The sequence below is a fragment of the Kitasatospora sp. NPDC004669 genome, assembly GCF_040609455.1.
GTDB lineage: Bacteria > Actinomycetota > Actinomycetes > Streptomycetales > Streptomycetaceae > Kitasatospora.
The window spans coordinates 1-55,109 of the sequence record NZ_JBEXKB010000057.1; the positions used below are offsets into that span (position 1 = coordinate 1).

Here is a 55,109-nt window from a genome sequence, read left to right on the forward strand (position 1 = left end):
ACACACCCCTCGGCAAGACCCGCACCTCACACCTCGCCGCACTCGACCTGGCAGCCTGATCACCCAGCCCGGTTTACGAATTTCCCAACGGAGTCCTTCAGCCGGGGGAGGATGTCAAAGCGGCGTGAGGATGTCCTGGTGCGCCCCGTCGAGGACGAAGCCGTTGTCCAGCCGGACCCGGACGGTCATCCGGCTGCCCCGCTCCCGGTGCGCGGCCCACTCCGGTTCCAGCGCGGCGATCTGCTCCTCCAGCCGCTCCCGGCTCGCCTCCGGCATGGTGTGCCCGTAGTCCTCGAACAGCGCTTTGAGTCGCTGGTACTCGCGGACCTCCTCGCTCTCCGGGAGTTCCCCGTCCACGCGCTCGACGGTGCCCTCGATCCCGGCTCCCAGCGAGAGGAGCCCGACGGTCGCCCCGGTTTCCCCGGCGACGGCCTCACCGATCCCGAGGTCCTCCGCCAGCCTGACGCGCAGGCCTTCCTCCAGGGTCATCCGCCCTCTGCCTCTCAGTCGATCGGTGCCGTGGGCGCAGTCGGCCTGCGGCACCGGCCATTATCCGCCGGGCGCCTCGGATACCCCGCAGGTGCCGCGCGCCGCGGCCGGGATCAGTTGCGCACCAGGAGCCAGGATCCCAGGCCGCCGCAGTAGGCGCCGTTGAAGGTGGTGGTGTGGTAGCCGGCCGGAACGGGCGTGTACGGGCAGATCCACAGATAGGGCCTGGCCACCTGCTGGAACCAGGAGCCGATGCCGCCGCAGCCGGAGACCTGGTGGTTGGTGTTGATGTAGCCGGGCGGGATCGGCGAGCCCGCACAGGTCCAGATCCCGTCCCTGGCCAGCTGCATGAACCAGGCGTCGATGTTGGCGCAGCCGTAGCCGTTGCCGGCGTGGGCGGTGAGCACATAGCCGGGCGGGATCGGCGAGGTGCCGCAGGTCCACAGGCCGTCCTGGGGCAGCCGCATGAACCAGGAGTCGTAACCGTCGCAGCCGTTGGGCGTGTGGCCGGAGAGCACGTACCCGGCGGGGATCGGTGAGGTGGCGCAGGTCCAGATGCCGTTCCGCACGGGCTGCTGGAACCACATGCCGGCCCCGTTGCAGCCGTTGTTCGTGTGGTTGGTGAGGACGTAGCCCGGGGTGACGGGTGCCCCCCTGCAGATCCACCCGGCCCCCGCTGCGGCGACGGAGGGAGCGGATGCGGAAGCGCGGGTGGGCGCTGCGTCGGCGGTGCCGTCGGTGGCGCCGGTGAGGACGGCCGCGACCAGCGCGACCACCCCCGCCACGGCGGCGAGCCGGCTCCGGAGGGCCGCGATCGACGAACGGTCCAGTAGTCGGTGATGCCTTCGGTTCACTTCACACCAGTCCAATCGGCAGGTCCGTACGGCACCGTGCGATGTCCGGGCGGCGCCGGATTCGGTGGAGCCGGTGCGACCCTAACCGGAGTTGGAACGATCCAAAAGGTGTGGCATGGCCACCTCGGGAACCTGGCCGGATTCCTCCGTGCTGTGCCGGCGATTCGGCCTCCCCATGGCCCGGTTCGCGCCCGGCGGGCCGTCGAGGGAGCGCTCAGCCGAGGGCGGCGGGGCGGTGCGGGCGCGGCCAGGAGGGGTGGTGCTGGTCGATGACGTAGTGGTGGCCGTGCTGCCAGGCGCCGCCGGCGGTGGGGTGGGCGCCGGCGAGGTGGGGGTGGCCGGCGGGGAGGTCGGTGTGGAGATGGCTGAGGGTGTCCGGGTCGCGGACGGGCCAGAGGGTGGTGGCGGTGACGGCGGCGGCGAGGGCGACCGCGCCCAGGACCACGGCGGTGGCGGGCAGGCCGAGGCTCGCCGCGAGCCAGCCGGCCAGGGGGTAGGTGAGCAGCCAGCAGCTGTGGGAGAGGGAGAACTGCGCGGCGAAGGCGGCCGGCAGGTCGGGGTCGGCGGCGGAGCGGCGGATGACCCGGCCGCCTGGGGTCAGGACGGCCGAGCTGCCGGCGCCGACCAGGGCCCAGGCGGCGAGCAGGGCGAGCCAGGTGCCGGTCCCGGCCGGGGCGGCGGTGATGGCGGTGACGGCGACGAGCACGCACGGCAGGGCGAAGGCGGCGGGCAGCATCACGGACCGGTCGCTGACCCTCGCGAGCAGCCGGGGCAGCAGCAGGGCGGCGAGCATCGAGCCGACGCCGTACGCCCCGAGGGCGAGGGAGACGGCACCGGCCGGGCGGTGGAAGTGGTCGCGGACGACGTTGACGGTGTTGACGAAGACGATCGCGCCGGCCGCCGCGACCGCGAGGTCCAGTGCCAGCAGCGCCCGTAGCCGGGGGGTGGCCCAGAACAGCCGGGAGCCGAAGGCGGCCTTGCGGTAGATCCCGCCGGGGCGCTCGACCGGCTCGGGCTTGGGCAGGACGGCGGAGACCACCAGCGCCGCCGAGGCGAGGAAGCCCGCCGTCGTCCCGGCGAACAGCCAGTTGTACGAGACCACCGAGAGGAGCAGTGCGGCGAGCGCCGGGCTGAACAGCGACTCCAGGTCGTAGGCGAGCCGGGACATCGACAGGGCCCGGGTGTAGTCGCGTTCGGCGGGCAACACGTCCGGGATGGTGGCCTGGAAGGTCGGGGTGAAGGCGGCGGAGGCGGCCTGGAGCAGGAAGATCAGGACGTAGACCTGCCAGACCCGGTCCACGAACGGCAGGGTGAGCGCGACCCCGGCCCGGGTGAGGTCCATCGCGACCATCAGGACCCGCCGGGGTATTCGACCGGCGAGCGCTCCGGCGACGGGTGCGACGGTCACGTACGCGACCATCTTGATCGCCAGCGCGGTGCCGAGCACCGCCGAGGCGTCGTTCCCGGCGATCTTGTACGCCAGCAGCGACAGTGCCACGGTGGCCAGGCCGGTGCCGACCAGGGCGACGACCTGGGCGGTGAACAGGTGGCGGTAGGTGCGGTTGTGCAGCACGCTCAGCATGGAGCCCGTCCCGGGGGCGGCGGTGGGGGATGGCGTGTCCATCATAGTTAATACGTGCATACGTGTGCACCTATTGATGAGCTGGAACCCCCCGCCGACGGGAGGCGGCCCGGGCTTGGGGCCTGTCCTAGTCGTGCGGCGGCAGGTGCCCGATCTGGTGGTCGGCGACGTTCAGCGCCTCGTCCACGAGCCGGCGCAGGTGCCCGTGTCGCAGCGAGTAGACGACCCGCCGCCCGTCCTTGCGGGTCGCGACCAGCCCGGCCAGCCGCAGCTTCGCCAGGTGCTGGCTGACCGACGGCCGCGCGGCCCCGGTCGCCTCGGTCAGCGTGGTCACATCCGCCTCGCCCCGCCCGAGCCGCTCCAACAGCGCGAGCCTGGTCCGGTCGGCCAGCAGCGCGAGCACGGACGCGGCGACGTCGAGCCTCGCCTCGGCCCGCTGCTGCGAGCGGTGTGCATCTGCCAGATCGGTGCCAGTGCTCATTCGGCCATCGTAGGCCCTGGTCGCGTGCATGCGTACGCACCCGACGTGCGCCGCCGCCAGTAGGCGACGGTGACGGCGGCCAGCAGCGGGCCCCAGAGCAGCAGCGGGCCGTAGCAGACGACCAGGACGACGCTGTGCCAGTCGCCGGTGAGCGTCGGGATGCCGCGCAGGGGGCGGCCCTGGAGGGTGCGGCCGGTGGAGACCACCACCGTGTAGAGGGTCGTGATGAGCACGAGGGCGGCGACACCCAGGGCCGCCGGAACGACGGCCGCCGCCACCGGCACGCGGCGGCCGCGCAGGAACGGGAGCCAGCGGGGGAAGACCTCGCCCCAGCGGGCGATCAGGCCGAGGGCGGTGAAGGCCAGCAGCTCGGAGACGACCGACAGCACGATGACGTACAGCTCCAGCGGGAACCACCAGGGCAGGTTGCCGGAGGTCTGGACGGCGCCGCCGTCCAGCGGGACGTGGAAGGTGCAGGTGACGATCCGCCAGGCACTGGACGGCAGGACGGTGAAGGGCACCGCCCGGGCGGCGATCCGGGCCCAGCGGGGGACGCCGGGGACGGGCGTGTGGGCGGCGGCCCAGGCGGCGCGCAGGCGGTTGCGGGTGTCAGGCGGGTGGGCGTCAGGTGCGTGGGCGACGGTCATGCGGGGCTCTCCGGTCCGGCGGGTGCTGCGCCCCCACGGTCCCAGTCGGACCGGGAGGCGCGCCTCGACCGGGGGGAGGAGCCGACTCCCCCCGCAGGGGGAGCCGACCGCGGTCGCCGGTCAGTCCGCCGTCTGCTCCGCGGGCTCCTCGGCGGGCCGCTCCTCGGCGGCGGGGGCCGGAGCGGGCTCCAGGTTGCCCATCCGGGGAAGGGCGAACAGCGCGGCGAGGAGCAGGATGCCGCTGATCACCAGCGGGGTGCGGACGTTGACGGCGGAGCCGATCCAGCCGCTGAGGCCCGCGCCGATCAGCATGCCGATCCGGGTGAGCATCAGGTAGCAGCTGTTGACTCGGCCGAGCAGTTCCTTCGGTACGATCTGCTGGCGCAGCGAGATCGCCTGGACGTTCCACGTCACCACGCCGAAGTTGCCGACCGCGAACAGCGCCGCGACCAGGATCACCGAGGGGCTCAGGCCCATCAGCAGCAGCGCCGAGCCCATCAGCACGAAGGAGAGGGCGATCCGGGCGCGGCGGCCCAACCGCTGGCTGAGCCGGCCGGCCAGGGTGCTGGCGGCCGTGCCGCCGATCACGCCGGAGGCGAGGACGGCGCCGTAGGCCCAGGTCGGGGCGGACAGGGTGCGGGTGACCAGCAGCGCCAGCATGGTGATGCCGAGCGCGGAGGCGCCACCGGCCAGGGCGGACAGGGACGCGACCAGGCGCAGCTGCTTGTGCTGGTAGAGCCAGCGGACGCCCTCGCGGATGTCGGCGATCACCGGGCGGGCGGCCCGCGCCCTGGGGGCGCTGGAGCGGCCGGTGAGGAAGACCAGGGAGGCGGCGGCCGCGAAGGAGAGGCCGTCCACCGTGAAGGGGTACCCGGCGGCGAGGGCGAACAGGGTGGTGCCCACCAGCGGGCCGGCCATCCGGCCGACCAGCAGACCGCCCTGCAGCCGGCCGTTGGCGGCGTCGAGCTGGTCGGGCCGGACCACGTCCGGGATGGCCGAGGTGGCCGCGTTGACGAACACCGTCTCGCCGCAGCCGAGGACGAAGGCCAGGACGGCGAGCGCGGCCAGCGGCGGGGTGGCGAGGAAGACCCAGGTCGCGAAGCCGAGCACGATGACGGCCCGTCCGATGTCGATCGTCCACATCAGCCGGCGGCGGTCGAAGCGGTCCGCGATGACCCCGCCGAACAGGGCCATCAGCAGCCAGGGCAGCGAGCCGGACACCGCAACCAGGGAGACGGCCTTCGGGGAGTCCGAGACCGTCAGCGCGAGCAGTGGCAGCGATGAGTCCCGCATGCCGTCGCCCACCGCTGAGATCGAGGAGGCCGACCACAGCATGGTGAATTTCCGGCCCAGTTGGGGCCTGCTGCGCTGCGGGGGTGTCGCTAGGCTGGCTGAGGTCACCGACGCAGTATGGCATGGCCGCTACAGATTTGGCGGCCCCTTCACGGAGCATTCCCAGTCGGGCCGTCAGAGTCCGGAAACACCCTTGACGAGGGTGGTCAGCCCGCCGGCGAGGGCCAGCCCCAGCACCACCATCCGGGCCCGGCGCTCCGGGACCCGGGCGGCCAGCAGCCGGCCGACCACCGCGCCGCCCGCGAGTGCCGCGGCCACCAGCCCCCAGGCGGGCGCGCTCAGCTCCGGCAGGCCCTTGGTCGCCAGCGAGAAGGCGTTCACCACCACGCCGTACAACTGGGCGTTGGGAACGAACTCCCGTGCCGTCCAACCGGAGTTGACGGCGTACAGGGACATCGCCGGGCCGCCCACCCCGGCGGCCGAGTTCATGAACCCGCTGGTGGCGCCCGCGACCAGCGCCCCGCCGACCCCGCGCAGCGCGGCGGTCCGGACGCCCCGGATCACCAACAGCGAGGCCGCGCTGACCAGCAGGCCGATACCGATCAGCAACTCCGGCGTGGGCACCTTCGCCGCCACCCAGGCACCGGCCGGGACGGTGCAGGAGGCGGCGATCAACAGCGGCAGCATGGCCGTCGGCCGGACCTGCCGCCAACTGCCGGCCAGCCCGACGGCGCTGATGGCCCCGGCGGCGAAGTTGGCCAGCGTCACCCCGCTGTTCGGGCCGAGCATCAGCACCAGGACGGGCGCCGCGACCAGGGCGAAGCCGATGCCCGCCAGCCGCTGGACCGAGGCGCCGACCAGGACGACCAGGCCCAGCACCACGTCGCCGGCCCAGCCGCCCATCAGTGCTGGACGCGGGTGGAGAGCGAGAAGTCCGAGAAGTAGGCGTGCTGGGTGCTCGCCGGGCCCCAACTGGTGTCGTGGCCGCCGTAGAAGGTGGAGAACAGCACGCCGCCGAAGGGGATCGAGCCGATGCCGGAGGCCGTACCGGTGGCGGCGTGCACCTGCCGGCCGTCGTACCAGACGGTGATGTCGCCGGTGCCGCGGTTCACCAGCTGCTCGACGGTGTGCCAGCGGCTGTCGGCCTGGAAGTGCCAGTCGCCCAGGCCCTCGTCCACCCCGTAGCCGGTCGGGCCGGAGTTGGTCGGGGTGTAGAGGTAGACCTCGCCGTTGTCGGGGCTGCCCTTGGCGGCGCGCCACATGTAGCGGGTGGACCAGCCGCTGCCGTGGTTGCCGCCGGACTCCTCGCCGATTCGGCCGCCGTACAGGCCGGGCAGCTTGCCGGCCTTGCCCCAGTCGCGGCCGGTGGGGAACTTGACGGCGTACTTGAGGTCCAGGGTGGGGCCCTGGGCGAGGGCGGACAGGCCGAGGGTGTTGAGGTCGGTGTAGAACTGGCCGCCGCCGGGGTTGGGGCAGTCGGTGCAGGTGTTGGCGGAGGAGCCGGCGCCGTAGGTCACCTGGAGCGCGGGGCCGCCGCCGGGGGCGGTGGGGTCGTCGACGGCGGCGAAGTCGGCGCCGCCCCAGGAGCCCTGGTCGACGGCGCCCCAGGCGTGCTTCCACTGTGCGGTGCCGTAGTCGCGGAACTGGCCGCTCCAGGCGGCGGCCCCGCTCGGGGCGGGGGCCATCGGGGCTGCGGGCGCGGCGGTGGCGGGCGCGGCGGTGGCCGGGTGGGCGCGGGCGGGGGTGGCCGAGCAGCCGGCGGTGGCGAGCAGGGCCAGCGCCGCCAGGGCGGCGGTACGCGCGGGGCGGTTCATGCGGGCTCCTCGGTCGGCGATCGGTCCGCACCGATCATGCCCCACCTGCCGCCCGGGGGGAGTTAGGCGGGCCCGCGGCGTCGTGGGCCCGCCCGTTCCGGCGGGGGAGCACACCCCCGGGTCACGGCTTCCGTAGCGCGTCGGCGCTCGCCGGGAGCGGGTAGGCGTCCGGGTCGACGGCTCCCGGCAGGTCGACGGCCGGGCGGCCGGGGGCGTTCGGGTCGGGCAGGGACGGCTGCACGGACGGGGGCGGGACCTGGTTGAAGGGGAGGCCGGGCGGCGCCTGGACCGGGGCGGCACGGCCGGCGGCCAGCGGGCCGCGCCCCTGGGTGCCGCAGGCGGCCTGGGTTTCGAGGTCCATCGGGCTCTGGGTGGCGGGCTGGTTGCCGGTGAAGCAGTTGCCGGGGTCGGCGGAGGCGAGGACGAGATCGGCCCCGTTGCCCTCGGTGCGGTTGCCCTGGACCTGGTTGCCGCTCGCCGGGTGGCCGGGCGGGTCGGTGATGATGACGCCGGCCGCGCGGTTGCCCCTGACCAGGTTGCGCTCGACCTTGTTCGCCGTGCCGCCGCCGATCCCGATGCCGATGCCGAAGCCGCCGTCGGCCTGTTCGGGGGTGTCGGCGGCGTTGTTGTCGGTGACGGCGTTCCCGGCGATCACGGCGCCGTGCTGGGGGGCGAGGGCCTCCAGGTCGTTGGAGTTGACGGTGACGCCGACCCGGTTGCCGACCACGCGGTTGCCGAGGATGTACAGCCCGTCCGAGGAGTTGGTGAGCTCGATGCCGACGGCGTTGCGTTCGACGGTGTTGCCGCGCACCAGGGTGTCGCAGGGCTTGCACTGGCCGACGTAGATGCCGGAGTCCGCCCCGCCGGAGGCGTAGGAGTCCTCGATGGCCCCTGCCCGGGCGTCGAAGGCGTAGATGCCGTACAGGCCGTTGTTGTAGGCGGTCACGCGGGTGGCTCGGAAACCCTGGACGGCGGGGAACCGGGTGGTGTCCAGGGGGTTGTAGGCGGAGCCGCCGGCGCCGCGCTGCTGCAGCTTCTCGTCGGTGACGCCGGTGAACAGCACGCCGTTGGCGAGGAAGCCGTGCACGGTGAGGTTCTCGACCACCGAGCCGGGGCCGGTCACGGTGACGCCGTTGACCAGCCGCACGCCGCCGTCCAGGACCACGGTGTTGCGGTCGGCGCCGCGCAGCACCACACGGGGCTTGGTGATCCGCACGCTCTCCTGGTACGTGCCCGGGGAGACCAGCACGGTGTCGCCCTCGCGGGCGACGTCCACGGCCTTCTGGATGGTCGGGAAGTCCTGCGGGACCCGCACCACGGTGCCGTCCGGGTGGTGGGCGTCGGCGGAGGAATCGGCGGCGGAGGAGCAACCGGAGAGGGCGAGGGCGGCGGCGACGAGTGCGGGGACGCCCCGGAATGAGCCCCGTCCACGGAAAGGTGAGGAGTGGGAGACGAGTTGACGGATAGTCAAAAGTTGCATAACGGGTGTTCTATCGTCTCCAATGTCGGTCATGCATGCCGAAACCGGAAAGGCGCGGAAAGAACCGGGAACCGTCGGAAGCGGTGTGGATCGGAGGGCACTGATCGCGGGCGGCGGTGCGGTGCTGGCCGCCGGGGTCGGTGCCGGGGCCGTCGCGCTGGGGCGCGGCCGGCCCGCCGCCTCGCCCCCGCCGCCGTCCGCGCCCGTCCCCGTCCCGTTCCACGGGGAGCGGCAGGCCGGGGTGACGGCCCCGCAGCAGCCGGCCACCGTGCTGCTGGCCCTCGACCTGGCGCCCGCCGCCACCTCGGACGGGCGCGGCGCCCTGCGCTCCCTGCTGGGGGAGTTGACCCGGGTGCTCGCCGAGGCGACGGGCGGGACGTCGAGCGACCCGCGGCTGCGGGGCGGGGAACCGGCGCAGCTCAGCAGCCTGGTGGGGGTCGGGCCGGGGCTGGCGGCGAGGCTGGGGCTGAACGTGCCGCCCGCGCTGGCGGACGTCCCCGCCTTCCCGGGCGACCGGCTCGATCCGGCACGCGGCGGCGGGGACCTGGTGGTGCAGCTGTGCGCCGCCGACCGCTGGCCGCTCACGGTGGTCGCCGAACTCGTCGGCGCGGCGGGGAAGTCGGTGGGGGCGGGCGTCCGCTGGACCCAGTCCGGCTTCCTGGCCCGGACCGCCCCCGGCACCACCCCGCGCAACCTCTTCGGCTTCAAGGACGGCACGGCCAACCCGGACGAGACGGCCGCCCGGCAGTGGGTCTGGGGCCAGCCCGGGCCGCACGAGCACGGCACGGTGCTGGTCTACCGCCGGATCCGGATGGACACCGCGGCGTTCGCGGCCCTCCCCGAGGACCGCCGGGATCTGGCCATGGGCCGCCGCCTCACCGACGGCACCCCGCTCACCGGCACGGCCGAGCACGACGACCCGGACATCTACGCCAAGAACCCCGACGGCTCCTACGTCATCCCCAACACCGCGCACGTCCGCCTCAGCAGCCCCCGCCTGGACGCCGGTGCCCGGATGCTGCGGCGCGGCTACAACTACGACGACGCGCCGGACGACCGCGGCCTGCTGTTCTGCGCCTTCGTCCGAGATCCGGCCCAGTTCAACCGGGTGCAGGAGCGGCTGGCGGCCAAGGACGCGCTCAACTCCTTCCTGGTGCACACGGCTTCGGCCGTGGCGTACGTGCTGCCGGGGGTGCGGGAGGGCGGGGTGCTGGGCGAGGGGCTGTGGGCGTAGCGGGAGGTGCCCGCAGGCCCCCGTATTCCGGTGATCGGCGGCCGACCCACCTGGCAGAGTGGCGCGATGGATCACGACGAGGAGCAGCCGCTGACGGGCGGGAACGTCAGCGCCGGTGTCGTCCGGGTCGGGGACACCGTGCGCCGCCCGGCCGGGCCGTGGACACCCGCGGTGCACGCCCTGCTCGCGCACCTGCACGAGGTGGGGTTCCGGGGCGCTCCCCGGCCCCTCGGTCTGGACGAGCGGGGGCGCGAGGTGCTCGCCTATCTGCCGGGCGAGGTGGTCTGGCCGGACCGCTTCGCGCTGGTGGAGCCGGCGGAGCGGCTGGCCGGGGTGGCCCGGCTGATCCGGGAGTTCCACGACGCCGTACGGGACTTCACGCCTCCGCCGGACGCCCGCTGGCAGGTGCTCATCCCGGCGGACGAGCACGAGATCATCGCCCACCACGACCTGGCCCCGTGGAACCTCGTGGCCGGCGGCGGGGGCGGCTTCGCCTTCATCGACTGGGACGCCGCCGCCCCGGGCTCCCGGCTGTGGGACGTCGCCTACGCCCTGCACGGCTTCGTCCCGCTGTCGGCGGATCCGGCCTGGCAGCGCGCCGACGCCGGGCAGCGGGTGCGGGTCTTCGCCGACGCCTACGGGCTGGACGAGGCGGAACGACGCCGCCTGGTCCCGCTGTTGGGGCGGCGCACCCGCTCCATGCACGACTTCCTGCGCGACGAGGGCGGACGCGGAGTCCAGCCCTGGGCGCGACTGTGGGCGGAAGGCCACGGCGAGGTCTGGCGCGGCGACGCCGACTACATCGAGCAGCGTCAGGACCTCTGGGAACGCGCCCTGTTGGACGGCTGACGCCGCGCCCGGGGATCACCAGGTGACGGGAACGGCGGCCGGGCTGCGGGTGGTGGTGCCGAGTTGCCAGGGGAGGCGGTCGACCGGGGTGGTCAGGCGCAGGCCGGGGAGGGCGGCGGCCAGGCGGCGGAGGGACTCGCGCATTTCGAGGCGGACCCGCCAGGCGCCGATGCAGTAGTGAGGGCCGGAGCTGAAGGCGAGGGTGGGGGCGGCGAGGGGGCGGTCGAGGTCGGCGTCCAGGCCGTCGGGGTAGACGGCGGGGTCGCGGTTGGCACTGCCGAGGCTGGCGGCGACGACGGCGCCGGCCGGGATGATGACGCCGCCGAGCTCGATCGGGGCGGTGGCGCGGCGGATGGTGGCCTCGTCGTCGCCCAGCGGGATGAAGTGCAGCAGGCGTTCGGCGGTCTGCTCGGTGACGGCCGGGTCGGCCAGGCGGGGCCAGTGGTCGGGGCGTTCGCCGAGGAGGTAGACCAGGGCGTTGCCGAGGGCACCGGTGACGCTCTCGTTGCCGCTGGCGGTGAGGCCGAGGACGAGGAAGGCGAGCGCGTCCTCGGGGACGCCGCCGTCCCGGTCGGCGGCCCGGACGAGCCGGCTGACCAGGTCATCGCCGGGTGCTCGGCGCCGACGCTCGATCAACTCGCGGGTGAACGAGCCGAATTCGGCGAGGGAGGCGCTGTGGTCCTCGGTCGGCTCGCCGCCCTGGGCGAGCAGGGCGAGGGTCCAGCGCCGCAGCCGCTCGTCGTCCAGGTGGTCGGGGCCGTCGCCGTCGAGCCCCATCAGCCGGGTGGTGACCGTGAAGGGCACCGGCCGGGTGAAGGCCGTGACCAGGTCGGCGGGCGGTCCGGCGGCGACCAGCGCGTCCACGGCCTGCTGGACGGCGGCCGCGACCCAGGGCCGCCAGCCGGCGATCGCCCGCGGGGTGAAGGCCTTCTGGATGGTGGCGCGCAGGCGGCGGTGGGAGTCGCCGTCCTGGTTGAACAGGGAGGCCGGGTTGGCGGCCACGTCGGCGGTGCTGCCCGCGGTGCCGACCTCGTGCAGGTCGGCCCGGGTGAGGCGGGGGTCGCCGAGGACCTGTCGGACGTCGTGGTAGCGGGTGACGAGCCACGCGGGGGTGCCGTCCGGGAGGGTGGTGGGGTGCGGAGGCCGGGCGGGGGTGACGGTGAGCCGGTGGAGCGGGGGGAGCGGCGTCGCGGTGTCGGGTGCGGCGGAGGACATGGATCCCTTCGGGGTCGACGGGCCGGCGGGTCACGGGCATTCAACTGTCATATTTTCGTAGGGAATTGATCCCTATGGGCGTTTCCCGCTCCGGCCCGATGGTACGCCCCCGAACGTCCCGTCGGGGTTGTCAACGCCCCCATTCGGGCGCCGGATCGACCGACAGCAGCGGCCGCAGCGCCCCCAGGACGCCGCCGATGCAGGCGTCGCGCAGCTCGGCCCGGGTGCAGGTCTCCTCCGTCAGCCAGTCCACGACCAGCACTCGGACGAACACCAGCCAGCTGTGCAGGACTTGGGAGGCGGCCCGGCGCGCGCTCGGGTCCGCGAGCGGGAGCACCCCGAGCAGCCGGCTGCGCAGGGTGTCCAGTTCCTCGGTGATGATGGTCTGGATCGCCGGGTCCCCGGCGAGCACGCGGTTGGCGGCCAGGACGGCGTGCCGGTTGGCGATGAAGTAGTCGAGGTGGGCGTCCATGCCTTCGACCAGCTGCTCGACCAGGGTGTCCGCCGGGTCGAACCAGCTCTTCACGAGGAGGTCCCCGGCCGCCTGCCGGTAGACCTCCGCGAACAGCTCGTGCTTGCCGGCGAAGTGCTTGTAGAGCAGGGCGCGGGACACCCCGGCCTGCTCGGCGACCTCCTCCATCAGTACGTCCTCGTACGGCCGGGTGGCGAAGGCCCGGGCGCCGACGGCGAGCAGCTGGGCGCGGCGCTCGGCGGGGGGCAGGCGTTTGCGGCGATCCTGGACTGGCATGCCGGACAGGTTACTTGACACGGTTCCACTGGTCGCTAGCTTAGTAGACGCGTGTCAACTAAGACCTGACGGCCCCTCGGGTCGGAGATCGGGATGGTGTGCTCATGGCGAAGACTCTGCGGGTGCTCGCGTGGATCATGGGGGTCGCCTGTGTGGCGATCGGCTTCCTCCACGTACTGGGCGGGAACGCCGCGATCCCCGGGATCGCGGACCCCGGCCCGACGATCGACAGCTTCGGCCGCTTCATGGGCGCGATCTTCGCCGGGTATGGCGCGGCCTGGATCCGGGCCGCCCGGCAGACGCCGGTGCCTGCCCGGGCGGTCCGAGCGCTGACGGCGGTGTTCCTGCTGGGCGGCCTCGGCCGGGTGCTGGCGATCGTCGTGGACGGGTGGCCGCACGGGTTCCAGGTGGTGCTGATGGTGATCGAACTCGGGCTCTCGCCGGTGTACTTCTGGCTCGCCGACACCGACGAGCGGGCGGTTCGGGCCTGAGTGGCCGGACGGTCAGAGGGCGAAGGTCCGTAGGTGGTCGAGGACCGTATCCGCGTCCGCCGTCGCCCCGGTGAGCGAGACGTGGCCGTCCGGCCGGACCAGCACCACGGCGTCCCCGCGCAGCCCGTACGCGCGGGCGGCGTGCCCGTCCGGATCGAGCACGGCGGCCCGGCGCAGCCCGGCGGTGGCGGGCAGTTCGGCCAGGCCCGGGTGGTCGCCGAAGGTCAGCAGGGTGAAGTGCGGTCCGCGGAACAGGTCGAACAGCCGGGCCGGCGTGCCGTCGGCGGTCGTGCAGGGCGCGTCCGGCGCGCGGTCGCCCGCCCGGACGCCGGTGGCCTCGTCGAGGTCGCGGCCGAGGGGCCCGCCGCGGTAGTGGAGGGAGAGCCCGGTGAGGTCGGTGCCCTGCGCGGCCATGGTGCGGAACTGGTCGGTCAGTGCGGAGGCACCGTCGCCGCGGAACGCCGTCCTATGGTGGGCGGAGGTGGCGGCGAGACTCGCCTCGACGACCGGCAGTCGCTCGTCCTGGTAGCTGTCGAGCAGCGCCTCGGGCGCACCGCGCAGGACAGCGGCCAGCTTCCAGCCGAGGTTGTGGGCGTCCTGGATGCCGTTGTTCATGCCCTGGCCGCCCGCTGCGGACTGGCAGTGCGCGGCGTCCCCGGCGAGCAGGACCCGGCCGTCGCGGTAGCGCTCGACCACCCGCACGGTGGGGCGCCAGACGGTCGACCAGATCGGCTCGTGCATCCGGACCCCGGGCAGGCCGGCCCGTTCGGCGAAGAGCCGGCGGAAGGTGTCCAGGGTGGGGGCGGGCAGCTCGCCGTGCTCGTCCGGTTCGACGGCGGCGTGCACGGCCCACGTGGCGTCCTGCCGCATCGGGACCAGTGTCATGGCGCCGGCCCCGAACTTCGGGTGGTTCCAGAGGTGCATGTGGTCGGTGTCGAGGCCGTCGATGTCCATCGAGGCCATGATGAAACGCTCCTCGTCCCAGGTCTCGCCGAGGAAGGGGATGCCGGCCAGCTTGCGGACGGCGCTGCGGCCGCCGTCGCAGCCGACCAGGTGGCGGGCGCGCAGCCGGGCGCTCCGGCCGCCCTGTTGAACGGTGGCGAGCACGCCGTCGCCGTCCTGGGTGTAGCCGGTCAGCTCGGTGCCGGTCTCGACCGTGACGCCGTACTCGGCGAGCCGCTCGCGCAGTACGGCCTCGGCCTGGTGCTGGGCGAGCAGCAGCATGCCCGCGTACGGGCGGTCGGGGGTGGCGGGGTTGCCGGCCCCGGGGTCGACCTCCTGGAGCAGTCGGTCGCCCTCGTAGACGCGGAGCTTGAGGTTGAGCACGCCGCGGTCGAGGATCCGCTCGACCACCCCGAGGTCGTCGAAGACCTCCAGGGTGCGCGGGTTGACGCCCTTGCCGCGGACGCCGGCGGTGCGGAACTCCGTGTCCCGCTCGATGATCCGGCAGTCGACCCCGGCGCGGGCCAGTTCGATGGCGAGCGCGAGGCCCACCGGGCCGGCGCCGACCACCAGGACGTCGGTTTCGGGTGCGGTGCCGTTCGTGAGTGCGACGTGCATGGCGAACCCCCCTGTTCTCGGCCGTAAGATACGGCGCGTTTCTTGCCTTCGACTGTAGGCTGCCCTTGATAAGAAACGCAACGTATCTCCGAGGATGGGTGCGGGATCCAGTGGTGAGTGACAGGGCGGCTACGGTCGGCTCGCGGCGGCGCGGCGACGAACTGGAACGGGCGATCCTCGACGCCGTCTGGGCCGAACTCGCCGAGCACGGCTACGACCGGCTCACCATGGACGGCGTCGCCGCCCGCGCCCGCACCAGCAAGCCGGTGCTCTACCGCCGCTGGCCGAACCGCGTCCAACTCGTGATCGCCGCCCTCGGCCGCAACGCCCCCGACTACCAGGAGCCGCCGGACACCGGCGACCTGCGCACCGACCTGCTGCAGTTCCTGCGCAGCCTGCTGCACCGCTTCGACGACCTGCCGGTCGACGCCGTCCACGGGCTGCTGGTCGACCTGATGCGCGTCCCCGAGCTGCGCGGCCTGTTCCGCAGCGAGCTCACAGAGCACGGGCCGGTGAACAGCCTGGCCGCGATGATGCACCGGGCCGCCGAGCGGGGTGAGATCGACCCGGCGCGGCTCACCCCGCGGGTGGTCGCGCTGCCGCTGGACCTGCTGCGCGACGCCTTCCTGATCGAGGGCGCGATGCCGTCCGACCGGGTGGTGGCGGAGATCCTGGACGAGGTCGTCCTGCCCCTGCTCGGCGGGTCCGCCAGGCCGTAGGCTTCGAGACCGATCGAACGTACATCTGTGAGGGGGGCCCGAGGCGCATGGGCGGCACCGTGGTGGCGGTCAGCAGCAACGCCGAGTACTCGTTCAGCAAGCCGAACCGGGAGGGCATCACGCTGCTCGCCGGGTTCGGCGTGGAGGGCGACGTGCACGCCGGGGCGACGGTCAAGCACCGCTCGCGCGTGGCGCAGGACCCGACGCAGCCCAACCTGCGTCAGGTCCACCTGATCCACCGGGAGCTGCTCACCGAACTCGGCGAGTCCGGCTACGGCGTGGCACCCGGAGCGCTCGGCGAGAACATCACCACCGAGGGGCTGGACCTGCTCGGCCTGCCGGTCGGCGCGGTGCTGCGGATCGGCCCCGAGGCGGAGGTGGAGATCACCGGCCTGCGCAACCCCTGCGCGCAGATCGACGACTACCGCAGCGGGCTGCTGAAGCAGGTCGTCGGACGCGCGGAGGACGGCACGATCGTGCGCCGGGCCGGGATCATGGGCGTCGTCCGCGCGGGCGGGCCGGTCGGGCCCGGCGACACCATCACCGTGGAGCTGCCGGCGGCGCCGCACCGGCCGCTGGAGCGGGTCTGAGGCAGTCGGCGGGGGCACGCGCTCGGAGTGCGGGTGCCCCCTGCGCCGTAATACCCCTACCCCGTAATGCAGGACGCCTCCGGCGGGCTCGCGCCGCCGGAGGCGTCCCGGGTTGTGCCGTGTTCGAGCGCTACGACCGCACCAGGCGGGCGATGGCCTGATTGGCCTCGCGGATCTTGCTGCTCGCCTCCTGGCCGCCCTCGGCGATGGCGTCCCGGACGCAGCATTCGATGTGCTCGTCCAGGAGTTGGAGGGCGAAGGACTGCAGGGCGCGGCTGGCCGCGGAGACCTGGGTGAGGACGTCGATGCAGTAGGTGTCCTGCTCGACCATGCGCTGCAGGCCGCGGATCTGGCCCTCGACGCGGCGGAGCCGCTTGAGGAAGTCGTCCTTGTGGGGACTGTAGCTGGCCATGGCCGTCTCCGGTTCCTGTGCGGTGAGGAGTGTTCTCACTCTACCGGGGGGCGATAGGAGAGGAGCCGACCCGGACGTGCGGGGGGGGGCGTCCGGGCTGACGGGCGGTCAGCCGTCGAGGCGGCCGGCCAGGTCGTAGCCGGCCTCGTCGACGGCGGCGGCGACGTCGCCGTCGACGAGCGGCTCGGTGCTGTCGACGGTGACCTGTCCGGTGGCGAGGTCGACCGCGACCTCGGTGACGCCGTCGACCTTCTTCAGCTCGGCGGTCACCGAGGTGACGCAGTGGCCGCAGGTCATGCCCTTCACCTGGAAGACCGTGCGCTCGGCGGAGGCGGTGGCGTGGGTCTTGGCGGCGCCGGTGCCGCACGAGCCGCAGCAGGAGGAGGCCTCGGGGGAGGAGGACTCGATGGTGACGGTGGTCTCGCTCATGGCGTGCTCCTGTCGGTCGGTGTGCGGCGCCTTCCGGAGTGGCCCCGGCGGCTGCTTCGCTCGAGAACATACCATACCCCCCTAGGGTAAGTGGAAGAGTCGGCGCGGCCCCGGATCGGTGGCCCGGAGGCGGCTCTCGACCGTGCCTCAAGTCAGCTTTGTGGCAGTGCTGTTGCGGTCTACGGGCAGGATGGGCGCGGCCGCCCGCGCGTCGGGCCGGCCGCCGTCCGGAACAGCCGGCCGATCCCACCACACGAGGTGAAACCCATGGACCAGACCCCCAGGAGCGGCCCGCGCGGCCTGCGTGAGATCCTCGCGTCCGGTGAGCGGACGTACTCCTTCGAGTTCTTCCCGGCCAAGGACGAGGCCGGTGAGCGCGCCTTGTGGGCCGCGATCCGTCGGGTGGAGGCGGTCGCGCCGACCTTCGTCTCGGTCACCTACGGCGCCGGCGGCTCCTCGCGCGACCGCACCATCGGCACCACCGAGAGGATCGCCGCGCAGACCACCCTGCGCCCGGTCGCCCACCTGACCGCCGTCGGCCACTCCGCCGCCGAACTCCAGGCCATCCTGCGGCGCTACGCGGACGTCGGGATCCGCGACGTGCTCGCGCTGCGAGGCGACCCGCCGGGCAACCCGAACGGCGCCTGGGAGCCGCACCCGCAGGGCCTGCGCTACGCGGTCGAACTGGTCCGGCTGGTCAAGGAGTTCGGCGCCTTCTCGATCGGGGTGGCGGCCTTCCCGGAGCGCCACCCGCGCTCGACGGACTGGGAGGACGACATCCGGCACTTCACCGCCAAGTGCCGGGCGGGCGCCGACTACGCCGTCACCCAGATGTTCTTCGACGTCGAGCACTACCTGCGGCTGCGCGACCGGCTGGCCGCGGCGGGCTGCGACACCCCGGTCATCCCGGAGATCATGCCCGCCACCGACGTGCGCCAGATCGCCCGCTTCGCCGAGCTGAGCGGAGCCTCCTTCCCGGCCGGTCTGGCGGGGAAGCTGGAGGCGGCCCGCGGCGACCGCGCGGCGGCGCACCGGATCGGCGTCGAGCACGCGACCCGGATGGCCGAGCGGCTGCTCCAGGAGGGGGCGCCCGGCCTGCACTTCATCACCCTGAACCGCTCCACCGCCGCCCTGGAGATCCACCGCCATCTCGGGCTGGACCGCCTCCCGCACGAGCGCGCGGCCCGACCACTGATCAGCAGTCTCACCTGACGGGAGAACCCCCATGACCACCACCCGCGACCCGGCGCGCGCGGGCGGACTCCTTTGCACCGAGCGCGAGACCCTGCTGTCCCTGCTGCGGGAAACCGCGCCGGAGCGGTAGGAGCTGCCCACCGCCTGTCCGGACCGGACGGTGCGCGAGCTGCTCGCCCACTGCGGCGGGCGCGGTGAAGGTCGACAGCGTGTGGCCCTCCACCGCCCCGGCCGCCCCTGCCCCGGTGCACGCGGTGCGGGCGGACATCGTCTGGCCGGTCCCGACGCCCTCCGCCCCGGCCCCGCGCACGTGGTGCAGGCGGAGACCGTCCGGCCGATCGTCCCGACCCCGACCGCGACCCCGTCGGCGGCCCAGCTCGCGAGCTGACTCGGCCACCGCCGCATCAGGTCCGTGCGGGACGGCACCCGCACGGTGCGGAACATGGCAGGCGACAGGTGCGTCGGCCGGTCACTCCGGCCGACGCCCCCGGCAGTCCGGGCACTCCCCGTGGAACACCAACTCGGTGTCGTCCACCCGCCATCCGCGCAGCCCCCTCCGGGGCGGCGCCGGTGCCTCGACCTCGACGTTCGCCACCCGCCCGCAGCGGCTGCACAGCGCATGGTGGTGCGGCGGCCCGGACAGCTCGAACACCGTAGTCCGGCCCGGCCGTTCGAACTTGCGCACCAGCCCGGTCTCCAGGACGTTGCGCAGCATCCCGTACACCGCCTGGCTGGTCAGCGTCCCCAACCGCTCCCGCGCCGCCTCGGTGATCGACTCGACGTCCCGGTGCGGCTCGGCCGCCAGCAACTGCAGCACCTCCAGCCGCGGACCGGTCACCCGCAGTCCCACATCCCGCAGCTGTTGAACGGCGGTCTCACGGTCCGCAGCCAGAGTCTCGCGCGCCATCAGCCCCTACCCGAGGTCGACCAGAGATTCGGTCCCGTCGTCGTTCACACCCCGCGATCGGCCGCCCCGGACAACCGCCGCCTCCCGTCCCTGGCCCGGCCTTCGGACCTGCCCTGCAGTGGCCGGTAGGCGGACGGGACGTCATCGACCTCGACTTCGACTTCTGACGGTCGTCCAGGTCGGACACGGCGCCGGGCGCTGCGAAGATGCCCCTCTCCGCGAAGGAGAGGGGCATCTCGCGTATCCAGACGATTCAGGTCTTGCGGTGCTTGCCCACGCGGGTCTTGCGTGGCTGAGGTGCCGACATGTGGACCACCGCATCGCCGTCGACCCCGTTCAGCACTCGTTGGGTGGCGGCGTGGTCGGCCGCGATCGACTCCGGTACCCACTGGTAGCCGTTCCAAAGGGAGAGCAGGCGGGGAAGGTGCTGATGCGAGTGGGCGGCGGCCTCGAAGCCGCGTCGAGCCCGCTGCCGGCGGGCCGGGACCGCTCCCGTGCTCCGGGCGGTGCTGTCACCACTCGTGGCGGTGGCCGATCACCCGGAAGCTGCCCACGACGCCATCGCAATCGAAGGCACCACCGTAACCGAACGAGTCCTCGTCGCCGTGCCGGGTCACCACGCCGTTGGTGGCGCTGTGGGGGCCCACGGTGGCGACCGGACCGCCGTTGTCGCAGTTGAAGCCGCGGAAGACCTCGACAGTCCTCCGGCTCTCGTTGAGAATATTGAAACTTCTGGCGCCCAGGCCGCTGGCCACGGTGATGCAGCCTTCGACGCCGGCGGAGTACGAACGTTCGTTGAAGAAGATCCTTCCCTCCTTGTGGCGGTGGCCGCGTTCGCCTCCGCCGTGCTCGCGTCCGCCGCGTTCGCCTCCGCGGTCCTCGCCTCCGCGGTCCTCGCCTCCGCGCTCGTCGCGTCCGCCGTGTTCGCCTCCGCGCTCGTCGCCTCCGCCGTGTTCGCCTCCGCGCTCGTCGCCTCCGCCGCGTTCGCCTCCGCGATCCTCGCGTCCGTGCTCCTCGTGCCCGCGGTTGTCCTGTCCGCCGCCCCCGTGTCCGTGGTCCTCGTTCTTCTGGCCGCCTGCGCTGCCGCCGCCAGAGGTCACCGTGGCCGGGGCGGCTTGTTGGACAGGCGGCGCCGCCGGCTGGACAGGCTGGGCTGCCGGCTGGACGGGCGGGGGCACCGAGGTGGATCCGGAGGGCGAGGCGTAGGTGATGCCGGTGGCTGCAAGGACCGTCGCGCCTATTCCGGCAGCAGCCACAGTTAATGAACGCGTGAGCATGTCACTTCTCTCTGTCTCGCGGACGCCGGCCAGGCGACCGACCTGCGATGAACGTAACGAGAGCACTTATGGCTGTCATTTCGGACATATCGAACGTGTGACGCCATGAGCCCAGCCAGGTGGAATCGCGGCACGTAGCGCATACCGATAGAAGATCTGAGGCCGAGGAGCCGCCCGGCGCCCCAGACCCCCACCGACCCACCCGGGCTGGACCTGGGCCACCTCCGGGCCGGGTCCGTCCTGAGCAACGCAAAGATGCTCCTCTCCCAGGGGAGAGGAGCATCTCGGCGACGCTTCAGCAGAAACCGACAAACTCGCTGGTGAACACCAAAGATGATCTCGGTGGCTCGCCGAGTCGGTCACACCACCGGTCGGAGGTTGCGGCAGCCCCACTCGACATCCCGCAGAGGCGAGAGCAAGAACGCGTTAAGACCCGGAGTCCGCTCGTACGGAATCCGTCAAGATAGTCGGCAGCGGAAACCAGGTGGGCCGGAACGGCCGTCAATCTCATGGAGATCGCTGATTCATCATCAGGGAATTCCGCGGCATCCCGTCGGCTGGGGCGCGGCATCGTCGCAGGACGACGTCCCGCAGGCGCACCGTCCGCGACCGCGCCCGACCGGCCATCACATGGGGGAACGTTCATGACACAGCTGCTCATCGAAGAGAACTTCCAGCACCTCGACGGCCAGGACGTGGAGTCACTGATCGAGGCCCTCGCCGAGCTCGGCCTCAGCGCGGAGCCCACCCAGCCCCGCACGGGGGCCCGAAACGACGACTGGGCGCTCGTCCTGCACTGGCTCAGGGACGACATCGGGCAGATCACCGAGGATGCCGTGGCGGCGGCGCTCGTCAAGGCCGTGACAGAGGTGCTGGGGCAGGTGCACTCCGTCGGGCTTGGCGGAACCAGCGTGCGGGGCCGCACGCTGCCGGTCCGCATCGACATCCGCGGGCGCGCGGGGGAGCTGATCAAGTCCGTCGCAATGCCGGGTGCCGAGGCGGAGCCGGCGGCTGCGCCGTGGTGGCGCAGGCGGCAAACAGCGGCCGCCGAGGGAGCGCCGCGCCTGGTCCGTTCGATTCCCGCGGCTGAGGTGTAAAGGCAGTCGACGAAGGAGTGCTGCCGCGCCGACGGCGGTACGGCGCATCAGCTCTTGTCCTCCCGGACTCGAAGACACGCGGCGATGAACAAGCGCGATGGAGCTCCGTACCGGCGCTCAGCGGACGGTGACCTGGATGCTCTTGGTGATGGTGCCGCACCCGAACGCCGGATGCGACGCCGGCACTCGGGGATCGCAACCGCCTTGGTTGCGGAACTCCCAGGTCAGCGTCGTGGTGCCGGCGGCAAGGGCGATGAAGGTGTGGTCGACACCCTCGCTGCAGCCGTTCGAGTCCTTCGGACAGGGGTCGATGACGACGTCCGGACCGTGCCGCAGCACGGCGCCGTCGCCCGTCGAGACGAGGGACCATTCCCATTGCCGGGCGCCCTCCTTCCCTCCCACACCGAGCCGCTGCCCGACGGCCAGCGTCACTGTGCTGGTCGGGTAGGAGGAGGTGGCGGCCCAGGCCTCCTGGTCGGTGGGAAGGGCGATCTCCGTCTTCGGCCGACTGGTGGTCGGGTCGGCTCCCGACGCCGAGGCGGACTGACCGCCGGAGGAACAGGCGGTGAGCAGAGGCGCAGCGGTCAGGAGTGCCGCCACGCCGGCGATGGTGCGGCGCATCAGATTCACTTCTCCGTCGTCACTTCGGCAGTTCCGCGCCACGGACGTCGTTGTAGTTGTCCGGGCCGGCGAAGCTCCCCGTGTCCATCTGGCTGTGGATGAACTGACTTTCCGTCACCCATCCCGAGTAGCCGAACGGGTTGTAGATCTCCAGCCGGTCGCCGTCGCGCGCCGTGATCACTATCTGGTGGCCGGGGTCCTTGCCGGTGTGGTGCACGGAGAGCGGTACCGGGTTGCCCTCGTCCAGGGCCTTCTCGATGCGGGTGAGGGCCGATCGCCGGTCGTCCTCGTTGTTGAGGTACACGTACTCGTACGTCTCGCCGGTGGCCTTCCGAGGTCCTGGTTGGCGAGCAGGGTGGCACCCTTCGCGCCGAGGCCGTCGTCCTGTTTCGGGTAGAGCTGTTTGCCGTCGGCCTGTTGGCCCTGCCGGTACTCCTGGATGTAGAGCTCGTGGAGCCGCTGCTCGAAGTTGGCAGGCGAGTCGGCTCCCGGGACGTCGGACGTGTTGCCGGTGGTGAGTTGGAGCATCATCACCGGGTTGAGCTTGAGGTGCGCGACCACCGTGGAGGCGGCGGCGCAGTCGGCGACCCGGCCCTGCCCGTAGACGTCGAAGCCGTCGCCGAAACCCTTGCCGCCGCCGAACGCCCTGTCCTGGTAGAGCAGTTTCACCTGGTCGTCCGTGGACTCCTCGTGGAGGCTGTCCGTGCCGAGGGCCGGGACCAGGTGCTGGGCGAGCCAGGCCTGGTCGTCGCCGTGCGGGTGGATCAGCGCGGCGAACTGCTGGACCTCGGTCATCGAGTGGCCGGCGGACAGGGCTTTCCAGAGGTAGGCGGCCTCCTCCGGGGACTTGGCGCCGGACAGCAGGCCCCGGAACGCCGCCTGGTCCGCGCCGTTCATCACGTTCATGAACTGGGTGGCGCGCGCGAGCTGCTCGGGTGTCAGGATGTAGTCGCCGTCGGCGGTGCCGCCGGGGCCCTTCTCGTTCGCCAGGACCAGCGCGGCGAGCGGATCGATCGGGCCCTGCCCGGCGCGCTCCGTACGGGCCTTGGCCGCGAGTTGGTTGAGCATGCTCGCGGTGTGGGTGCCGCTGCTCTCCGCCCGCTGGGCGGCCAGGAGCCGCGTGGCCACACCGACCTCGGCGGGCCCGAGGGCGGCGAGGGCCCGGTCACCGTCGAGGAAGTCACTGCCGACCGACTTCAGCGCTTTGACGAGGTTGTCCGCGCCGTGTGTGTCGGTGGTCTGGGCCCATTCCAGGTCGTCCGCCCACGTGCCCAGCGCGCTGGCGGCCTGTTGAAGGGCTTTCTGGGAGGCGGTCAGTTCGTTCGCCAGCGCCTGTACGGCCTGGGTGGCGTGTTCGGCGACGGAGCCGGTCCAGGCGGCCGGCAGCTGGTTGGTGGCGACGGTGGCGAGATCGGTGGACGCCTTGCCGTAGGCCTTGGCGGTCTCCGCGTACGCCTTGGCTCGCTCACGTATCGTGCCTGGGTTGCCCACCGGTGCGCCCACGGCCAGGGCCTTCTGGATCGCGCCTATCAGTTGGACGCCTGGGGTGAACCCGCCGATGGACTTGATGGCCTTCTGGGCCTTCTGGAGGTCCGTGACCTTGCTCATCGGGCCCCGCCGGGGGTCATCGACGCGCCGACCTTGGCTTCGGCGGCGCGGTAGTTGGCGTTGGTGGCCGACACCTTCTGCACCAGCTCGTCCACGGCGCGCTGGGTGACGTGCAGTTCCTGCGACCAGTTGCTGTCGAATCCGGACCACGCCTGGTCCATCCCGAACTCGCCGAAGTCGGTGGAGACGTAGGGCTTCTGTGCGGTGTAGGACTGGTTGGCGGACGAGAGGTCGGTCGCCACCTTTGCGAGTGCCCCCGCGACACCGTCCAGCGCGTCCGGTTGGACGGTGTACCCGCCCGGCTTGTCGCCCACCTGTGCGTCCTCCCCCATGAGGCTCCATCGCTCGTCGTGATCGTACGAGCACGGTCGACGAGCATAGACGCCGTCGTGGGGGAGTGGTTGCGGGGGCGGGGTCGAGTCCGGGCGGCCGGGTTCGGGACGGTCGCGGAGTGGTTCGGGTGCTACCGGTCGGACGGGATCGATGGGGGCTCGCGTGTACATCAACTTGCCGGTGCCGTAGGCCAGGTGCACCGTCACCCTGATGGGCCTCGGCGGCCCCGCCACCGCCCGTCCCGCCACCGCCCGGGCCGCCGCCGACGGTGCCAACCACGCCGTCCTGGCCGCCACCCTGTTGTGCGTGCTCGGCGCGGCGGGCGCGCTCGCCGTACGGGCGGTGCAACGACGGGTGTCGGCGCGTCACGGTTCCTGAATACCCCGTACGGGTATATGGTGACCGGCGCCCACAGGGGACTGAGGAAGGCGGACCACCATGCACGCGATCCTGCACGCGCTGTCCATCGCCGGATCGATGACCTGGGAGATCACCTGGGCCCTGGTCCTCGGTTTCCTGCTCTCCGCCGTCGTGCAGGCCGTCGTCCACAAGTCCACCGTCGTCCGCCTCCTCGGCGACGACCGCCCGCGTACGCTCGCCGTCGCCTCCGGCCTCGGCATGGCCTCCTCCTCCTGCTCGTACGCGGCCGTCGCCCTGGCCCGCTCGCTCTTCCGCAAGGGCGCGAACTTCACCGCGGCGATGGCCTTCGAGATCGCCTCGACCAACCTGGTGATCGAACTCGGCATCATCCTGGCCCTGCTGCTGGGCTGGCAGTTCACCGCGGCCGAGTTCGTCGGCGGACCGGTGATGATCCTGCTGCTCGCCCTGCTGTTCCGGCTGTTCCTGCGCGAACGGCTGATCCGGGAGGCCCGCGAACAGGCAGAGTTCGGCCGGGCGGGCTCAATGGAGGGCCACGCGGCGATGGACATGTCGGTGGCCGGGGAGGGGTCCTTCGCCCGCCGGCTGCTCTCCGGGCGGGGCGTCACCTCGGTCTCGCACGTGTTCGTGATGGAGTGGGCCGCCATCATCAAGGACCTGGTGATCGGTCTGCTCATCGCCGGCGCCATCGCCGCCTGGGTCCCCGACTCCTTCTGGCAGGCCTTCTTCTTCGCCGACCACCCCCTGGCCGCCAAGCTGTGGGGCCCGCTGATCGGCCCCCTGGTGGCGATCGCGTCCTTCGTCTGTTCGATCGGCAACGTGCCGCTGGCCGTGGTCCTGTGGAACGGCGGCATCAGCTTCGGCGGCGTGGTCGCGTTCATCTTCGCGGACCTGCTGATCCTGCCGATCCTGAACATCTACCGGAAGTACTACGGCCCCCGGATGACCCTCTTCCTGCTCGGCACCTTCTACACGGCGATGGTGCTCGCGGGCTACGCGGTCGAGTTCCTCTTCGGAGGCCTCGGCCTGATCCCCGACCAGCGGAACGCGGAGATCCCGATGGCGGGCATCGAGTGGAACTACACCACCTGGCTCAACATCGCCTTCCTGCTGCTCGCTGCGGCCCTGCTCATCCGCTTCTTCCGCACCGGCGGCGCCGCGATGCTACGGATGATGGGCGGCTCCCCGGGCGCGGGCGGGCACGCAGCACACGGTGACCCACACGCGGGCCACGGCCACCACGGATGAGGGATCTACGCGAGACGTCGGCCAGGCCGACGTCTCGCGCTCGTCCCGATCACGCTGCTACGCACCCACGCGGGCCTGCTTGGAGTCGTGATCACGCGGCTCGGAAAAGGATTGGATGGGATGACACTCGGGCTTGTAGCTTGTAGTCGACCGTGACGCCGCCCGAGGAGGTGAGACCCATGAACGCTGTATCGACGTGGGTGCTCCCCTTTTCCATCACGGCCGGCGATTGACGTAGGTGTCGCCGGGAGCGCCTCGACAACAAGGCACTCCCGAAAGGCAACACCCGTGCATTCTCTGCAGTTCACCGCCGAGTCGTCGTCGAACGGTATGCGCGAACGCGACTTCACCGTGGGCGACGTCCCCGGAGTTCTCTGGTCGCCGGCCTCCGGCGCCGATCGCGCGCCCCTGGTCCTGATGGGCCACGGCGGTGGCGCCCACAAGAAGCATCCGGCGACGGTGGGCCGCGCCCACCTTCTCACCGGCTGCGGCTTCCACGTCGCCGTCATCGACGCGCCGGGTCACGGCGACCGGCCGCGCACCACGCAGGACGAGCAGGACATCGCCGAGTTGCGCAAGGCGCAGGCGGCGGGCGAGCCGGAAGGGCCGATCGTCGTCCCTTACAACGCCCGCCTGGCGGAGCTCGCCGTGCCCGAGTGGCAGGCGACCCTGGACGCCCTTCGGGAGCTTCCGGAGATCGGCGCCGACGGGCCGGTCGGCTACTTCGGCATCGGCCAGGGCACCGCGATCGGGGTGCCGCTGGTGGCGGTCGAGCCCAGGATCACGGCCGCGGTCTTCGGCATGCACTGGCCCGATGCCCTGATCGAGACGGCGAAGCAGATCACCGTCCCGATCGAGTTCGACGTGCAGTGAATCGCCCACCAGTTGGTCGAGTTCGGCGCGGTGCGCGCGATCGCCTTCATCGGCATCGATTCCGCTCACCCGATCCACCTGTGCGCGAAGGCGCCCGGGTGGATCGGGTGCCTCACCGAGTAGCCGGAGGATGCGCCCCTGCTCCAGCGGTAGATCGTGACCCCGGCGATCGGACGACCTGGTTGGTGGCTGGTCGCGAATCAGCTGCCAGTCGGGCCAGGCGCGAATGCGGCTCGGGCAGACGTCATGTACTCGCGAACGAGACCGCAGCAGCACTCCGGAGATCGGGCGGCGCTCAGTCCGTGTCGGATCCGGTCTTCCAGACGAGGCGGAGTTGCGCCGCGGTATCGGCGGCTTGGCGAAGACCCGCCTGATAGGCCGGTTCCCAGGCCGTCCGGTCACTCAGGTCCGAGCCGAATGCGCGTATTGATGCCGGATCGGGCTCGATGGTCACCACTGTGTGCGCCGCGGCGACCGCCAGCTCCTGGTGGAGCATCTCGCGGGGGAACAGGTGCGCTTGCGGGTCGATCACGACGAGCGTGCGGGCTCCGGCCGCGAGTCCGGCGTTGGTCGCCGACCGCAGGGAGCCGTCCATGTATCGGCGGCCGTTGATGGTGATCGGCGGGTAGATGCCCGGGAAGGCCGTGCTCGCCGCCACGACGGAGGGCAGCGGTGCGCCACTCGCGCGGTCGAAGACCTCCTGCTCGCCGGTCTCGGCGTCGGTCGCGGGGATGAGCAGCTGCCGGTCCGGCCATTGGTCTGCGCCGACCATGGCGCGCATCCGGGTGACATGTGCCTGCTCGGGGCCGGTGTCGGCGGCGAGCGCGATCTGGCCCACTCGGCGCCGTGCCCCGGCCGGGTCCGAGGCGGCATCGCCGAGCACGGCGAACGCCTCGCCCAGTCGGCGCCCATCCACCTGGGGAGGAGTGCTGCCGGAGTCGGTGGGGCGTACTGGGGTGGCAAGCCGGTCGGGAGCCTGACCGGTGGCCAGCAGTGCGGCGGTGATCGCGCCGGCCGAGGTGCCGACGATGAGGTCGGCCTCGCCGAGATCCACCCCGCCGCGGTGCAGTCCGCAGGCAAGCCCAGCCGTCCAGGCCGTGCCGACGGGACCTCCGGCGCCCAGTACGAGTGCCCGGTCGAGTGAGTGCATGACTGTCTCCCTTCCCGTTCTTGAAACAGTCGTACCATATACTGACGTAGGCTCAGATCGGGCAGCGTCGAGAGGATGATCCACCGTGGGGCGACCCCCGAATCCCGCCCGACGGGAGGCCACGCTGGCGCGGGCGACCGATTACGTACTGGCGCACGGCCTGGCTGAGTTGAGTCTGCGGCCACTGGCGGCGGCTCTCGATACCAGCCCGCGGATGCTGCTCTACGACTTCGGGAGCAAGCAGGAGTTGGTATCCGCCGTCCTTGCCGAGGCCCGCCGCCGCGGTGCGACACGGTTGGCTGAGAACCTCCCGGCGGAGGCGGCGTCTCCGGAGGAACGCCTGCGCGGCATCTGGGCCTGGATCAGCGCACCGGAGCGCGCGCCGTTCGTCCGGCTGTTCTTCGAGGTGCACGCCGACGGCCTCGCTCACCCCGAGAACTACCCGGACCGGGCCGAGGCGATCACGGACTGGTTCAACACCCTCGGCGCCACGTTCCGCGACATCACCACCGGCCCTGACGACACTGTTACTCCCACGCTGGTCATGGCCGTCATCCGCGGCCTCCTGTTCGATCTCACGACCACCGGCGACCGCCGCCGCACCGACGATGCCCTGGACCGCTTCTGCGAACTCCTCCGGCATTGAACGAAGACCAACGAGCCGGTGGGCGAGGTCGCGGGCCCGGACCGGCAGGTGGTCGTCGACCAGGTACGGGCAGAGGGTTCGCGGCATCGCGGTGATCTCGTCCGTGTCGGCGAAGGTCGGCATCTCGGCGAAGCAGGACTCCTCGTGCGGCCGGTCCGGTTCGCACTCGGGTGCGGGTCCGTACTCGCCGCCCCGGAGGCGGCGGGCCAGGTCGGTCGGGCTGTGGTGGACGGCCCGGAGCCGCCGGCTAGCGGTAGCCCGCTGGTATCCAGCCGGTGCGGAAGTCGGGGTGGTCGGCGTACGGCAGGAGCAGGTCCAGCACGTCCGTGCACGGCCAGTCGTCGCCGTCGTACTGGCAGTCGTACCGGTTGTCCCAGGGCAGGTCGGGATCGCCGGAGGCCGGGCTGAGCGTGTGCCGTCTCAGGACCCGCCGCTTGGCGGCGACTTCGCGCAGCACCCGGGCCGGGTCGTGGCGGGCGATGTGCGCGGCCACGGTGGGGTGGAAGCCGGCGAGTTCGGAGTGGCAGAAGTCCACGGTCGAGCCGTCGGCGATCCAGGTGCCGCAGTCGTCGCCGCCGTCGCAGCGGCGGGCGAGGTCGGCGTCCTCGTGGAGGCGGGCCTGCAGGAAGTCGGCGATCTCCTTGTGCATTCGGTCAGGGTGGCGGAGAAGTCCCGCTCCGGCCAACGGGTTTCAGGACGGGAACGGGCCGGGCGATCCGCAGAGGGATCGCCCGGCCCGTACGGGGGCTGCTCAGTGCTGGTGGCCGCCGGCCGGTTCCTCGATGGGAGCGGCGCTGCCATCGGTGGTCACGGTGAAGGCGGCGGCGAGGCCGACGGTGAAGGCGGTGATGCGCGGGGCGGTGTTCACGGCGGTCTCCTGGGGCGTTCGAAGTGAAAGGGATCGGGCCCGCACGAGCCGGGCGACGGCCTGCGAGGCCTCGGCGACCTTGGCGTCGGCCTCGGTGCCGCCGCCCGCGACGGCGTCCTGGACGCAGTGGGCGAGGTGGGCGTCGAGCAGGTGCAGGGCGACGGACTGGAGGGCCTTGGTGGCGGCGAGACCTGGGCCAGTGTGTCGATGCAGTAGGTACCGCGTGGCCCCGGCTCGATGTCCCGAGTGAATACCCCATGGGGGTATCAACTCAAGCGGATCGCTGCCCCGAAGAATACCCGCCTGGGGTATCGCAGAGGGCTTGCCCTCGGTACCCCTCGGGGGTATAAATGAACCCGGCGCCGCCCGATACCCCCCAAGGGTATGACGGCCCGGCCGGGCAACGCCAGGCGCGACCTCACTGCACGACTGGCACGACGACTGTCACGAGGAGCAACGATGACCACGCAGGCACCCGCCTCCGCGGAGGTGGAACTCTCGATCGGCGGAATGACGTGCGCCTCGTGCGCGGCCCGCATCGAGAAGAAGCTCAACCGGATGGACGGCGTCACGGCCAGCGTCAACTACGCCACCGAGAAGGCGAAGGTCACCTTCGAGGTCGAGGTCGAGGTGGCCGACCTGATCGACACCGTCGAGGCCACCGGCTACACCGCCGCCCTGCCCAAGCCCCCGGCCGCCGCAGGTGGCGAGGGCGCCGAGCAGGCCGAGCCGGCCGACGAACTGGCCCCGCTGCGCCAGCGGTTGTTCACGGCGGTGGCCCTGGCCGTCCCGGTGATCGCGATGGCGATGGCGCCGGCGCTGCAGTTCGACAACTGGCAGTGGCTCTCGCTGACCCTCGCCGCCCCGGTCGTCACCTACGCCGCCTGGCCGTTCCACAGGGCCGCGTTCACCAACGCCCGGCACGGCGCCGCGACGATGGACACCCTGGTCTCGCTCGGCACCGGCGCCGCGTTCCTGTGGTCGCTGTGGGCGCTGTTCTTCGGCGACGCCGGCATGCCGGGCATGCGGCACGGTTTCGAGTTCACCATCGCCCGCAGCGACGGCGCGTCGAACATCTACCTGGAGGCGGCGGCCGGCGTCACCGCCTTCATCCTGGCCGGGCGCTACTTCGAGGCCCGCTCCAAGCGCACCGCCGGAGCCGCCCTCAAGGCACTGCTGGAACTGGGTGCCAAGGACGTGACGGTGCTGCGCGGCGGAGCCGAGGTGCGGATCCCGATCGCCGAGCTGGCGGTGGGAGACCGGTTCGTGGTGCGGCCGGGGGAGAAGATCGCCACCGACGGCACGGTGGTCGAGGGCGCCTCGGCGGTGGACGCCTCGATGCTGACCGGTGAGTCGGTGCCGGTCGAGGTCGGGATCGGTGACACCGTCACCGGCGCCACCGTCAACGCGGGCGGCCGACTGGTCGTCAAGGCGACCCGGGTCGGTGCGGACACCCAGCTCGCCCGGATGGCCAAGCTCGTCGAGGACGCGCAGAACGGCAAGGCCGCCGCGCAGCGCCTCGCGGACCGGATATCCGCGGTCTTCGTGCCGATCGTGATCACCCTCGCGGTGGCCACCCTCGGCTACTGGCTGGGCACCGGCGAGGGCTGGACCGCCGCCTTCACCGCCGCCGTGGCCGTGTTGATCATCGCCTGCCCGTGCGCCCTGGGCCTGGCCACCCCGACCGCGCTGCTGGTCGGCACCGGCCGCGGCGCCCAGCTGGGCGTGCTGATCAAGGGCCCTGAGGTCCTGGAGTCCACCCGCAAGGTCGACACCATCGTCCTGGACAAGACCGGCACCGTCACCACCGGCCGGATGACCCTGCTCGCCGTCCACGCCGTCGAGGGTGTCACGGAGGCCGAGGTGCTGCGCCTGGCCGGCGCCCTGGAGCACGCCTCCGAGCACCCGATCGCCCGGGCGATCGCCACCGCCGCCGCCAAAGCCGGCGAACTGCCCGCCGTCGAGGGCTTCGAGAACGTACCGGGCCTGGGCGTCCAGGGCGTGGTGGACGGCCACGCGGTCGTGGCCGGCCGGGAGGCGCTGCTCAACGAGTGGTCGCAGTACCTGCCGGAGGCCCTCGCCGAGGCCAAGCGCAAGGCCGAGGCGGCCGGCCGCACCGCGATCGCGGTCGGCTGGGACGGCGAGGCGCGGGCGGTGCTGGAGGTGGCGGACGCGGTCAAGCCGACCAGCGCCGAGGCCATCGCCAAGCTGCGGGCCCTGGGCCTGACCCCGGTGCTGCTGACCGGTGACAACAGGCTGGTCGCCGAGGCGGTCGCCGCCGAGGTCGGCATCAAGCCGGAGCACGTGATCGCCGAGGTCATGCCGCAGGACAAGGTGGACACCGTCAAGCGGCTGCAGGCCGAGGGCAAGATCGTGGCGATGGTCGGCGACGGCGTCAACGACGCGGCCGCGCTCGCCCAGGCCGACCTCGGCCTGGCGATGGGCACCGGCACCGACGCCGCCATCGAGGCGGGCGACCTCACCCTGGTCCGCGGCGACCTGCTGGCCGCGGCGGACGCCATCCGGCTCTCCCGCCGCACCCTCGGCACCATCAAGAGCAACCTGTTCTGGGCGTTCGGCTACAACGTCGCCGCCCTGCCGCTGGCGGCGGCCGGGATGCTCAACCCGATGATCGCGGGGGCCGCGATGGCCTTCTCCTCGGTCTTCGTGGTCGGCAACAGCCTCCGGCTGCGCCGCTTCCGCTGAGCCCTCTCCGCCGAGGCCCCGAGGCCCCGGAACCGCTGCCCGGTTCCGGGGCCCGGGCTCGTCGGGGCCGTCCTTGTGCACCCGCGCGCGTAACGCACCGTAGTGAAGATCGCTGACGGTCGGCCGACGGCCGGAGCCAGAGTTGTCCGCGTACGCCCATTCTGACCTGCGCTTGAAGGGCGTTTTACGTGGGCTTGGGGGTTCACTCACCGAAGTTCTACCCTGTCGCGACCGGACCGAGATGTGACGCTCCGGCACTTGTTAGGCAAGCCTTTCCTGCCTTAGGTTCTCGTGCCGTCAGGCCGTCGCTCCTCACTTTCCGAGGGGCCCGGCCGTCGATCCCTGCCCTTCCGGAGGACCCTCACCATGCTCGGTACCGCTCGGCCCCTCGCAGGCCTGTCCCTCGTCGCCGCCTGCGCCCTCGCGCTCACCGCCTGCGGCAGCTCCGGCGGCTCCGGCGGCGACAGCGCCGCGCCCGCGCCCTCCGGCACCGCCCTGGCCGGCCAGACGATCACCCTCTACAGCGGCCAGCACGAGCAGACCGTCAAGGCGCTCACCGAGGACTTCACCAAGCGCACCGGCATCAAGGTCGAGCTGCGCTCCGGCGACGAGGCCGAGCTGGCCAACCAGATCCTCCAGGAGGGCGACGCCTCCCCGGCCGACGTCTTCTACGCCGAGAACCCGCCCGCGCTCACCGTCCTCGGCGACAAGGGCCTGCTCACCAAGGTCGCCCCCGACACCCTCAAGTCCGTGCCGGCCGCCGACAGCTCCGGCAAGGGCGACTGGGTCGGCATCTCCGCCCGTACCTCCGCCTTCCTGGCCGGCACCGGCAAGGGCGCCGACACCGCGCCGCCCGCCTCCGTGCTCGACCTGGCCAAGCCCGAGTGGAAGGGCCGCCTGGGCATCGCCCCCAGCGAGACCGACTTCGCCCCGGTCGTCACCCAGGTCCTCAAGGCCAAGGGCGAGGACGCGGCCAAGCAGTGGCTCAAGGGCCTCAAGGACAACGCCAAGGTCTACGACAGCAACGAGAACCTCTCCGCCGCGATCAACAGCGGCGAGGTCGAGGGCGGCGTCATCGACCACTACTACTTCTACCGGATGCGCGACGAGAAGGGCGCCGCCGAGACCCACGCGACCCTGCACTACTTCGCCAAGGGCGACCCGGGCTCGCTGGTCGACGTCTCCGGCGCCGCCGTCCTCAAGCACGGCAAGCACCAGGCCGCCGCCCAGGCCTTCCTCGGCTACCTCGCCTCCGCCCCGGCCCAGACCGTCATCGCGAACTCCGCGAGCTACGAGTACCCGCTGGTCGACGGCGTGAAGGGCAAGCCCGAACTGCCCGCCCTGGACGGCATCGGCACCGTCGCCGACCCGGCGCAGCTGGGCGACGGCAAGCAGGCCCTGGCCCTGCTGCAGGACGCCGGTCTGCTCCAGTGACGATCCCCGCTGACGGGCGGCGGTGGCGCGGGCGGGCCACCGGCCTACTCGCCCCCGTCGCCGTCGCCGTCGTCGCGGTGGTCGCCTCGCCGCTGGGCTTCGTCATCGCCCAGGCCGCGCAGGCCGGTTGGGACCAGACCCGGCGGCTGCTCGGCCGCCCGCTGATCGCCACCCTGCTCGGGCACACCCTCGGCCTGACCGCCGCCGTCACCCTCGCCACCGCCGTCCTCGGCTTCGGCGCCGCCTACCTGGTCGAACGCACCGACCTGCCCGGGCGCCGCGCCTGGACCGTCGCGCTCGCCCTGCCGCTGGCCGTACCGGAGTTCGTCCGCGGCTACTCCTGGGTCTCGCTGTTCCGCTCCGTGCACGGCTACTGGGGCGCGGTGCTGGTGATGACCTGCTCGCTCTACCCGCTGGTCTTCCTACCGGTCGCGGCCGCCCTGCGGCACGGCGACGCCGCCGCCGAGGAGGTCTCCCGCTCGCTCGGCCGCGGCCGCCTCGCCACCCTGTGGCGGGTCACCCTCCCGCTCACCCGGCCCGCGCTGGCCGGCGGCGTCCTGCTCGTCTCGCTCTACCTGCTCGGCGAGTACGGCGCCTTCGCGATGCTGCGCTACACCACCTTCGCCACCGCCGTGTTCACCCAGTACAAGCTGGGCTTCGACGCGGCCTCGGCCTCCCTGCTCACCCTGGTGCTGGTCGCGCTGGCCCTGCTGCTGGTCGGCCTGGAGGCCTGGGCCGGCCGCCGGGCCCGGGTCGCCCGGCACGGTGCCCTCGCCCGCCCCGCCCAGCCGGTCCGCCTCGGCCGCTGGACCGTGCCGGCGCTCGGCGCGCTGGCCGCGCTGGTCGGTGTCTCACTCGGGGTGCCGCTGTACGCGCTGGCGTACTGGCTGATCAAGGGCAGCTCCACCACCCTGCCCTCGGCCTCCGTCCTCGGCGCCACCCTGGCCACCCTCGGGTACGCGCTCGGCGCGGCCCTCGTCGCCACCGCCGCCGCCGTCCCGGTCGCCCTGTACGGCTGGCGGCGCGGCACCCGGCCGGCCCGCGCGGTCGAGCGGGTCGCCTACCTCACCCGGGCGCTGCCCGGCATCGCGGTGGCGCTCTCGGTGGTCTACTTCGCGGTCCGCTGGGCCCAGCCCCTGTACCAGCAGCCGCCGATGCTGATCCTCGGGTACGTCCTGCTGTTCTTCCCGCTGGCGTTGACGGCCGTACGCGCCGCCCTCGCGCAGGTCCCGCCCGGCGTCGAGGAGGCCGCCCGCTCCCTCGGCACCCGGCCGCTCGCGGTGCTCGGCCGGGTCACCCTGCCGCTGGTGCTGCCCGGTCTCGGCGCCGCCGTCGCCATGGTCGGCCTCACCGCCTCCACCGAGCTGACCGCCACCCTGCTGCTGCGCCCGACCGGCACCCAGACCCTGGCCACCCAGTTCTGGGTCTACACCAGCGGCCTCGCCTACGGGGCCGCGGCGCCGTACGCGGCCCTGATGGTCGCGCTGTCCGTCCCCTCCGTCCTGCTGCTGACCCGCCGTACCCTCGGCCGTCCTGGGGAGAACCAGTGACCGGACTGTCCGTCGTCGACCTGCACGCCGCGCACGGGCGCAGCCCGGTCCTGCACGGCATCGACCTCGCGGTGCCGGACGGCGCCCTGGCCTGCGTCCTCGGCCCCTCCGGCTGCGGCAAGTCCACCCTGCTGCGAGTGCTGGCCGGCTTCCACCCGGCCGCCGCCGGGCAGGTCGTGCTGCACGACCGTGTCCTGGACGACGGCCGCAGTCGGCTCGCCGCCGAACACCGCGACATCGGCCTCGTCCCGCAGGACGGCGCGCTCTTCCCGCACCTGAGCGTCGCCGCCAACATCGGCTTCGGCCTGCCGCGGGCGCAACGGCGCGCCCGGGTCGGTGAACTGCTGGACCTGGTCGGCCTGCCCGGCCTGGGGGAGCGCCGCCCGCACCAGCTCTCCGGCGGCCAGCAGCAACGCGTCGCCCTGGCCCGGGCGTTGGCGCCCCGGCCGCGCCTGCTGCTGCTGGACGAGCCGTTCGCCGCGCTGGACGCCACCCTGCGCGCCGAACTGCGCCGCGAGGTCGCCGCCACCCTGCGGCAGTCCGGCACCACGGCGGTCCTGGTCACCCACGACCAGGACGAGGCGCTCTCCTTCGCCGACACCATCGCCGTGCTGCGCGACGGCAGGATCGCCCAGTCCGGCAGTCCGGACGAGCTGTACCACCGCCCGGCGGACGCCGCCGTCGCCCGGGTGCTGGGCGAGGCGAACCTGATTCCGGCCGAGATCAGCGGAGTCGAGGCCCGCACCCCCTTCGGCGCGTTCCCGCTGACCGCCTCCGACCCGGCGCTGCGCAGCGGTCTGGCGCTGCTGCGCCCGGGCCAACTCCGGCTGACCGCCGAGCCGGCGGCCGGCGCCGTCCCGGCGAAGGTCCTCGGCAGCGACTTCCGGGGCCACGACCACCGCGTCGAACTCCGCCCCGAGGCCGCCGGGCTGCCCGACACCCTGATCGCCTCCGCCGACCGCCCGTGGCCGGTGGGCGGCGAGGCGTACGTCAGCGCCGCCGGGCCGGTGCACGTGCTGCCGGAGGCCCTGGTCGGCCGAGGGGTGTCGGTCGCGGGTTAGGGTCCGACCCATGGACGAAGACACCGCCCTCTGGTACCGGATAGCCGATCTCCTTCCGGAGCCCGCCTCGAAGGAGGTCAAGGACTGCTGGGACATCGGGGAGCAGGAGTGCGGGCTCGGCCTGCTGGTCGAGGGCCTGCTCGCCCGCCAGGTCCCGGTCGGCGGTGCGGACCGGGCGCAGATCTCCGTGCTCGCCGAGCAGTGGGGCGAGCGCGAGCGGCTCACTCCTGGCCTCCTGCGCTGCCCGGGCGACGGCGCGCCCGCTCCGGTGCGGCTGCTCGACGGCGACCGCGACGAGGCCGAAGTGCTGACGGGCTGGAGCGAGCCGGAACTCGCCGACCTGGTGCTGGTGCCGTGGATCGGCTGCACCCGCTGCGGGCGGGTCCTGCTGCGCGCCCACGTCTGGGAGTCCTGGGACGACTTCTCCTACCTCGCCGAGCGCTACGTGATCAGCACGCCGGACTGCGACGCGGCGCTGCGGATCCTCCCGTCCGACTCCGCCGGTGAGGCCTTCGTCGAGCTCCTCCACGGCTGCCCGGAGGCTTAGGGTCCGTCGAGCCCGGCGCACCGTGCCCGGCGGGGCTCAGCCCTCCTCCGGCAGCTCCACCGCCTGCCAGCGGTAGGCCGCGTCCTCCTGCCACACCTGCAACTCGCCCTCCACCACGGCCGCCAGGCAGAGCCGCCAGTCGTCGCCCACGGTGAGCGCGACCCGGGTGGCCGGGCGCAGCGTCGGCCGCCACCAGCGCGGCCGACGCGAGGCGCCGCCGGCCGGCAGCCGCAGCCGTACGCCGCCCGCGCCGGCCAGGGCGATGGTGGGCCCGCCGCGGTGGCCGGCCATGGCGATGCCGAGGGCGGGCTCCCCGTCGCCGATCTCCGTGCCGGTCCCGGGAGTACCCAGGGTGTGCAGCTGGACGGAGCCGTCCGCCCGAAGGGCGGCCGCCTGTGGTCCGGCGGAGGTGCGGGCCAGCGCCCCGGCGCGCAGGGCGCCCGGCAGGCCGAGCGGGACGGGCGGCTGGACGGAGCCGGGCCGCCAGCTGAGCACCCGCTCGCGGTGCTCGACCAGGACCAGCCACGCGCCGGGGCGTTCCTCCTCGGCGGCGAGCACCCGGTCGGCGGGGCAGCCGGGGTGCTCCTGACCGGTGAGGGTGAGGCCGGGGGCCCAGCGGTAGGAGCGCAGCGCGCCGCCGGCCGCGGTCCACACCGTCAGCTCCCCGGCCGAGTTGACCGCCCCGGCCAGCCCGCTGACCCCGCGCGCCGCCTCCCACCAGCCGGTCGCGGTGCCGACCCAGAGGGTGCCGGTCCGGTCCTCGGCGCAGACCACCAGCTCGCCCTGGCGCCCGGCCCAGCCGGCCGTCAAGTCCCGTACCGCTCCAGGGCCCTGGCCGGCGGGCAGCCGCTGGCCGATGCGGCCCGGTCCGGCCAGCGCGGTGCCGTCGGCGCCGCCGGTGACCACCAGCGGCCGGCCGGCCCGGTCGGGCAGGACGGCCAGGCCCGCGGTGCGCGCCACCGGACGGTGGGCGCGCAGGAGTTCGCGGCCGCGGGAGACCCAGGGGCCGAGCGGGGCGGGGCGGCGGTCGGGGTCGCGGGCCAGCGGCTCGCAGGCCCAGTGGGCCAACTCCTCGCCGTAGCCGGCCGCCAGCAGTTCGGCGCGAGCCTGCTCGGTGGCGAGCCGGTGGTCGAGCCGGCCGTGGTCGGGCAGCAGCAGGGTGCGGGCCAGGGTGCCGACCGCGAAGAGGTCCTTGGCGGTGGTGGGGAAGCCGCCGACCTGCTCGGCCTCCGGCGGGACGTGCCCGGGGGTGAACACCGCGACGGTCAGGGTGTGGTCGAGCGGGGCGAGGAAGGTCAGGTCGATCAGCTTGACCTGGCCCTGGGAGTCCACCAGCACGTTGGCGGGGGAGATGTCCCGGTGCACCCAGCGCTTGCGGTGCAGCTCGTCGACGATCCGGCACAGCCGCGCCAGCACCTCGGCCACCGCCGACGGGCCGCCGCGCTGGCCGCGCGCCCAGGTGTGCAGCGGCACGCCGTCGACCCAGGGCGAGATCTGATAGCCCAACAGCCCGCCGGAGGGCACCGCGCCGGGCCGGTGCGGGGAGGGGCCGAGCAGGAAGCTGGGCACCACCAGGTCGGTGACGCCGAGCCGGTGGGCGTTGTGCGAGACGTCGTCCCAACGCCCCAGCCAGCGCCGCACCTCGGAGGGGTCGCGTTCCAGCATGATCTTCGCGGCGACCAGTTCCCTGATCCCGTTGTGGCCGGTGCGCACCGCACGCCACACCTCGGCCTCGCCGCCCCGGTGGTGGAACTCCAGGAGTTCGTACTGCTCGGGGTCGAACTCGGGCCCGAACCGGAGGCCGGGAACCCAACGAGACTCGGACACGCGACCCCCGACGCTTCTCACCGCTGCTGATGCGTTGCCCAGGATAGTCCGGGTTCCTGTTCGTCCGCCCGGAGGAGGGCCTATTCTGATGGGCGCCCGAGCAACATCATGAAATAACGTCAACTCATGGTCGTACGGGGGTTGTTGATCATGGCGTGGACGGCTGTTGAACAACAGGGGGACGGTGCATGCTGCTGATCGCGGTGCTGCTGATCGTGGTGGCACTGGCCGGGGGTGCGGCCGTCGTGCTGGCGCGCAGGCGAACGACCTTGGACGCCACGGGCGTTGCCAAGGCCCTCGCCACCGCTGCCGAACAACTCGCCGCCGGCAAGGCCTCCCAGGCCCGCCGCCGCTACGCCCGGTTGGCCCGCCGACTCGCCACCGGGCCCCGGGAACTGCGCCCCCAGCGCGGCCTTGCCCTGCTCGGCCAGGCCGAGGCCACCATCCCGACCGGCGACCAGCAGGCCACCCTCGCCCTCCACCGCGAGGCGTTCCCGCTGCTCACCGACCCGGCCCGGCAACTGCCCCGCTGGAGCCTGCGCCGCCTCGCCGAGGAACGGATGCAGGCCCCCGACGGCGACCTCGGACCGCTGCTCGCCTTCCTCCAAGCCACCGCCGCCGGCGCCGACCCCGTCGAGGAGGCCGAGGCCGCCGCCCGCACCCAGCACTGGCTGCAGCAGCTCTGCCGCGAGGGCGGCACCGACCAGCGCGACCACGCCACCGCCCGCGCCCTCGCCGCCCTGCCCGGCCGGGACTGGCCGGTGCTCGCCCGGGCCGCCCTGCTGCGCGCCACCGGCCGGGCCGCCGAGACCGAACCCCTGCTCGCCGCGGCCGCCCCCGGCGGCAGCAGCGAACTCTGGTTCCGCTGGGGCGCCCAGCTGTTCACCCTGCACCGGGACGAACCCGCCGTCGCCGCCTTCGACGAGGCGCTGCGCCGCGGCCCCGGTGAGCCCTCCCCCTGGGGGCGGGGCCCGGCGCTGCGCACCGACTGCCTGCTGTTCCGAGGCCTGGCCCGCCAGCGGCTCGGCGTCACCGACGCCGCCTGGGCCGACCTCGCGGCCGCCGCCGGGGAGACCCCGGGCGACCCGCGCCCGCGCTACGCCCTCGGCCGACTCGCCCTGCTGCTCGGCGCCGACGACCAGGCCCGGGAGCAGTTCACCGCCGCCCTGACCGTCCAACCCTCCTTCGCCCCAGCCCGGTTCGGTCTCGCCCTGGTCCACGAACGGGCCCAGCGCCCCGCCGAGGCCGCCGCCGACTATCGGGCCGGCCTCGGCCAGGCTCCCGACTGGCGCGCGGCCCGGGTCCGGCTCGGCGCCGCCCTGGTCGCCGCCGGGCAGGCCGCCGAGGCCGAGCCGGTCCTGCGCGCCGAGGCCGACACCGAACCGGACTCCCGCTGGAGTCGGATCGCGGCCTTCCACCTCGGCCTGGCCCTCGCCCGCACCGACGACCAGGCCGGCGCCCTCGCCCGCTGGGAGCAGTTGGACGACCCCGAGCTGCGGGAACTCCAGGCCCTGGCCCGCGACCGGCTCGCCCGCACCCGGCTGGCCGCCGACCCGGTCGCCGCCCGCGAGCTGTGGCAGCGGGCCGCCGCCGAACACCCCGCCGCTCCCGGGTACCGGTCCGCGCTGCGCGAGGCCGCCCTGCGCGAGGCCGCCCACCTGCTGGTCACCGGCCGCGACCACCCCGAGGTCCGGCAAGGGGCCGCCGCCGCGCTCGCCCTGGCCGACACCCTGCCCGGCGCCCTCACCCACCGGCAGTCCCGGCTGCGCGCCGCCCTCGCCCTGGCCGAGGGCGCGCCCGAGCGGGTCACCGCCCTGCTGGACGCGAGCGCCGGACTGCGCGATCGCTACCACCTGGCGGCCGTCTCGTTGCTGGCGGGCCGTCCGGTCCCGACCATCGCCCTGCTCGCCCCGCTCGACCCCGACCCGGCCGGCGACCCGGCGCTCGCCCGACTGCGCGCCCTGCTCGCCGAACGGGCCGGCAACTGGGCGATCGCGTTGGACTGGTACCGCCACTTCCTGACCGCTCCCATGACGGCTCCGGCGCAGCCCACCGGCGACTGCGCCGCCTGCGCCCGCCCCGCCACCGGCGCCTGCGGCGGCTGCGGCCGCGAGACCTGCGCCGCCCACCTGCACGCCCCCGCCGGGGCCGCCTCCCCGCGCTGCGTCCGCTGCACCGGCCCCGCCCTGCGCGCCGTCGTGGACTGCGCCCGCCGGGCCGGCACCCCCGAGCAGGCCGAACCCGTCCTCGCCGCCTGGGCCGAGGCGTTCGGCGACAGCGCCGCCGCCGCGCCGCTGCGGCTCGACCTCGCCCTGCTGCGCGCCGAACTCGGCCGCCTCGACGAGGCGTTGGCCGACCTGCCGGAGGACGCCGGCGCCGCCCGGGCCGCCGTCCTGGTCCGCCGGGCCGGCGCCGCGCTCGCCGCCGAGCAGCCCGGACGGGCCGCCGGCGACCTGCGTCAGGCCCTCACCCTCGCCCCCGGCCACCCGCAGGCGGCCGGCGCGCTGGTCCTGCTCGGCGAGCACGAGGCCCACCAGCACGCCGTCGAGGGCCGCCACCGTGAGGCCTACCAGGCCTACCGCGAGCTGTTGCTCAAGGACCCGGCCCACCCCCGGCTGCTGCACGCCCTCGGCCTCTCCGGCTACCGGCTGGCCGTAACCGCTGACGACCAGGACGTCTGGGCCTGGACGCTAGGCTGCCTGGTCGCCGCCCTGCACCAGAGCGAGCTGTGGGCCGAGACCGCCCGGATCACCGGCCGCCAGGCCGAGCCGCAGCGGACGGCCGCCGCCCGGACCGCGCTCACCGACCGCCTCCGGGAGGACCTGCGCGCCCTCGACCGGGCCGCCGGACGCACCGGCGACGAGGTCACCGCCTGGACCTTGCGCCTGGGCATGGAGACCCACGCCGCCGACGCCTTCGAGCGGGAAGACGTCCGGATCACCCTGCCCGGTCGCCCCGCCCGCCGCCTCGCCGTCGGCCCGACCCTCGACCGGCTGCTCCGCGCCGAGCCCGAACCCGCCGCCTGGGCCGCCGCCTTCGAGCAGGCCGTACGGGCCTGGCGGCGCCCCGCCGGGCCCGACGCCCCCGCGCTCACCCGGGCGCTCGGCCTGTTCGGCGAGCTCGGCCCGCAGCGCTACCTGAGCCTCCAGGGCCGCCAGGCCGCCGCCGTCGCCGCCCTGGACGCGGTCGCCGAGAACGAGCGCGGCGAGGGCTGGCAGGCGCTGCTCGGCGAGTCCCTGGTCAGCCAGGCCCGTGAGCACCACCGCCACCAGGACTGGCGCGAGGCCCTGGACTGTCTCACCCGCGCCCGGACCGTCCCCGGAATCGAGCTGCCCGCCGACGTCGCCCAGATCGCCGCCGAATCCGGCGTCCGGGCCGCCCGCGCCCTGCTCAAGAGCAGCGACGACGACCAGGCCGCGGCCGCCGCGCTGCTGGAGAAGGCCTTCGCGCTGGCCCCGGACGACCGCGAGGTGCGCGGCGACCTCGGCGCCACCTACGCCCAGTGGGCCCGCAAGATCAACAACGAGGACAAGGACTACCCGCGCGCCATCGCGCTGCTGCGGAAGAGCCTCGACCTCGTCCCCGACGACCCGACCGCCAAGGAATTCCTACGGGCCGCCCTGGGCAACCGGGCCGGCCAGCTCAGCCGCCCCGACGCCTCCGACGAGGAGCTGATGGAGGCCGCCGACATGTGGGACCGGCTGATCGACCTCAGCCCCGACCCGGAGCACCGGCTCGGCCTCGCCTTCGTCATGCGCCGGCTCTCGCGCTCGGCCGCCTTCGCCGACGACCGCGCCTCCGCCGTCGAGCTGATGGCCGAGGCACTGCGAGCCGACCCGGAGTGGGACGGCGACGTCACCCACGAGGCCCCGCGCCGGGTCGCGGTGCTGCTCGCCAACCACGTCATCGACGACATGCAGGACAGCCCCTTCACCGCCCAGGTCGCGATGCTGCAGAAGGCCATGTCCTACGAGGACTCGGCCGACATCCGCCGGCTGATGGTCAGCGTCTGGCGCGGCGAGGCGATCGGTCACTACGAGCGCCGCCGCTACGCGGAGGCGATCCGGCTGCTGGAGGAGGCGCTCGAGCTGTCCCGCACCCCGGAGGACGTCGCGAAGCTGCACGGCGAACTCGGCGTCGTCTACAGCTCCTACGCCGTCGCCCGGGCCAACGCGCGCCAGTACCGGGATGCCCGCCAGCTGATCCGCCAGGCCGTCGAGCACAACCCGGACGACCACGAGCTGCGCGCCCTGCAGGTGCGCATCAACATGCTCCGCTGACCGGCAGTCGCACGGCAGTTGCCGTCGTCGTAGGCCGTACGCCCGGCCGTTCGCGATCCGTCGTCCCGTCAAGTGCCCGGAACCGTGAGGAGAGAGACCGCCCGCCATGCCATTGCACGAACCATCGCCGTACGAGGTCCTGGGCATCCCGCTCACGGCCGGGGTGCGCGAGATCAACCTCTCGGTGGGGAAGGCGCTGAAGGAGGGCCGGTTCACCCGCCAGCAGATCCAGGACGCCGCCGCGCTGCTGCGCAACCCGGACCGCCGGCTGGAGGTGGACCTCCAGCAGCCGCTCCCGCCCGAGCCGGTCGACCGGGCCGCCGAGCTGCTCGCACCCGCGCTCGCCGAACCGCTGCTGGTGATCGAGCGCCCGCCGCTACCGCCCGCCCCCGCCCTGCTGGCCCTGCACCGCGCCGAGTTGGCCGCCGACTTCGCCGAGCCCGCGCCCGGCGGGGCCGACCCGGAGCCGCCCGTCCCCGCCCGCTACGCGGCAGACCTGTCCGTGCTGCCGCAGATCGAGGTACCCGAATGACCGACGCACCGACCGCATCCCTGCTCGACGGCCACCAGCGGCTGGAGGTCCCGCCCGGCGTCGAGTCCGTCGACCTGGACGCCAAGTTCAGCCAACTGCTGTTCCGCGCCTCGCTGCTGGGGAACAAACTGACCGAGCAGAAGCAGACCGCCCGGGCCGAACAGCGCGAACTGCTGGGCGTCCTGGTCGAGGTGGACGACGCGCTCGCCGCCCTCGGCCTGGACCGCGAGCTGGTGGCGCTCGGGCGCGGCGCCGGCATCGAGGCCACTCGCCGACGGCTGCTCGGCCGGCTCGCCAAGGCCGGGGTGCGGCCGATGCGGCTGGAGGGGCTGGCCGCGGATCCGGCGCTCACCGAGATCGTCGGCACCGAGGTGCGGCCGGGGGTGGCGCCGGAGACGGTGCTGCAGACGGTGGTGACCGGGTTCTTCTGGGAGCAGGAGGTGCTGCGGCGGGCCCAAGTGGTGGTCGCCGCACCGGAGGAGGCGCTGTCGTCTGCGGCGGACCCGCGGATCGCGGAGCTCAAGCCCGATGAGTCCGTCGAACCCGAGACCGTCGAGGGGACCGCCGTCGAGCCGCCGGTCGCCGGGTCCCCCGCGGTCGAACCGGGGGCCGCCCCGCCCGTCGAAGCCTCGGCCAGGCCGGTGCCACCCCGGGTCCGTCGGCACGCCAGGGCCGCGGGCAAGCAGGGCAAGCGCGGCAAGCGCAAGAAGTAGCCAGGACCACGAGGGGCAAGAGGGGAACGACATGTACCGCACACTCGGCATCGACCTGGGCACCACCAACTCCGTGGTGGCCCACCTGCGCCGGGGCGAACCGGAGATCATCTTCAACCGGCAGAACCAGGAGGCCACGCCCTCCGTGGTCGGCAGCGGCCGCAAGGGCGAGCTGCTGGTGGGCTCCACCGCGCGCAGCCGGATCGCCATCGACGGCGCCAACGTGATCCGCTCGGTCAAGCGGTTCATGGGCCGCAAGTTCAAGGACCCGCAGGTGCAGGCGGCCCTCAAGGAGGTCGACTACAAGGTCACCGCGGGCACCGACGGCGACGTCAACGTCTGGTTCAACGGCCGCTCCTACACCCCGATCGAGATCTCCGCGATCATCCTGCACCGGCTCAAGGAAGACGCCGAGCAGCGCCTCGGCGAGCCGCTCCACCGGGCCGTCATCACCGTCCCCGCGTACTTCGGCGAGCGGCAGGTCGCGGCCACCCAGGAGGCGGGCCGGATGGCCGGCCTGCACGTGCTGCGGATCATCAACGAGCCGACCGCCGCCTCGCTCGCGTACGGGCACTCCACCGACGCCGGCGACGAGGGCCGGACGGTCCTGGTCTACGACCTCGGCGGCGGCACCTTCGACATCTCCATCCTGCTGCTGGTGCCCGGCTCGGTCTCGGTGCTCGGCATCGAGGGCGACAACCTGCTCGGCGGCGACGACTTCGACCGCGCGATCACCACCGCGCTGCTGGAGGACATCCGCGAGGAGTACGGCTCGGACTACCAGCCCGACCTGCGCGACCGCCCGAAGATCGCCTCCACGGCCGAGGCCGTCAAGATCGAGCTGTCCAACCAGGAGTCCTCCGAGGTCATCCTGCCGGGCCTGGGCGCCGGACAGCTGGTGCTGGAGACGGAGTTCGAGCGCGCCCGCTTCGAGGAGCTGATCGAGGCCCAGATCGAGCGGACCATCGAGCTGACCCACAAGGCCATCATGCAGGCCAACCTGACCGTCGGGGACATCGACGAGGTGGTGCTGGTCGGCGGCTCGACCTCGATCCCGCTGGTCGTCCGGCGCCTCGGTGAGGTGTTCGGCACCCGCCGGATTAAGCGCGGCGTCAATCCGATGCAGTGCGTGGCGCTCGGCGCGGCCGTGCAGTCCGCCCTGGTCGGCGAGGTGGAGTGCCCCGAGTGTCGGGCCCCCGGCGACCTGTCCGCCTCCAACTGCGCCAACTGCGCCACCTCCCTGCTCGGCGGAGACCGGGTCCCCTGCCCGGCCTGCCACATCCCGGTGGAAACCGAGGCCGCCGCCTGCCCCAAGTGCGGCCAGGACATGGCCGGTTCGGCCGTCTCCGGGGCGACCATCCCGAAGCAGTCGCAGGCCGCCACCGTGGTGCGCGGCGACAACTGCCCGCGCTGTGGGACCCCTTCGGCGCCCGGTGTGACCGCCTGCGAGCTGTGCGGCGAGCCGCTCAACTCGGCCGCGCCCGGTCAGACCAGGGTGGCGTCCACCGCTGCCGAGGACGTCGGCCTGCGCTGCGCCTCCTGCAGCACGGTCAACCCGCCCGGCAGCGAAGTCTGCACCAGTTGCGGCGAGTTGATGCAGGTCACCAACCCCTTCGACATCACCCCGAAGAACCTCGGGATCGAGCTCAACGACGGCCGCCTCGCCGTCATCATCCCCAAGAACACCAGCTACCCGACCAGTTCGCCGGTGAGCCGCGAGTTCGTGGTCTCCGGCAGCGGCCGCCAGCGGCTGGAGGTCGCGGTCTACGAGGGCGAGCACGAGATCGCCCAGCAGAACGAGCTGATCGGCCACCTCACCCTGCGGCTGCCCGAGGGGCTCGGCGGCCGTACCCCGGTGGAGGTCTCCTTCGGCCTGGACCGGGACCGCACCATCACCCTGTCGGTGCGGATCCAGGGCGGCGGCGAGAAGACCGTGAAGCTGGAGCGGGTCACCCTGGACCCCGAGCTGAAGGTGCAGGTCGAGGAACAGCAGCGGCAGATCGAGACCTTCACCGACCGCTGGGGCGGTGAGCTCACCGAGGCCGAGAGGCGCGAGGCGCAGCGGCTGATGGACACCCTGGACGACCTGGCGGCCGGGCAGACCCGCGGCCAGTCGGTGGACGAGGCGCTGGAACGGGCACAGCGCCAGCTCAAGGCCCAGCGCTGGGTGCGCGGCTCGGAGGCGTACCTGAGCCTGTTCATCCACTACTGCGAGAAGCACCTGGACCCGAGCGACCTGGACCGGCTGCGCTCGGTGGCCGCCGAGCTGCGGCTGCGCCGGGAGGCCGCCGACTGGGAGGGCGCGATGCGCGCGGCCCAGAAGGCGGACGACCTGTGCGACTCGCTCGGGCACACCTTCCGGATGCTCACCATGTGCAACGTCTACGTCAACCAGAACATGGTCTCGCCGGCCCTGGCGCAGCGGATCATGGCGGAGCTGCGCGGGTTGGACGAGGCGGTGGAGGCGCCCAACATGGAGGCGGTCAACACCCACATGTCGAACCTGCTGGCGCTGTACGCGCAGGCGGAGCGGGAGCTCGGCAGCGAGCCGGCCGCCGAGTCGCTCGGCCCGGTCCGCCCGGAGGAGGCCGGTCCGCGATGAGCACCGTGAGCCTCCCCGAGGTCCTGTGCCCGCTCTGCAGGGTCCCGGCGGACCGGCAGTCGCTGGGCTGCCCGTCCTGCCGGGAGGACCTGAGCGTGCTGTTCCGGCTGCGTTACGCCGGTCGGATCGATTACAACCGGGCCCTGGACGCCCTGGCGGCCGGGGACGAGGCGCTCGCGCTCGGTCTGCTGCACCGCGCGGTGGCGGCCGAACCCGGACTGGAACCGGCCCGGGAGCTGCTGGAATCACTGAGCGTGGCGGGCTCTGCGGGTGCCGTCCCGTCGGGACAGGAGGGTGACACGCCCTCGGAGTGAGCAATCCCGGCGTTCCGGGCCCAGGATCACGTGAGATCGGCGAGGCGTGTGATCGCCACACGGATTTTCGCCACCCTCACAAGGAGCGACGCAATGCGTATTCGCACCACCCTCGCCGCCACCGCGCTCGCCGCGGTGACGCTCCTCGCCGGTGCCGGCACCGCCGCCGCCGGTGACGCGATCGCGAACGGCCAGGCCATCGGCTCGCCCGGTTTCCTCTCCGGCAACCTGGTCCAGTTCCCGATCAACTTCGAGGGCAACTTCTGCGGCAACACCTTCAGCCCGGGCGGGATCTTCAACCCGGCCATCGGGACCCTTTGCATCAACGAGTGACAGCAGCGCCGGGGCCGTCCGTCGAACCCGACGGACGGCCCCTGCGCCGTGTCCGCACCCCCGTTCGGGGGTGGCGGTGCCGGCCCGGGAGCGGCGACCATGGTCCCCGTCCCGCACCGCCGCACCCAGGAGCCAGCCCGTGCCGACCACGCCCGCCCAGCGCAGCTACGCCTCCGGCACCTCGGACGTCCCGCTGCTCGGCGACACCATCGGGGAGAACCTCGACCGCGCCGTCCGGGCCTTCCCCGAGCGCGACGCCCTGGTCGACCGTCCCACCGAACGCCGTTGGACGTACGCCCAACTCGCCGCCGACGTCGACGCGCTGGCGCTCGGCCTGCTGGAGCTCGGGATCGCCAAGGGCGACCGGGTCGGCATCTGGGCCCCCAACTGCGCCGAGTGGACGCTCACCCAGTACGCCACCGCCAAGCTCGGCGCGATCCTGGTCACCGTCAACCCGGCTTACCGCTCGCACGAGTTGGAGTACGTGCTGAACCAGGCCGGGATCCGGCTGCTGGTCGCGGCCGAGCGCTTCAAGACCTCGGACTACGCCGCGATGATCGAGGAAGTCCGGCCGAACTGCCGCGACTTGGAGCGGGTGGTGCTGCTCGGAAGCCCCGCGTGGGACGCGCTTCTGGCGGCCGGCCGGGAGGCCGACCCGGCCCTGCTCGTCGATCGCCAGGCAGAGTTGGCCCCCGACGACCCGATCAACATCCAGTACACCTCGGGCACCACGGGCTTCCCCAAGGGCGCGACCCTCTCCCACCACAACATCCTCAACAACGGCTACTTCGTCGGCGAGCTGCTCAACTACACCGAGCGGGACCGAATCTGCATCCCGGTGCCCTTCTACCACTGCTTCGGCATGGTGATGGGCAACCTCGCCGCCACCTCCCACGGCGCCTGCATGGTCATCCCGGCCCCCTCCTTCGAGCCCGGCGCCACCCTGGCCGCCGTCGCCGCCGAGCGCTGCACCTCCCTGTACGGCGTGCCGACCATGTTCATCGCCGAACTCGCCGACCCGGACTTCGCCCGCTACGACCTCAGCGGCCTGCGCACCGGCATCATGGCCGGCTCGCCCTGCCCGACCGAGGTGATGAAGGAGGTCATCGACCGGATGGGCATGGCCGAGGTCTCCATCTGCTACGGCATGACGGAAACCTCGCCGGTCTCCACCCAGACCCGCACCGGCGACTCGGTCGAGCGCAGGGTCTCCACGGTCGGCCGGGTCGGCCCCCACCTGGAGGTCAAGGTGGTCGACCCGGCCACCGGCCGTACCGTCCCACGCGGCGAGCCCGGCGAACTGTGCACCCGCGGCTACTCCGTCATGCTCGGCTACTGGAACGAGCCCGAGCGCACCGCCGAGGCCGTCGACGCGGCCCGCTGGATGCACACCGGCGACCTCGCCGTGATGGACCGGGACGGCTACCTGGCGATCACCGGGCGGATCAAGGACATGGTGATCCGCGGTGGGGAGAACCTCTACCCGCGCGAGATCGAGGAGTTCCTCTACACCCACCCGGACATCCTCGACGTCCAGGTGATCGGCGTCCCCGACGCCAGGTACGGCGAGGAGCTGATGGCCTGGATCCGGATGCGGGAGGGCGCCGAGTCGCTCACCGCCGAGGCCGTGCGGGACTACTGCACCGGACGGCTCGCCCACTTCAAGATCCCGCGCTACGTGCACGTGGTCGACGAGTTCCCGATGACCGTCACCGGCAAGATCCGCAAGGTCGAGATGCGCGAGACGGCCGTCCGCATCCTCGGCCTCTGACACCTGCGGTACCCGCCGGCACCGGAGTGGGACCGTCTCCCTCGACGTCACCGTGGAACGCGTGATCCCCCTCCCGCCGGAAACCGTGGCCGGCTACGCCATCGACTGCGCGGTCCTGACCAGCGCAAACGCGATGGCCGACGAGGATCTCTGCCCTCGTCGGCCATCAGCGCTCGTGGCGACTGAAGTTTCTTCCGGAAGAAGGTAAGACAGGTTTAGTGCTGGTCTGAGAACCGGCCTACCCGGTCGAGCTCGGCGCCGTCGACGAAGGCTTGGGAGAGATCGAGGTCGGAGATCACAGCTTCCCAGAGGTCGGCGCCACGGAAAGCGGCCCGAGTGCAGCGGGACTCTCGTAGGTCGGAGTGGCGGAGGTCTGTTCGGCAGAGTTCGGCTTCGGTGAGGTCGGCAGCCCTCAGGTTTGCCCGGGCAAGGATGCTGCCGGCCAGATTGGCGCCGGTGAGGTTGGATCCGGACAGGTCCGCCTTCTCCAGGTCCGCGCCAGCCAGATCGGCCTCTCTGAGATCGGCGCCGGCGAGGTGGGCCCCTTGGAGCTGGGCTCCGCGCAGCCGGGCCCCCTGCAGGTCGACAGCCGTTCCATGGAGTCGGAGCAGGCGCCATCCGTCGATGAGCCACATGTGATCGAGCTGCTGTTCCTCCGACAGGAGGGCCAGGGCCAGCGTCTGCAGGCTTGTGCCGGTGTCGGCTAACTCCCGGGCGGAGGTGTGCGTGCGGCCTGCGGCGATCGATGCCTGGACGTACGAGCGCGCGCCCGTGGCGCCCAGGGAGGCTGCTTCAACTCCGACCAGGGTGAAACGTTGTGTCGGGCCGGCGTGGGCTTGAGCAGCCTGTACTGCGCAGTCGAGCAGTGTTCGCATCAGGCTTCCTTTCCGCGGGTCATGCCTGGACGGGGTAGACCGCGTCGTCGGGGTCGGCGACCACGTTGAAGAAGAAGTTGTGGGTCAGCCGTCCGCTTCCGGCGTCGTCGCCGCAGCCTGCGAGTGGGGCGTGGTAGAACTCGCACCCGCGAAAGAGGACGAGCCGGTTGTAGACCGGGCCTACCCACCCCGTCTGTTCCCATTTGGACAGGTCGCCCATGTCCCGGCGGACGATCTTGTCGTCGAAGTCGGCCGCGTCTCGGAACCCGAGTGCCCGTGCCTGACGGTCAGTCGGTGGTGATTCGAGGTCGGTCTCCTTGTGCCTGAAGAATCCTGTCCCGGCTTCCATTGGCGCGTCGGGCGCGAGGTAGACCATGGCCGCCCAGTCGATGGCGATGTCCGCGTGGACCTTCGTACCGCGTCCGGAGGCTTTGGTGACGCAGCGGAAGCCGCCCCATGTGAAGCGCGCAGGGTCCGAGCAGATGCGGGCCTGGACGAGTTCGTCGAATGCTTTGGCCAGGGCGTCGGTTTGCAGGCTGCGCCGGCTCTGAAGGCCTGGGTAGTCGGTGGGCGTGATGTCGGCGTAGTCGGTTGACAGGGCCTTGGCCCGGACTCGATCGGGATCCGCGTAGAAGTCGTCAACGATGATCAATTTGCTCAGCATCGTCCGTCAGATCCTTTGGGGTAGTCAGTTGAACAGGAAGACTTGGGTCAGGCGCCCGTTGAGCGGATCCGTACCGAAACCTGCACTTGCCCGATGGGGCACCCGGTTGGGGCGGAACAGCACCAAACGGTTGAAGCGGATGGGTACGTGCATGGTTATCTCCGGGGCCTCGGTCTCGGCGTCCCTGAGAAAGGAGATCCCCCCGGAGCACAGGTGCGGCGGGGTGAGGTAGAGCACGGCGGCCCAGTTCGCGCGTGCCGTGTCGGCCTCGGTGTGTGCTGCCGAACCGGCGGAGACGAACGTGTAGAACCCGAAGGCGTCGGCTCCGGCGTCGAACTCGGGCTCTCGTCCCAGCAGGGCGGTCAGGCCCGCTGTTGCCTCGGTCGTGGGGAAGCACTGCCGGGTGCGGAGTGCGCCTGCGCCGACGGCGCCGCTGAGGGGTGTCCACTCGGCGCCGGTCACCACGTGCCGCACGCGGTCGGGATCCGCGTGGAAGCCGTCGACGACCTCCACCGTCTTGGTCCTCATCGGTCTTCCAGGCGGGACTGGGGTTCGGGGTGGCGCTGGTGTACCAGCTTCTGCATGTCAGGCTCCAGGAAGTGATACGGGTACGGCACGGGCCGGCGGCTTGCCAGGTCCAGCTGGCGACATTCGTCGAGTGGCAGCTCCAGGGCCAACGCGGCCAAGCAGTCGTCGAGTTGGCGTTCCTCGGAGACACCGATCGCGATCGAGGTCAGATCCGGCTGGCGCAGTAGCCAGGCGAGGGAGAGCTGTGCTGGGGAGCGCCCGGTACGGGTGGAGAGCTCCTCGAGCGCGGTCAGGACCGGCGGAACGTGGTCCCGGAACGGGTCCACGTTCCCGGTCCCGAAGGACTCGGTGAGCCTGCCCGCCCCTTCCACCGAGCGCCGGCTGCTGTCGATGCGGTATCGGCCGGCGAGCAGGCCGTTGGCCAGCGGTCCCCAGCCGACCATCGCCATGCCGCTGTACCGGGCATAGCCAAGGAACTCGTGCTCGGCTGAGCGCTCCAGCAGGTTGTAGTTGATCTGGACGGCCGCTGGCAGCGGCCAGCCGCGCTCTCGACAGAGTGCGTCCGCGTAGCCGATGTACCAACCCGGCACGTTGCTCAGGCCGAAGTGCCGGATCTTGCCGGCGGCGACGAGGTCCGCGGCGGTCGCCAGGGTCTCCTCCACCGGTGTGACGCCGTCCCACAGGTGCAGGTAGTAGAGGTCGATGTGACCGGTGTTGAGTCGTGCGAGGGAGCGTTCGACGGAGGCCAGCATCGCTCGGCGGGTGGCCCCGCCGCTGTTGACGTTGCGGCTGTCGTTGCGGTAGCCGAACTTGGTCGACACGATCACCCGGTCGCGGGCCGCGTGGGACTTCAACGCCCGGCCGAGCCAGATCTCACTCTCGCCACCGTTGTAGATGTTCGCGGTGTCGAAGAAGTTCAGGCCGCAGTCGAGAGCACGGCCGACGAGCGAGTCGGCCTCTTTCTCCGACATCGTCCAGCGGGGCCCCCAACGGCTGCCGAAGGTCGCCGCGCCGAGGCAGTAGGCAGACACGAGCAGCCCTGTGCGGCCCAGTCTCCGGTACCTCATCTCCTCCATTCGTCGCCTCTCAGGTCAGATCAGCGAGCCGGCGGAGCCACCGTCCAACCGGTGGAGCGAACCGTTGGCGACCGCACCGAGCTCGACGAGATGGCGCAGGCTGAGGTAGCAGCTCTCGAAGTCGATCAGTTCGTCGATGACGAGGTCTGGATTCGAGCGGTGCAAGAAGGTCTTCGTGAGGTCCTGCGGTGGCACGCCTCGTTTCGCGGCGATCCGATGCAGGTCCGCGGTTTTCTTGGGGTCGGCCAACGGGCCGAGGAGGAGGGTGGAGACGCTCGCGTTGTCGGCTCGGAAGGTGTCGGCGAGCATCGTGGTGAGCACCCGCAGTGCCGCCTTGCTCGCGGCGTAGACACCTGACTGCCGGCGCGCGTGGAAGATGGAGTCGGAGTTCAGGACGACGCAGGAGCAGAATCGCTCCTTGGGCTTGTCCGACAGCAGATCGTGCAGCAGGCGGTATGGCAGCAGGGCGTTCACGCGGAACACCATCTCCAGCTCGTCCAGTGTGGGGATGGAGACTCCGAAGTCGTGGTACGTCACCGCACTGTGGACGATGAGGTCCGGGCATCCGCCCACGAGTTTCGGCAGTTCGACGAGTGTCTCGGCCCGAGAGAGGTCCGCTTGCAGGTACTCGACGGGCCCGCGCAGGGCCGCCTCCTGCCGGGGGCGGCGACCCACTCCGATGACGGACCAGCCCTCCTCGGCCAGTCGCACGGCTATGTGGGCTCCGAGGCCCTGGCTGGCGCCGAGGACCAGAGCGCGTTTGGGTTCCATGGGAGCGTTCATCCTTTGTAGCTGACCATGAGGCCGTTTTCAGTGCCGATGAAGGCCGAGAACAGCCGGGGACTGCGGCACACGGCGCGGTTGTAGGCGTGGATGGCCTTGGTCTCCCGCTCGGGATCGGCGTCCGCCTCGGACTCGGCGCTGAAGTCGCCTTCAGCGAAGGCGTCGTCGGCGATGAGCAGTGCGCCCGGCTCCAGCAGCGGGTAAACCGCTTTGAGGTAGGCCGGGTAGGACTTCTTGTCCGCGTCGATGAAGGCCATGCCGAGGCTCGCCTTCGGTACTGCAGCCAGGTGCTCCAGCGCGTCGCCGACCACGACCTCCACCCGGTCCTCGACCCCGGCGGCTCGCAGATTGCGACGCGCGAGCCCGGCGGCCTCGGGGTCCATCTCCAAGGTGGTGAGCTGGCCGCCTTCGGGCAGGCCACGGGCTATGTGAATGGTCGAGTAGCCGAAGAGTGTGCCGATCTCGAGCGCACGGCGGGGGCGTCGCAGCATGGTGAGCAACTGAAGGACCCGTCCGGCGTTGTCGTCGACCTGTATCGTCGGCATGCCGTGTTCGAGCAGGGACTCCCGCAGGACGGCGTCGAGCGCGGCGTCACGGGGTCCGAGTATGGCGCGCATGTAGGAAGTCGGCAGACTCGTCATCGGTTGCTGTTCCCTCCTTTCTGCTCCGAGTTGTTCAGCGGGCGTCGTCGTAGAAGGCGAACGCTGGCTGGACGGGCGGCGGATCGGTCGGCAGATCGAAGTCGAAGCAGACCGCGAAGCGCTCCGGCGGCCCCGTCTGCGCGGCGATCTGGTCAAGGCCGGCCTTGTGGAAGTCGGTGAACTTCTCCGCGCTGTCTGCGGCACCCCACAGGTAGGAGAAGTACGCGCCCGGATTGGCTTGCAGCATCGGCCAGGTGAAGTAGGCGGGGAACTCTCCCAGGGCGCAGTGGGCGCTGATGCCGAAGCGCGCGTCGAGTCGCGCGAACGACTCGGCCAGCCCTCCTTCGGTGTGACGGTGGAGGTCGAAGTCGAGGGCCGCGGTGACGGCCCGGTCCATGTAGGTGCGGCGGTATTCGAGCCGTTTGATCCTGCGGCACAGTTCCAGCCCCTCCCGCTCCTCGTCGGACAGGCGCAGACGGTCGGCGAGAGCCGGGTGGAAGACCCATTTCTCGAACCACATGCTCAGGTACTCCAGGCGTTCCAGGGGGAGGTAGTCCAGGCCCGACTGATTCGAGATGCGTTTGCGGATCAGCAGGTGGTTGACGGCGTGACCGAACTCGTGGAAGAGGCTGTGTGCGTTCTGGAAGGTGATGCGGTTTTCGCCGTCCCCGTCGCGCGCGAACCGGCAGGACACGTGTGCGACGGGCCGTTGCACGATGCCGGACCAGTCGGTGCGGTTGCGTATGCCTTTGGTGTGGTTGGCGCGCAGGGCCTTGCGGTCTGAGTCCCAGAGGTCGCAGTTGATCGTTCCGACCTCCCGGCCGGCGGCGAGGACACGGATGGCCAGGACCGTCGAGTCCGCGACCGGCGATCGCCTCAGGGTCAGTCCGAAGACTTTGTGGGTGATCTCGGAGATGAACTCCAGGCATCCTTCCAGCGGGAGTTGGGGCACTGGCCGCGATCCGATCACGGTCCGCAGGTAGTGGCCGAAATGATCGATCGGATCAGGGGACGCGCCCACGCCTACGGCGGCGCCGATCTCGTCCTTGAGGTCCTGGTACGAGGCGATCGCCTGCGTCATGTAGCGGTCGAGGAAATCCTGCGCCTGCGTCTCGTCCACCCGGCAGTGCTGCAGGGTTTCCGCCAGGACCGTACGGTGGCCGCGTGCGCGGCTCTGCTCCCGCAGTTCGCCGACCATGGCGTCGACTATCGCGATCAGCTCGTCCCGGCGGCGGTCCCGTACGGTCGTCCACGCGGTGACCAGTTTCTCCCGCTTGTCGGCATCGCCCACCGCGCTGACGATGCGGTAGAAGGCGGCCTGCGGGGCTACGCCGTCCTGGTCGATGCCCAGGCGCCGCAGCAGGTTGCGTTGCTCCTGGCCGAGTTGGGAGAGGACCGACTTCGCCTGGGCGTTGAGGGCGTCGAGCCGTTCCTGGCCGGATCGCCGGGTCTCGTCCTGTTTCTCTTCCAGCTTCGCCAGGAAGAGCCGCCGGGATTCCTCGGCTTCCGGGTCGGGGCAGCGCAGGAGCCGGAGCCGGTCCTTGAGGGCCGAGTCCAGGGCGGGGTCGTCGTAGAAGGCGTCGCGCCAGTGTGTCAGGGGCTGGAAGTCGATGTGGCGTTCGTTCGACTCCAGGTAGAGGAACAGATAGGCGACGTTGTTGTAGACGGCGACGATCTCGACCATGTCGTCCTGGCTCAGCTCCGCCTGGCCGACCAGGGCCCGCAGTCGGGTCATCATCCCGGCCAGGGAGTCCTGCATGGCCGCCAGGGTGTCAGGCTGGGAGG

At 72.4% G+C, this 55,109-nt stretch carries 52 protein-coding genes and 3 pseudogenes (1 of these 55 running past the window's edge); 23 read left to right on the top strand and 32 right to left on the bottom strand.

Annotation, left to right across the window (positions count from 1 at the left end; genetic code table 11):
- Positions 1–114 precede the first annotated feature (114 nt).
- The 9 genes from ABZW30_RS34705 to ABZW30_RS34745 form a co-directional block, all read right to left on the bottom strand.
- Positions 115–489, bottom strand: coding sequence for a hypothetical protein (locus tag ABZW30_RS34705; protein ID WP_355675221.1), 375 nt, complete (start codon positions 487–489; stop codon positions 115–117).
- Between the two features lie 113 nt (positions 490–602).
- Entirely contained in the window at positions 603–1,343 is a 741-nt protein-coding gene (locus ABZW30_RS34710; RefSeq protein WP_355675222.1) for a hypothetical protein, read from the bottom strand.
- Between the two features lie 214 nt (positions 1,344–1,557).
- On the bottom strand, positions 1,558–2,925 hold the full coding sequence (locus ABZW30_RS34715) for an MFS transporter (protein ID WP_355675278.1): 1,368 nt from the start codon (positions 2,923–2,925) through the stop codon (positions 1,558–1,560).
- Between the two features lie 127 nt (positions 2,926–3,052).
- Positions 3,053–3,406, bottom strand: a complete 354-nt coding sequence (locus ABZW30_RS34720) for a metalloregulator ArsR/SmtB family transcription factor (RefSeq protein ID WP_355675223.1) — start codon at positions 3,404–3,406, stop codon at positions 3,053–3,055.
- Positions 3,403–4,053, bottom strand: coding sequence for a hypothetical protein (locus tag ABZW30_RS34725; RefSeq protein ID WP_355675224.1), 651 nt, complete (start codon positions 4,051–4,053; stop codon positions 3,403–3,405). Before ABZW30_RS34725 ends, ABZW30_RS34720 begins: the two co-directional genes overlap by 4 nt.
- 120 nt (positions 4,054–4,173) lie before the next feature.
- The gene (locus tag ABZW30_RS34730) at positions 4,174–5,454 is read right to left on the bottom strand and encodes an MFS transporter (RefSeq protein ID WP_355675225.1); all 1,281 of its coding nucleotides are present in this window, start codon (positions 5,452–5,454) and stop codon (positions 4,174–4,176) included.
- A gap of 66 nt (positions 5,455–5,520) precedes the next feature.
- The gene (locus ABZW30_RS34735) at positions 5,521–6,249 is read right to left on the bottom strand and encodes a sulfite exporter TauE/SafE family protein (protein ID WP_355675226.1); all 729 of its coding nucleotides are present in this window, start codon (positions 6,247–6,249) and stop codon (positions 5,521–5,523) included.
- Positions 6,249–7,160, bottom strand: coding sequence for a polysaccharide lyase (locus tag ABZW30_RS34740; protein ID WP_355675227.1), 912 nt, complete (start codon positions 7,158–7,160; stop codon positions 6,249–6,251). Before ABZW30_RS34740 ends, ABZW30_RS34735 begins: the two co-directional genes overlap by 1 nt.
- Positions 7,161–7,281: 121 nt before the next feature.
- Complete coding sequence (locus ABZW30_RS34745; RefSeq protein ID WP_355675228.1) at positions 7,282–8,640, bottom strand: right-handed parallel beta-helix repeat-containing protein; 1,359 nt, start codon at positions 8,638–8,640, stop codon at positions 7,282–7,284.
- Positions 8,641–8,725: 85 nt separating this feature from the next.
- On the opposite strand from ABZW30_RS34745, the gene ABZW30_RS34750 reads away from it, so the two are divergent.
- Positions 8,726–9,874: a Dyp-type peroxidase gene (locus tag ABZW30_RS34750; RefSeq protein ID WP_355675229.1), complete on the top strand. Its 1,149-nt coding sequence runs from the start codon at positions 8,726–8,728 to the stop codon at positions 9,872–9,874.
- Between the two features lie 66 nt (positions 9,875–9,940).
- The gene (locus ABZW30_RS34755; protein ID WP_355675230.1) at positions 9,941–10,723 is read left to right on the top strand and encodes a phosphotransferase; all 783 of its coding nucleotides are present in this window, start codon (positions 9,941–9,943) and stop codon (positions 10,721–10,723) included.
- A gap of 15 nt (positions 10,724–10,738) precedes the next feature.
- Here ABZW30_RS34755 and ABZW30_RS34760 read toward each other — a convergent pair whose 3' ends face one another.
- Both ABZW30_RS34760 and ABZW30_RS34765 read right to left on the bottom strand, forming a co-directional pair.
- Positions 10,739–11,938 (bottom strand): cytochrome P450, encoded by a 1,200-nt coding sequence (locus tag ABZW30_RS34760; protein WP_355675231.1) that lies wholly within the window; start codon positions 11,936–11,938, stop codon positions 10,739–10,741.
- A gap of 130 nt (positions 11,939–12,068) precedes the next feature.
- Positions 12,069–12,686 carry a TetR/AcrR family transcriptional regulator gene (locus tag ABZW30_RS34765; protein WP_355675232.1) on the bottom strand — a complete coding sequence of 206 codons (618 nt, stop codon included), beginning with the start codon at positions 12,684–12,686 and terminating at the stop codon, positions 12,069–12,071.
- A 104-nt stretch (positions 12,687–12,790) separates the two neighbouring features.
- Here ABZW30_RS34765 and ABZW30_RS34770 point away from each other — a divergent pair, with 104 nt between their 5' ends.
- On the top strand, positions 12,791–13,177 hold the full coding sequence (locus ABZW30_RS34770; protein WP_355675233.1) for a DUF4345 domain-containing protein: 387 nt from the start codon (positions 12,791–12,793) through the stop codon (positions 13,175–13,177).
- Between the two features lie 12 nt (positions 13,178–13,189).
- On the opposite strand, the gene ABZW30_RS34775 is transcribed toward ABZW30_RS34770, so the two are convergent.
- Positions 13,190–14,737, bottom strand: coding sequence for an FAD-dependent monooxygenase (locus ABZW30_RS34775; protein WP_355675234.1), 1,548 nt, complete (start codon positions 14,735–14,737; stop codon positions 13,190–13,192).
- 113 nt (positions 14,738–14,850) lie between these two features.
- Here ABZW30_RS34775 and ABZW30_RS34780 point away from each other — a divergent pair, with 113 nt between their 5' ends.
- Positions 14,851–15,456: a TetR/AcrR family transcriptional regulator gene (locus tag ABZW30_RS34780; protein WP_355675235.1), complete on the top strand. Its 606-nt coding sequence runs from the start codon at positions 14,851–14,853 to the stop codon at positions 15,454–15,456.
- A gap of 47 nt (positions 15,457–15,503) precedes the next feature.
- Positions 15,504–16,046 (top strand): MOSC domain-containing protein, encoded by a 543-nt coding sequence (locus tag ABZW30_RS34785; RefSeq protein WP_355675236.1) that lies wholly within the window; start codon positions 15,504–15,506, stop codon positions 16,044–16,046.
- Between the two features lie 130 nt (positions 16,047–16,176).
- On the opposite strand, the gene ABZW30_RS34790 is transcribed toward ABZW30_RS34785, so the two are convergent.
- Together ABZW30_RS34790 and ABZW30_RS34795 are read right to left on the bottom strand one after the other, a co-directional pair.
- Complete coding sequence (locus tag ABZW30_RS34790; protein ID WP_355675237.1) at positions 16,177–16,458, bottom strand: metal-sensitive transcriptional regulator; 282 nt, start codon at positions 16,456–16,458, stop codon at positions 16,177–16,179.
- A 108-nt stretch (positions 16,459–16,566) separates the two neighbouring features.
- Positions 16,567–16,887 (bottom strand): cation transporter, encoded by a 321-nt coding sequence (locus ABZW30_RS34795; protein WP_355675238.1) that lies wholly within the window; start codon positions 16,885–16,887, stop codon positions 16,567–16,569.
- 267 nt (positions 16,888–17,154) lie between these two features.
- Between ABZW30_RS34795 and metF the strand changes: the two genes are divergently transcribed.
- Positions 17,155–18,099, top strand: coding sequence for a methylenetetrahydrofolate reductase [NAD(P)H] (gene metF, locus ABZW30_RS34800; protein WP_355675239.1), 945 nt, complete (start codon positions 17,155–17,157; stop codon positions 18,097–18,099).
- 451 nt (positions 18,100–18,550) lie between these two features.
- Here metF and ABZW30_RS34805 read toward each other — a convergent pair whose 3' ends face one another.
- From ABZW30_RS34805 to ABZW30_RS34815, 3 genes and pseudogenes are all read right to left on the bottom strand, one after another.
- On the bottom strand, positions 18,551–18,988 hold the full coding sequence (locus ABZW30_RS34805; RefSeq protein WP_355675240.1) for a transcriptional repressor: 438 nt from the start codon (positions 18,986–18,988) through the stop codon (positions 18,551–18,553).
- Between the two features lie 253 nt (positions 18,989–19,241).
- Positions 19,242–19,433, bottom strand: a pseudogene (locus tag ABZW30_RS34810) (DUF6087 family protein); the annotation flags it as partial.
- Positions 19,434–19,500: 67 nt separating this feature from the next.
- Positions 19,501–20,265: a hypothetical protein gene (locus ABZW30_RS34815; RefSeq protein ID WP_355675241.1), complete on the bottom strand. Its 765-nt coding sequence runs from the start codon at positions 20,263–20,265 to the stop codon at positions 19,501–19,503.
- 644 nt (positions 20,266–20,909) lie between these two features.
- Between ABZW30_RS34815 and ABZW30_RS34820 the strand changes: the two genes are divergently transcribed.
- On the top strand, positions 20,910–21,362 hold the full coding sequence (locus tag ABZW30_RS34820) for a hypothetical protein (protein WP_355675242.1): 453 nt from the start codon (positions 20,910–20,912) through the stop codon (positions 21,360–21,362).
- Positions 21,363–21,479: 117 nt separating this feature from the next.
- Here ABZW30_RS34820 and ABZW30_RS34825 read toward each other — a convergent pair whose 3' ends face one another.
- The 4 genes from ABZW30_RS34825 to ABZW30_RS34840 are packed head-to-tail and all read right to left on the bottom strand — an operon-like array spanning position 21,480 to position 23,923.
- Positions 21,480–21,983 carry a hypothetical protein gene (locus ABZW30_RS34825; RefSeq protein WP_355675243.1) on the bottom strand — a complete coding sequence of 168 codons (504 nt, stop codon included), beginning with the start codon at positions 21,981–21,983 and terminating at the stop codon, positions 21,480–21,482.
- Positions 21,984–22,002: 19 nt separating this feature from the next.
- The gene (locus ABZW30_RS34830; RefSeq protein ID WP_355675244.1) at positions 22,003–22,200 is read right to left on the bottom strand and encodes a hypothetical protein; all 198 of its coding nucleotides are present in this window, start codon (positions 22,198–22,200) and stop codon (positions 22,003–22,005) included.
- Positions 22,164–23,591, bottom strand: a complete 1,428-nt coding sequence (locus ABZW30_RS34835; RefSeq protein ID WP_355675245.1) for a hypothetical protein — start codon at positions 23,589–23,591, stop codon at positions 22,164–22,166. The genes ABZW30_RS34830 and ABZW30_RS34835 overlap by 37 nt, the downstream gene beginning before the upstream one ends.
- Positions 23,588–23,923 (bottom strand): type VII secretion target, encoded by a 336-nt coding sequence (locus ABZW30_RS34840; RefSeq protein ID WP_355675246.1) that lies wholly within the window; start codon positions 23,921–23,923, stop codon positions 23,588–23,590. The genes ABZW30_RS34835 and ABZW30_RS34840 overlap by 4 nt, the downstream gene beginning before the upstream one ends.
- Positions 23,924–24,134: 211 nt before the next feature.
- Here ABZW30_RS34840 and ABZW30_RS34845 point away from each other — a divergent pair, with 211 nt between their 5' ends.
- The 3 genes and pseudogenes from ABZW30_RS34845 to ABZW30_RS34855 form a co-directional block, all read left to right on the top strand.
- Positions 24,135–24,302, top strand: coding sequence for a hypothetical protein (locus tag ABZW30_RS34845; protein WP_355675247.1), 168 nt, complete (start codon positions 24,135–24,137; stop codon positions 24,300–24,302).
- Positions 24,303–24,362: 60 nt separating this feature from the next.
- The gene (locus ABZW30_RS34850; protein ID WP_355675248.1) at positions 24,363–25,550 is read left to right on the top strand and encodes a permease; all 1,188 of its coding nucleotides are present in this window, start codon (positions 24,363–24,365) and stop codon (positions 25,548–25,550) included.
- Between the two features lie 288 nt (positions 25,551–25,838).
- A pseudogene (locus ABZW30_RS34855) lies at positions 25,839–26,420 on the top strand (alpha/beta hydrolase); the annotation flags it as partial.
- A gap of 298 nt (positions 26,421–26,718) precedes the next feature.
- Here the strand turns inward: ABZW30_RS34855 and ABZW30_RS34860 are convergent.
- A complete protein-coding gene (locus ABZW30_RS34860) occupies positions 26,719–27,573 on the bottom strand; it encodes a patatin-like phospholipase family protein (RefSeq protein WP_355675249.1) in 855 nt (284 codons plus the stop codon).
- Positions 27,574–27,658: 85 nt separating this feature from the next.
- Between ABZW30_RS34860 and ABZW30_RS34865 the strand changes: the two genes are divergently transcribed.
- The gene (locus ABZW30_RS34865) at positions 27,659–28,219 is read left to right on the top strand and encodes a TetR family transcriptional regulator (RefSeq protein ID WP_355675250.1); all 561 of its coding nucleotides are present in this window, start codon (positions 27,659–27,661) and stop codon (positions 28,217–28,219) included.
- 247 nt (positions 28,220–28,466) lie between these two features.
- Here ABZW30_RS34865 and ABZW30_RS34870 read toward each other — a convergent pair whose 3' ends face one another.
- On the bottom strand, positions 28,467–28,868 hold the full coding sequence (locus ABZW30_RS34870) for a DUF6221 family protein (RefSeq protein ID WP_355675251.1): 402 nt from the start codon (positions 28,866–28,868) through the stop codon (positions 28,467–28,469).
- Between the two features lie 255 nt (positions 28,869–29,123).
- Positions 29,124–29,302 (bottom strand): annotated as a pseudogene (locus tag ABZW30_RS34875) (metal-sensitive transcriptional regulator); the annotation flags it as partial.
- A gap of 244 nt (positions 29,303–29,546) precedes the next feature.
- Between ABZW30_RS34875 and ABZW30_RS34880 the strand changes: the two are divergent.
- The 5 genes from ABZW30_RS34880 to ABZW30_RS34900 all read left to right on the top strand — a co-directional run bounded on the left by ABZW30_RS34880 (position 29,547) and on the right by ABZW30_RS34900 (position 36,385).
- On the top strand, positions 29,547–31,793 hold the full coding sequence (locus ABZW30_RS34880; RefSeq protein WP_355675252.1) for a heavy metal translocating P-type ATPase: 2,247 nt from the start codon (positions 29,547–29,549) through the stop codon (positions 31,791–31,793).
- A gap of 366 nt (positions 31,794–32,159) precedes the next feature.
- A complete protein-coding gene (locus ABZW30_RS34885) occupies positions 32,160–33,227 on the top strand; it encodes an iron ABC transporter substrate-binding protein (protein ID WP_355675253.1) in 1,068 nt (355 codons plus the stop codon).
- Entirely contained in the window at positions 33,224–34,777 is a 1,554-nt protein-coding gene (locus ABZW30_RS34890) for an iron ABC transporter permease (RefSeq protein WP_355675254.1), read from the top strand. Before ABZW30_RS34885 ends, ABZW30_RS34890 begins: the two co-directional genes overlap by 4 nt.
- A complete protein-coding gene (locus ABZW30_RS34895; RefSeq protein ID WP_355675255.1) occupies positions 34,774–35,838 on the top strand; it encodes an ABC transporter ATP-binding protein in 1,065 nt (354 codons plus the stop codon). The genes ABZW30_RS34890 and ABZW30_RS34895 overlap by 4 nt, the downstream gene beginning before the upstream one ends.
- Positions 35,839–35,848: 10 nt before the next feature.
- Entirely contained in the window at positions 35,849–36,385 is a 537-nt protein-coding gene (locus tag ABZW30_RS34900; RefSeq protein ID WP_355675256.1) for a hypothetical protein, read from the top strand.
- A 36-nt stretch (positions 36,386–36,421) separates the two neighbouring features.
- Here ABZW30_RS34900 and ABZW30_RS34905 read toward each other — a convergent pair whose 3' ends face one another.
- Positions 36,422–38,212, bottom strand: coding sequence for a protein kinase (locus tag ABZW30_RS34905; RefSeq protein ID WP_355675257.1), 1,791 nt, complete (start codon positions 38,210–38,212; stop codon positions 36,422–36,424).
- 188 nt (positions 38,213–38,400) lie between these two features.
- On the opposite strand from ABZW30_RS34905, the gene ABZW30_RS34910 reads away from it, so the two are divergent.
- From ABZW30_RS34910 to ABZW30_RS34940, 7 genes are all read left to right on the top strand, one after another.
- Positions 38,401–42,492 (top strand): hypothetical protein, encoded by a 4,092-nt coding sequence (locus ABZW30_RS34910; protein WP_355675258.1) that lies wholly within the window; start codon positions 38,401–38,403, stop codon positions 42,490–42,492.
- Between the two features lie 106 nt (positions 42,493–42,598).
- Complete coding sequence (locus ABZW30_RS34915; RefSeq protein WP_355675259.1) at positions 42,599–43,024, top strand: hypothetical protein; 426 nt, start codon at positions 42,599–42,601, stop codon at positions 43,022–43,024.
- The gene (grpE, locus tag ABZW30_RS34920) at positions 43,021–43,737 is read left to right on the top strand and encodes a nucleotide exchange factor GrpE (RefSeq protein WP_355675260.1); all 717 of its coding nucleotides are present in this window, start codon (positions 43,021–43,023) and stop codon (positions 43,735–43,737) included. The genes ABZW30_RS34915 and grpE overlap by 4 nt, the downstream gene beginning before the upstream one ends.
- A gap of 31 nt (positions 43,738–43,768) precedes the next feature.
- Positions 43,769–46,339 (top strand): Hsp70 family protein, encoded by a 2,571-nt coding sequence (locus tag ABZW30_RS34925; protein WP_355675261.1) that lies wholly within the window; start codon positions 43,769–43,771, stop codon positions 46,337–46,339.
- A complete protein-coding gene (locus tag ABZW30_RS34930) occupies positions 46,336–46,653 on the top strand; it encodes a hypothetical protein (RefSeq protein WP_355675262.1) in 318 nt (105 codons plus the stop codon). Before ABZW30_RS34925 ends, ABZW30_RS34930 begins: the two co-directional genes overlap by 4 nt.
- A gap of 93 nt (positions 46,654–46,746) precedes the next feature.
- A complete protein-coding gene (locus tag ABZW30_RS34935) occupies positions 46,747–46,986 on the top strand; it encodes a chaplin (RefSeq protein ID WP_355675263.1) in 240 nt (79 codons plus the stop codon).
- A 139-nt stretch (positions 46,987–47,125) separates the two neighbouring features.
- Positions 47,126–48,757 (top strand): AMP-binding protein, encoded by a 1,632-nt coding sequence (locus ABZW30_RS34940; protein ID WP_355675264.1) that lies wholly within the window; start codon positions 47,126–47,128, stop codon positions 48,755–48,757.
- 215 nt (positions 48,758–48,972) lie between these two features.
- On the opposite strand, the gene ABZW30_RS34945 is transcribed toward ABZW30_RS34940, so the two are convergent.
- The 7 genes in view from ABZW30_RS34945 to ABZW30_RS34975 are tightly spaced (at most 60 nt apart) and all read right to left on the bottom strand, a layout consistent with a single transcriptional unit that may run on beyond the window.
- Positions 48,973–49,632 (bottom strand): pentapeptide repeat-containing protein, encoded by a 660-nt coding sequence (locus tag ABZW30_RS34945; RefSeq protein ID WP_355675265.1) that lies wholly within the window; start codon positions 49,630–49,632, stop codon positions 48,973–48,975.
- A gap of 19 nt (positions 49,633–49,651) precedes the next feature.
- Entirely contained in the window at positions 49,652–50,296 is a 645-nt protein-coding gene (locus ABZW30_RS34950; protein WP_355675266.1) for a DUF6445 family protein, read from the bottom strand.
- Between the two features lie 24 nt (positions 50,297–50,320).
- Positions 50,321–50,809 carry a hypothetical protein gene (locus ABZW30_RS34955; protein WP_355675267.1) on the bottom strand — a complete coding sequence of 163 codons (489 nt, stop codon included), beginning with the start codon at positions 50,807–50,809 and terminating at the stop codon, positions 50,321–50,323.
- A gap of 11 nt (positions 50,810–50,820) precedes the next feature.
- Complete coding sequence (locus tag ABZW30_RS34960) at positions 50,821–51,855, bottom strand: aldo/keto reductase (RefSeq protein WP_355675268.1); 1,035 nt, start codon at positions 51,853–51,855, stop codon at positions 50,821–50,823.
- Positions 51,856–51,915: 60 nt separating this feature from the next.
- Positions 51,916–52,671 (bottom strand): SDR family oxidoreductase, encoded by a 756-nt coding sequence (locus ABZW30_RS34965; RefSeq protein ID WP_355675269.1) that lies wholly within the window; start codon positions 52,669–52,671, stop codon positions 51,916–51,918.
- Positions 52,672–52,679: 8 nt separating this feature from the next.
- Entirely contained in the window at positions 52,680–53,324 is a 645-nt protein-coding gene (locus ABZW30_RS34970; protein WP_355675270.1) for an O-methyltransferase, read from the bottom strand.
- Positions 53,325–53,358: 34 nt separating this feature from the next.
- Positions 53,359–55,109, bottom strand: the 3' portion of a protein-coding gene (locus ABZW30_RS34975) for a M3 family metallopeptidase (protein WP_355675271.1). 22 nt of this gene lie beyond the right edge of the window; the window shows 1,751 of its 1,773 coding nt (coding positions 23–1,773); the start codon falls outside the window, past its right edge — the gene reads right to left on this strand; it ends in the stop codon at positions 53,359–53,361.

What these genes read in the sequence shown, in the direction of transcription:
- ABZW30_RS34705 (WP_355675221.1), bottom strand. Translation starts at nt 489, where the DNA reads ATGACCCTGGAGGAAGGCCTGCGCGTCAGGCTGGCGGAGGACCTCGGG.
- ABZW30_RS34715 (WP_355675278.1), bottom strand. Translation starts at nt 2,925, where the DNA reads ATGCTGAGCGTGCTGCACAACCGCACCTACCGCCACCTGTTCACCGCC.
- ABZW30_RS34720 (WP_355675223.1), bottom strand. Translation starts at nt 3,406, where the DNA reads ATGAGCACTGGCACCGATCTGGCAGATGCACACCGCTCGCAGCAGCGG.
- ABZW30_RS34725 (WP_355675224.1), bottom strand. Translation starts at nt 4,053, where the DNA reads ATGACCGTCGCCCACGCACCTGACGCCCACCCGCCTGACACCCGCAAC.
- ABZW30_RS34735 (WP_355675226.1), bottom strand. Translation starts at nt 6,249, where the DNA reads ATGGGCGGCTGGGCCGGCGACGTGGTGCTGGGCCTGGTCGTCCTGGTC.
- ABZW30_RS34740 (WP_355675227.1), bottom strand. Translation starts at nt 7,160, where the DNA reads ATGAACCGCCCCGCGCGTACCGCCGCCCTGGCGGCGCTGGCCCTGCTC.
- ABZW30_RS34745 (WP_355675228.1), bottom strand. Translation starts at nt 8,640, where the DNA reads ATGCAACTTTTGACTATCCGTCAACTCGTCTCCCACTCCTCACCTTTC.
- ABZW30_RS34755 (WP_355675230.1), top strand. Translation starts at nt 9,941, where the DNA reads ATGGATCACGACGAGGAGCAGCCGCTGACGGGCGGGAACGTCAGCGCC.
- ABZW30_RS34760 (WP_355675231.1), bottom strand. Translation starts at nt 11,938, where the DNA reads ATGTCCTCCGCCGCACCCGACACCGCGACGCCGCTCCCCCCGCTCCAC.
- ABZW30_RS34765 (WP_355675232.1), bottom strand. Translation starts at nt 12,686, where the DNA reads ATGCCAGTCCAGGATCGCCGCAAACGCCTGCCCCCCGCCGAGCGCCGC.
- ABZW30_RS34770 (WP_355675233.1), top strand. Translation starts at nt 12,791, where the DNA reads ATGGCGAAGACTCTGCGGGTGCTCGCGTGGATCATGGGGGTCGCCTGT.
- ABZW30_RS34775 (WP_355675234.1), bottom strand. Translation starts at nt 14,737, where the DNA reads ATGCACGTCGCACTCACGAACGGCACCGCACCCGAAACCGACGTCCTG.
- ABZW30_RS34785 (WP_355675236.1), top strand. Translation starts at nt 15,504, where the DNA reads ATGGGCGGCACCGTGGTGGCGGTCAGCAGCAACGCCGAGTACTCGTTC.
- ABZW30_RS34790 (WP_355675237.1), bottom strand. Translation starts at nt 16,458, where the DNA reads ATGGCCAGCTACAGTCCCCACAAGGACGACTTCCTCAAGCGGCTCCGC.
- ABZW30_RS34795 (WP_355675238.1), bottom strand. Translation starts at nt 16,887, where the DNA reads ATGAGCGAGACCACCGTCACCATCGAGTCCTCCTCCCCCGAGGCCTCC.
- metF (WP_355675239.1), top strand. Translation starts at nt 17,155, where the DNA reads ATGGACCAGACCCCCAGGAGCGGCCCGCGCGGCCTGCGTGAGATCCTC.
- ABZW30_RS34805 (WP_355675240.1), bottom strand. Translation starts at nt 18,988, where the DNA reads ATGGCGCGCGAGACTCTGGCTGCGGACCGTGAGACCGCCGTTCAACAG.
- ABZW30_RS34815 (WP_355675241.1), bottom strand. Translation starts at nt 20,265, where the DNA reads ATGCTCACGCGTTCATTAACTGTGGCTGCTGCCGGAATAGGCGCGACG.
- ABZW30_RS34820 (WP_355675242.1), top strand. Translation starts at nt 20,910, where the DNA reads ATGACACAGCTGCTCATCGAAGAGAACTTCCAGCACCTCGACGGCCAG.
- ABZW30_RS34825 (WP_355675243.1), bottom strand. Translation starts at nt 21,983, where the DNA reads ATGCGCCGCACCATCGCCGGCGTGGCGGCACTCCTGACCGCTGCGCCT.
- ABZW30_RS34835 (WP_355675245.1), bottom strand. Translation starts at nt 23,591, where the DNA reads ATGAGCAAGGTCACGGACCTCCAGAAGGCCCAGAAGGCCATCAAGTCC.
- ABZW30_RS34840 (WP_355675246.1), bottom strand. Translation starts at nt 23,923, where the DNA reads ATGGGGGAGGACGCACAGGTGGGCGACAAGCCGGGCGGGTACACCGTC.
- ABZW30_RS34845 (WP_355675247.1), top strand. Translation starts at nt 24,135, where the DNA reads ATGGGCCTCGGCGGCCCCGCCACCGCCCGTCCCGCCACCGCCCGGGCC.
- ABZW30_RS34850 (WP_355675248.1), top strand. Translation starts at nt 24,363, where the DNA reads ATGCACGCGATCCTGCACGCGCTGTCCATCGCCGGATCGATGACCTGG.
- ABZW30_RS34860 (WP_355675249.1), bottom strand. Translation starts at nt 27,573, where the DNA reads ATGCACTCACTCGACCGGGCACTCGTACTGGGCGCCGGAGGTCCCGTC.
- ABZW30_RS34870 (WP_355675251.1), bottom strand. Translation starts at nt 28,868, where the DNA reads ATGCACAAGGAGATCGCCGACTTCCTGCAGGCCCGCCTCCACGAGGAC.
- ABZW30_RS34880 (WP_355675252.1), top strand. Translation starts at nt 29,547, where the DNA reads ATGACCACGCAGGCACCCGCCTCCGCGGAGGTGGAACTCTCGATCGGC.
- ABZW30_RS34885 (WP_355675253.1), top strand. Translation starts at nt 32,160, where the DNA reads ATGCTCGGTACCGCTCGGCCCCTCGCAGGCCTGTCCCTCGTCGCCGCC.
- ABZW30_RS34900 (WP_355675256.1), top strand. Translation starts at nt 35,849, where the DNA reads ATGGACGAAGACACCGCCCTCTGGTACCGGATAGCCGATCTCCTTCCG.
- ABZW30_RS34910 (WP_355675258.1), top strand. Translation starts at nt 38,401, where the DNA reads ATGCTGCTGATCGCGGTGCTGCTGATCGTGGTGGCACTGGCCGGGGGT.
- ABZW30_RS34915 (WP_355675259.1), top strand. Translation starts at nt 42,599, where the DNA reads ATGCCATTGCACGAACCATCGCCGTACGAGGTCCTGGGCATCCCGCTC.
- grpE (WP_355675260.1), top strand. Translation starts at nt 43,021, where the DNA reads ATGACCGACGCACCGACCGCATCCCTGCTCGACGGCCACCAGCGGCTG.
- ABZW30_RS34925 (WP_355675261.1), top strand. Translation starts at nt 43,769, where the DNA reads ATGTACCGCACACTCGGCATCGACCTGGGCACCACCAACTCCGTGGTG.
- ABZW30_RS34930 (WP_355675262.1), top strand. Translation starts at nt 46,336, where the DNA reads ATGAGCACCGTGAGCCTCCCCGAGGTCCTGTGCCCGCTCTGCAGGGTC.
- ABZW30_RS34935 (WP_355675263.1), top strand. Translation starts at nt 46,747, where the DNA reads ATGCGTATTCGCACCACCCTCGCCGCCACCGCGCTCGCCGCGGTGACG.
- ABZW30_RS34945 (WP_355675265.1), bottom strand. Translation starts at nt 49,632, where the DNA reads ATGCGAACACTGCTCGACTGCGCAGTACAGGCTGCTCAAGCCCACGCC.
- ABZW30_RS34950 (WP_355675266.1), bottom strand. Translation starts at nt 50,296, where the DNA reads ATGCTGAGCAAATTGATCATCGTTGACGACTTCTACGCGGATCCCGAT.
- ABZW30_RS34965 (WP_355675269.1), bottom strand. Translation starts at nt 52,671, where the DNA reads ATGGAACCCAAACGCGCTCTGGTCCTCGGCGCCAGCCAGGGCCTCGGA.
- ABZW30_RS34970 (WP_355675270.1), bottom strand. Translation starts at nt 53,324, where the DNA reads ATGACGAGTCTGCCGACTTCCTACATGCGCGCCATACTCGGACCCCGT.